This is a genomic window from Streptomyces sp. A0642 (assembly GCF_004795105.1).
GTDB lineage: Bacteria > Actinomycetota > Actinomycetes > Streptomycetales > Streptomycetaceae > Streptomyces.
The window spans coordinates 1-57,671 of the sequence record NZ_SSBL01000020.1; the positions used below are offsets into that span (position 1 = coordinate 1).

Here is a 57,671-nt window from a genome sequence, read left to right on the forward strand (position 1 = left end):
CGCCGCCGAAGATCCGGAAGTCGTGTGCGTACACGAAGACCGTGCGGCCCTCCACCGTGCCCCAGCCGGTGATGACCCCGTCGGTGTACGGCTTCTTCTCCTCCAGGCCGAACCCGGTCGCCCGGTGGCGGCGCAGCTGCTCGACCTCCTTGAACGAACCCGGGTCCACGAGCAGCTCGATGCGCTCACGCGCCGTCAGCTTGCCCTTGGCGTGCTGCGCCTGGGTCGCGCGGTCGCTCGGTCCGCGCCGGGCCTGCTCGCGCAGCGCGAGCAGCTCCGCCACACGGCCACGGGTGTCGCTCGGCTCGCCCTGGGTTTCGTCCACAACGGTCATGCATCGACCCTACGAACTCCAGCAAGAAAACCCTGCCGTCGACTCCGTACAGTCTCCTGCCCGGTTTCCTGGTGGAGCCTGACAGAAGCCTTGGGCCATGCAGGCGAAGTACCAGCCGGTGCCCGTGAACCTTTGTGGGAATCCAACAAAGGTTCACTGTGGTCTGCCGCACACGCCGGTCAGCCGGGGGGTGTCCGCCGGCTGGGCGTCCTGCACCTTCTGGATGTCCGCCAGCCTCGGACCCACCGGATCCGCGGGGTGCGCCATGGTGAGCAGCACCGCCTCGTAGAACGCGTCCCGCACCGCCGCCGGCATCACGTCCGACGCGTCCAGGCAGAGCGGCACCCGCTGGTCCGTGAAGCGCCGGCTCACCCCTTCGTCCACCGCTCCCTTCTTGGGCGGGACGGCCGCGTTGGCCGAGAACACCCCGCCCGTGCGGCCCCACTCCTCCTGCGCGTCCCGGGAGGCGAGCCGCCGGATCAGCTCGCGGGCCGGGCCGCTCCGCCCGAAGAGCGCCGCGAAGTCGGCCGACACCTCGTGGGCCTTCACCGTATAGGGGCCACCGGGCAGCAGCGGCGCCGAGTCCCCGAACGCCACCCGGTCCCCGTGGCCGCCGTAGAACGAACGGGCGAAGGAGCCCTGGTGCTCCAGGTCGCAGCCGCCGCCGAAGAGCAGTCCGTGTCCCCCGGCCGGTCCGCGGTGGTCGGCCAGCAGCATGGCGCCGGCCCGGTCCGGGTCCCCGGCCAGCATTCCGGCCCACGCGGCCCAGGCGTCGGCCACCGGGGAATCGGTCCACCTCATGTCACCGGTCGCCCAGCGCGCGTACAGCACCGGGCCCGCGCGCTGGAGGATCAGGTCCTCGATCCAGTCGCTGCCGGGCCAGCCGGACGCGCCGTCGTCGCCCATGCCGATGCACCACGAGGCGAGCGGGGCGGGGACGGCACCCGGGGCCGCGCCGTCGCGGTGCCAGACGATGGACTTGAGGTCGGCCTTGAGCGGCACCCACAGGTCGTCGGCGATGCCCTGCGCCTCGGGCTGCCACGGATTGCCGTACTCCGCGGGTTCGTACAGCCCCTTCAGGGAGCGCAGCCGGCCGTCGTGCGCGTACTCGACGAGTTCGCCGACGCCCGGCAGGATCGCGATGTCGGGCGGATCGCCCGCCTGCACCTCGGCGAGCAGCACCTCGCGGGTCGCCGCGGTGCCCTGGTAGGTGTACGGAATCCCGAACCCGTCCAGGAGGTCCTTGAACCGCCGCTCCTGCGCGTCGGTCCACGGGCCGAGGATCGTCACCTCCGGTTCCGCGTCGCTGCCGCCGGGGGCCGCGAGGCCGCAGCCGGCCGCGGTCATGAGCAGGGCGAGGGCGAGGGCCAACGCGCGGGTGCGGAGGGTCATCCGGCCCTCCAGTAGTCGGCGTTGAGACGCCGGCAGACGCCGGCGGCGGGCAGCAGGACGATCAGCGCGCCGCCGCCCAGCGCCCCGTAGTACGTCCAGCTCTGCCAGCTCCGGGCCGCCAGACCGCCGCGCAGGGCGGCCGAGTTGACCGTGACGTACGTCTGGGAGGCGACCAGGTCCGCGTGGTCATGGGCCCGTTGCTCGATCGCGGCCAGCCGCCCGCGGGCGGTGTCCAGCCGTTCCTGGGTCCGGACGGTCGCCCACAGCGGGACGACGGCGAGCGCGACGGTCACCAGCAGCGCCGCCAGCAGCCAGGGGTCGTGGCTGCGCCCGCAGCGGGTGCGCAGCACCCACAGGGCGCTGAGGCAGGTCAGCCCCAGGACCAGCAGGCTCAGCTCGGCGACGGCCCACCCCGTCCGCTGGAGCGTTCCGAGCGAACTGACCCGCTCCACACGCCGCATCTGGTGCTCCTGCAGGACGTCCAGGCGCGGCACGACGCCGGTGCCCGGCCGGTCGAGGAGGGTCCATGCCTCCGTGAACTTCTGCCGCTGCATCAGGTCGTCGTGCACGTACTTGACGGCTCCCGGCGTGATGGAGGTGCTGTACGAGGTCAGCACGCCGTTGACCGTGTCGAGGACCCCGCGGCCGCGTTCGCCGTCGATCTGTACGTCGGAGAGCCGGGACAGGCCCTGGCCGGCGGCCGCCAGCTGGTTCTCGTACCGCGCTCCGGCGCCGACCACCGTGTCGATTCCCTGGTCCACCGACTTCTCCGCCTCCTCGTGGGCGCGCAGCAGCGCCAGCTGGGTGGCCGCCACGCCCTGGACGGCGGGTGCGCCGCGGGTCCGCATCTCACCGGCGGCGTTCTGCACCTCGCGGTACGAGACGAGCACGGCGGTCATCGAGACGAGCGCGGCCACCACCATGACGGCCAGGTGCCGTTCCAGCAGCCGCCTGGTGCGCGAGCGCGTGCGGCGGCGGGCCCGGACCGCACGCGTCCACCGGGTCGGTGAGGGCATCACAGGCTCCTTCCGCAGGCGATGCAGAACCGGGCGCGGGCCCCGGCCAGATGACGGCAGTGCGGGCATTTCACCGGCTTCCCCGTGGGGGCGGGGCCGGGCAGGTCCAGTCCGTGCCCCGAAGCGATGTGCAGCTGCCCCCGGCGGACGGTGCCCCGGTCGACGGTCGGTCCGACCCGGACCACTCCGCGCCGGCCGTCGAGGATGTCGGCCACCCGGCGCACGTCCTGGAGGACCCAGGCGGCGCCGATCTCGGTGGCGAGCCGGACCGCGAGGCCGAACTGCGCCTCGGCCTCGCCGCGGCTCAGCGGATCGAGTGCGGCGTAGCCGCGGTTGAGGGCGGTCCGCATCTGGGTGGCGGCGTTCATCGCCTGGAGCGTGCCGCCCCCTCCGCCGGTCGCCCCCGCGCCCACGGCGACTCCGGGCGGCAGCCAGCGCACGAGCAGCGGGGCGGTGGCGTCCCCGACGGAGACGGTGGCCAGTTGCAGCAGCACGCCGAGCGGGTCGGTGCTCGCGTCGGCCTGCACGGTCAGCAGGTAGTCGCGGGTGCCCGGCTCCCACTGGTGGGTGGGGAAACCGGTCCGGTACGGCCCCTGGGCCTGTCCGTCCGGGCGGGGCGCGGCTTCGAGGCGTTGCTGGCGGGGCGCCGTCTCGGTCAGGTCCACCGCGCGCACGGCCGGTCGTGCGGTGACCACGACGGGCAGTTCGGGGTTGCGGACCCGGCGCAGCCGTCGCAGCGCCCCGGCGACCGCCGGACCGAACCGGTCGGGGACGTGCTCGGCGGTGCCGTGCAGGTCCTCGACGACGGCGAGCAGCGGCACGGGGTCCCAGTCCCCGCCGACGGCCAGCACGTCCGCGGTGAACGCGCCCTCGCAGGCGTCGAGTTCCTCCCGCAGCGCGCCGTCCGCCCCGTCCCCGCCGCTGCCGTCGGTGATCAGCAGCAGGTGCCGCAGCGGCAGCGGGCGTTCCGCGAACAGCGCCCGGGCGGCGGCGAGCCAGGCCGGATAGCCGGGCGGCGGCCGGTCCTCGGCCGCCGGAGCGATCCGGCCCGCGCTGAACGCGGCGCGGCGCTTCTCCATCGTGTCGGCCAGGGCCCACCGGCCGCGCAGCGGGTAGCAGCGGGTGGGCTCCCCACTTTCGTCGGCGCCGCCCAGGACGGCGAAGGAGACACCGTCGGGCAGGGCGCGCAGCGTCCCGGCGAGGGCGGTCGCCGCCGCCTCCCGGCGCCCGGCGGCGACGTCCAGCGCGAGGACGAGGGCGAGTTCGACGGCAGGCACCTCGTCCCGGGGACCGATGCCGGTGGCCTTGACCCGCAGATGGGCGTCGATCCGGGCGTCGTGGTGCGGCTGCTGGTCGCGCCGGACGTCCAGGGACACCGTGAACTCCAGCCCGGACGACGGGGCGTCAGTGCCCATGGGACTGCCTCCAGTGGTTACCGGCATCGTGCGGTTACGGGACAGGGGTACGGCGACGTGCGGGGCGGAACGGCGGGCGCGGGCCGTCAGAAGCGGGTCTGCGGGCGGACCGCGTGGGAAAGGTCGATCAGCCGCTCGTACTCGGCCGGTCCCTGCCGCTGCCGGGCGAGCCACCGGTAGCACTGCTCCAGGTCGGCCCGCACCGCCCGTTCCCCGGGTGCGGCCGGGGGCGGCAGTCCGATCCGCAGCAGTCCGCCCCGGGGCCGGGGGGCCGGGTGCGCGGCCCGGACCGCGTCGAGCTTCCACTCGTACAGCTCGGTGCGCAGCAGCCAGGCCGCCTCGTCACCGGTGACCACCGGGAACGGAACGCCGGGATCCGGCGCGAGGGCGGTCAGACAGGCGTCGATCTCCGCCTCCTCCGGCAGGGGCCGCTCCCCCGTCGCGAGCCGGGCCGCCCTGATGCGCAGGGCGGCGATCCGGGCGACGGTGTGATCCCGTGATTCGTCGGGCACCAGATCGAGGACCTCGGTCGCCGCGGCCCGGTCGCCGCGCGCCAGGGCGAGCCGAGCCAGTCCGAGGGCGGCTCCGACGTGCGAGGGGTTGCGGGCGTGCACCGCCTGGAAGAGTGCGTACGCCGAGGGGCCCGGCCCGGCCGGCCTGCCGTCGCCGAGCTGTTCCGCGGTGTAGGCGAGCGCGAGCTTGGCCGCGTACTCGCCCGGCAGGGCCCTGTGCACGGCGGAGAAGTGTTCCAGGGCCGCTTCGAGCATCGGCTGCCGGTCCTCCAGCACATCGGCGCTGCGCAGCGCGACGAGGCCCCAGTGCCAGCTGAGCCGCCACTGCCGGACGGGCCCCGGGCCCGGGATCGCGGCGGCGGCCTGGACCTGTTCGCGGGCCGCGGCCAGTGCCTCGCCGCCGTCCTGGCCGAGCAGCAGCCGGGCGTTGTGCAGGCAGATCTCCACCGACCGCTCCCCGTGGGCCGGCTGGTTCAGCGGTTGTCCCGGGTCGTAGCTGCTGACCCCGAAGCGGGCGGCCTGCGGGTCGCGCGGATAGGGCCGGGGCACGGGCAGGCTGCGGGCGATCTCGGTGGGGGTGGGCAGCCCGGAGTCGAGCGCCGGCGCCCGGGGTGTCTCCCGCCGGCCGTACAGCGGACGGCGCAGCCAGTGCGCGTAGTCGGGCACCGAACCCAGACGGGCGCCCAGCAGTTCGGTGGAGGGGGTGAAGTAGGGGGAGGGCTCGGGCTGGTCGCGCTTGCCTCGAAGGGCCCGGATCTCCCGCAGCACCCCGCGCAGCTGGCCCGCCATCTCCTCCGCCGAGCCGAACCGGCGCTCCGGGTCGTGCGCCGTGGCCCGCTCCACGGCCAGGCGGAAGGAACTGATGCCGAGCCCCGGCACGTCGTCGCCGACGGCCCAGCCGGCCAGTTCGGCGAGGGTGACCCCGACCGTGTGGATGTCGTGGGCGACGGTGAGGGGGCCCGTCCCGTCCGTCTCGGGTGCGGCGAACCAGGGGGTGATCACGGGCGGCGGGTCGGTGGCCCCCGCCTTGCGGACCCCGCCGAGGTCGATGACCTTGATCCCGTCGAGGTGGTGGATGACGTTGGACGGCTTCATGTCGCCGTACAGGAAGCCCATGCCGTGCAGATGGGCGAGGGCCTCGAGGATCTGGCAGCCGTAGGTGACCACGTGCTCGATGTCGAGGACGAAGGCGCCCTTCCGGGTCGATTCGACGACGGCCGACAGGGTCCGGTCGCCCACGTCCTCCATCACGATGTAACCGCCGGAGACGCTGCCGTCCTCGTTGCGGGTGCTGACGAAGTCACGGATCTGGACGATGCGTTCGTGCCGGATGGCGACCAGGCTGCGGCGTTCCTCACCGGCCTGGGCGGCGCCGCGTTCGGCGTACCGGTTGAGGAGGCCCTTGACCGCGACGAAGTCCTCCAGGTGGGTGTCCTCGGCGAGGTAGACCCAGCCCTGGCCGCCGTGGGCGATGGGGCCGCGGATGCGGTACTGGTCCTGGAGCGGCGGCCCGTCCTTCGTCAGTTCGGGGCGGTACGAGTACGGGGCGCCGCACTGCGGGCAGTACCCCTCGTCCGGGGGCGGGGCCGCCGTGTACGGCGGGACGAACGAGGTGCGGCACGCGTCGGCCGAGCACGTCATCACGATGCGGACCGGCTGCTCGGCGGCGGCGAGGCGCTCGGCCGGGCTGCCCGGGTCCAGCAGAGGCAGTTCGAGCAGTCCGGCGGGGCCGTGGTCCCGGGGGTCGTCCGGCAGCGGCGGCAGCCCGGGCGCGCTCTCCTCACGACCGCAGGTGTCGCAGTAGCCGGTCGGCTGGACGGCGCCGGCGCAGGGGGCGCCGGTGAACCGGCGGTGCGGGCACGGGATCCTCATCGGCGCTCCGCCGGGCCGCGCCGGGGCCGCTGCCCGGGCAGGCCGGAGCGCGCGGGGCCGTTCACCCGGTCGAGGTCCTCACGTAACTCCCGTACCAGACGCTTCAGTTCCGTCAGCCGGTCCTGGGGATCGTCCATCAGTCCCAGTTCCCGCAGCCGGTGGCGGCGGGCCGCGGCCGCCACGGAGGGGCGCGGGACCAGCGAGGCCGAGTCGACCATGCCCCGCAGCCCGGACCACTCCCCTTCGATGTGCTCGACGCGGCGCACCAGCGCCTCGGCCCGCTCCTCCAGCGCGGGCACGAGCAACTGCCGGGCCACTTCGGCCAGTCCCCGGCCGTCGGCGCGGCGGAAGACGACCAGCAGCCGGAACCCGAGCGTCCTGACGCGCACCAGCAGCGGCACGAGCGCGGCCGGATCGGGGTCCTCGTCCAGGCCGATCACGGCGAGCACCGGCCCCGATCCGGCGGGCCCCCCGCCGTCCGAGCGGTCCGGGGCGTTGCCGCCCTCCAGTAACCAGTCGCGGTAGGCGTTGCGCTGGTAGCGGGGCATCCGCAACTGGGCCACCAGTGTCTCGACGAGATCTCCGGGGCGGGTGACGCCGCCCCGGAAGACGAGGTGGGCCCGGTGGAGCTGGTGCTGGAGGGCGCGGTCGCGGCCAGTGCCGGGTGGGACGACCCCGAACCGCACCGCGGGCTCCTCGCCGCCGGCGAACCACTGCCGCAGCCGCCGCTCCAGCCCCCGGTCCCACCCGTCGGGGCCGCTCAGCTCGGCGACCAGCGGCACCAGGGCGGCGACGCGGTCGATGGGGATCATGTACGAGAACGCCAGGTCGTTCTCGGTGGGCAGGGCCAGTTCCAGATCGCCGCGCCAGCTGACGACCAGGCCGACGACCTCCTCCGACCCCGGCCGCTCACCCCGGACCTGGACGGCGGCGCCGCTGAATCCGGGGCGGACGACCTCGGCGTTGGTCCCGGCGTCCAGCTGCACCCAGTCCCCGTGGAGTCCGGTGATCCGGCCGGTCAGCCACATCCCGTCGTCGAAGCTCTGGGAGTAGCCGCCGATCCACACCTCGCCGCCCCGCTCCAGCCGCCTGCCCAGCGGCGCGGGCGCGGCCTGCGGCCGGGGGCTCTCCAGGGCGAGCACCGCGATGTCCTCGCGGTCGGGCCCGTCGAGCCCGGGCAGCCAGCCGTCCGGGGCGACCCGGGCGCCCACGGGCGGAATGCCGGGGTTCTCGGCGAACTCCACCCACATCCGGGCGTCCGGTTCCCCCACGACGTGGGCGCAGGTCAGCATCCGGTCCTGGGTCAGCAGCACTCCGGCCCCGCACACGGGCCCGTCCGCGCCGCCGCGTCGTAACCGGAGCCGCCAGTCCGCTCTCAACTCCCCCATAGCGCACGAGGGTACGCGTGCGGCAGCCACCCTTCCCAGACTCCGCGCATACTCCCGCCTCCACGGGTCACCGGACGTCGCACCGCAGGGTGGCCCCCGCCCGTCCCGGGTCCACGCCCAGCACGAGCCGCCGGCCGGTGGCGCGGACCTCGATGCCCGGGTCCGCCGAGACGACCTCGCGCACCGGCCGGTCCCAGACCACTTCGAACGGCGTGCCGCTCCGGTCGGGCCCGCTGATCCGGACGGCCGTGGCGCCCCGGCCCTCGCGGACCAGCACACTGGCGGCCCCGGTCGAGGAGAGGGGCCCGGCCGCGCCCGGCCGCCAGAAATTGGCAGCGGTCAGCCCGAGCGAGCGCACGGTGACGCCCTGGACGGCGGCGGTGTTGGCGAGCACCGTCAGCCAGCGGTGGTCGGCCGCGCGGGCGGCGACGGCGCGCCGGGAGGCGCCGGGCATCAGGAGGTAGAGGTAGCCGGCGTCGGCGGGATCGGTTCCGTGGTCGAGCCAGAGGGTCTGCCAGTGACGGGTCTCCCGTTCGTCGGAGCTGGTGGTGTTGATGTCGGACCAGGCGCCGGTCCTGGCCTCGCGCAGGGTGTGCAGGGCGGCGCCGCCGGGCAGTACCCAGCCGCCGTGCCCCTCCAGGTGGGCCCAGCGGGGGCGTTCGCGGTCGTCGACGGTGAACGTCTGCCGCGCGTCGGGGCCCAGGTTGCGGTTGTCGACGACCGTTTCGACGGGCACTCCGTCGGCGGCGGTGATGCCCGCGCCGAGGCAGATGACCGCATCCGCCGCGCAGAACCAGGACTTGCGGGCCTCCAGCGTGGAGCCGAGGCCCTTCACATGCTGTCCTACGGCGGCGAACTCCCCGTCGTGCGCCCCGCCGACCCACTGCACGGCCGGACGGGGCGCACCCCATTCGCCACCGGCCCGGTCGGCGAGACGTCGGGTGGAGACGGTGGTGCCGGGCAGCCGGTACCAGTCGACGGTGGGCCAGAACCAGTCGGTGTACTGGCCGCCGCCGTCCGGGCCCTGCCACCAGTAGAGCATTCCGGCCCCGGTGTGCCAGCCGCGCGGATTCTCGCCGTTGCCGCACTCGTACGCGCTGATCCGCTCCGACGCCATGGAGAGGTTCGCGACCCAGCCGGGGCGGCGGTGCACGGCCCGGTCCATGGCGGCGAACAGGGTGTGGCCGACGGGTTCGGCCGCGGCGGGAACGGGCGCGGCGGCCGCCGCCTGCAACCGGGACAGGTCGGCGACGCCGAGCTGCGGGGCGGCGAGGACCGGGCTCACGGTGTCCCGTTCGATCCAGCCCTTGACCATGCCGTTCCACCGGTCGCGTTCGGCGGGGGAGGCGCCGCCCGCCAGCAGGGCGATGGCGGCGATCAGTCCCTGGCCGTGGAAGTGGTCGCTGCGCATGATCCGGCGCTCGTCGCTCTTGAGGAGGCCGCGGCTGATGGCACGGCCGTTGACGCTGTCCATCATCAGACCGTCGTGGATGAGCGGCGCGTACGCGTGCTCGACGCTGTCGAGGATGATCTGGCGGTGGGGGTCGGTGACCGCCCAGGGGGATCCGGCGAGCAGCGCGAAGAGCCGGCCGAGGCCGTCGAGCATGACCTGGCCGTACGTCCCCGAGTAGGCGACCCAGGTGTGCTGGACGAACGAGCCGTCGGCGTACAGGCCGTCGCCCTTGGTCACGTAGGGGAAGACGGGCGAGAGGGCGTCGCGCGCGAGTGCGGTCTTGGCGGCGTCCCGGCCCAGGATGCCGCGCAGGGCGACGGAGCGGCACAGGTCGACCCGGTTGGCACCGGTCGAGGTGCCGCTGTAGTCCCTGAGCACGGCGTCGGGGATGAAGTGGTCGACGGCCGCGCAGGCGGCCTGGACGCGTTCCTCGCCGAGGTGGGGGCGGAGGACGGCGACGATGTCCATGAGCAGGCGGGGGCTGCCGATCTGCCACTCCCACCAGTTCCCGTACCGGGTCGTGGACGGGTTGTAGACCGTTGCGGAGAGGTGGTCGAGGCCACGGACGACAGCGGCGAGGAGGCCCTCGTCGGCGGTGTGCCCGGTTCCCTCCTGGGCGTACGCCTGGGTCATCGTCCACAGCCGGCTGTAGCTCCAGGTGATTCCGGCCGGCGGGTCGAAGGTGTGCCCGGCCCAGAGGGAGCCGGCGGCGGGGGCCATCGTCTTGGCGAACTCCGCGGCCAGTGCGCCGGTCTCGGCGAGCTTCGAGGCGTAGGGCTCGGCGGCCGGGTCGTAGCCGGTGCCGAGCGACAGCTCGTTCCAGCGCAGCCGCAGGGACTCGAAGTCGTCCTGCGCCGCGCGGGCGGACGGGGCGAGTGCCAGGGTGAGTGCGGTGGCACTCCCGGTGGCGAGGAAGGCGCGGCGGGACCAGGCGGGCAGGTGGGACACGGGGCTACCTCCGGTGGCAAGTGGTTTAGACCTGTCGTGGTCGGTTTAGCACGCGCTTACTACAGCGGGGAAGGGGGCGGGCCGTCATCGGCCCGCCCCCTTCCCCAAGCTCAGCTTCCGCAGTGGAAGCGGGCGTTGCCCCAGTCGGCGTGGTCGTTGCCGTTGCCGTCGCCGCCGTCACCGGCGATCAGCTCGACGTACTTCGCGCCGGTGACGTCCGCCGTCAGCGGCCAGGCGCTGTCGGCGGCCCTGAGGACCGGTGACGTCGCCTTCTCCGTACCGTCGGCCCTGACGGAGAACTGCACGCTGCCCGCGCTCTTCTGCACGTCGTCCACCCCCACCTCGGCGGTGAACGAGGTGCACTTCCCGCCCAGGTAGTAGCGGATGCTCGCCGGTGCGTGGCTGCCGAGGCCCTTGGCGTACACCGTGCCGCCTATGGTCAGCGCGGTGCCGTCGCCGGTGCCGGTCTCGCCGTTGGACAGGTCGCGCTCGACCGGCCCCCAGCCGTTCTCGGCAGCCGTCCAGTCCAGGTCGCTGGCCCAGCTGTCCGTGGTGGGCGGCGGCAGGGTCCGTACGGAGGTCTGCGCGCCGAGCGTCCGCCGCGCGCCGCCGACCGTGTACGACGCCTGTGAGGTCAGCGTGTACGCCTGGTAGGCGGCGTCCACCGGCGGGGTGACCCGCCAGCTCGCGGTGGCCTTCGCCCCGGCCGCGACCGAGTCGAAGGTGACGGCGTCGGCCGGCTCGGCCTTCCAGCCGTCGGGGAGGGTGAGGCTCACGGAGACGCCGGTGGCCGCGGTCGCCTCGTAGTTGGTGAAGCTCGCCTCCACGGTGTTGGCCGTGCCCGGCTCGAGGGTCTCGGCGGCCGGTTCGAGGCCGAGCGTGCCGCAGGCGGCCTGCTCACCCGCGGGGGCGGCGCCGAGGTCGGTCACGGTGAAGCCGTCGAGGACGAAGTCGGCGCCGTCGGGGGCGTCGCCACGCTTGCGCAGCCCGGTCCAGGTGTCGCCGCAGCCGGCGGTGACGGTCTCGGTGAAGTGACCGGTGGTGTGCCGGGCGCCGATCGCGGTGGTCCGCGTCTCCACGGAGCCGGGTTCACCGTCCCCGGTGATCCGGTCGTAGCCGTCGACCCATTCGTAGGCGCCGGCGTGGCTGGACTGGTAGTCGTACGCGATCTCGTAGCGGTGGCCGGCGGTCATCGGGACGGTCCAGGGAGCGGTCCGGTAGACGAGCCCGGTGTTCTCCTCGTGGGACTTGAGGGACTCCCCGCCGCCGAGCACGTCGTCGACGAGCTTTCCGTTCCAGCCGGCCCGGGTGTACGGGGCGTGCAGCTGGGAGACGCTGGTGCGGGGGTCGGTGGAGCCGCCCGCGTCCCCCTTGAGGAAGGGGCCCCAGCCCTGGTCGACGTCCTCGAAGTCCTCGTGGACGACGGTGTTCTCCCTTGTGGCCGGGGCGTTGGCGACGATGCGTACGTCATCGGCGCGGACGGTCGCCGTGCTGCCGCCGGCGGCCTCGATGCGCAGCGTGGTGCGTCCGTCGGCCGGGGCGGTGAAGTTGACCTTCGCGCGCTGGAAGTACGTGCCGTGCCAGTCGGACGCGGCGACGTAGTCCTTGGCGGTGGAGCGGTCCACGGCGACGGACTTCCCGCCGGCCGACAGGGTGGTGTGCCGGGTCTTCCCGGGCTGGACCTCGATCAGGGCGGACGCGGTGTAGCGGGCGCCGGGCTCCAGTCCGGTGATGCGCTGGGAGAGCGCGGCGGCGGGGGCCCCCGAGAGCTTCGCGCTGTTGCGGCCCTGCCCGTCGGTGTCGCGGGCGGCGGCGCCGGTCTTCGACCAGTCGCTCAGCCCCTTGTCGTTGAAGCCGGGGTCGGCGACGGGTGTGCCCTGGCCCCAGTCGGGATCGGCGGCCGGCGGCGCCTTGACCGGGTAGAGGACGTACGGCTGCCCGGCCTCCGCCTTCAGCGTGATCCTCCCGTCGACGGGACGCACGGTCCCGGTCTTCGTCCGGCCGTTGTCCGTGAGCCGGTAGACGGTGTACGGGCCCGCGGAGGGCACGGCCCACGTGCTCGTGCCGCCGGCTTCGCTGTAGTGGTACAGCTTCTTTCCGCCGTCCCACGGGAGCAGGTAGTCGGTGCCGCTGAGCACCTTGCGGCCGTGGTCGTAGAAGGTCCGCTTCCCGTCCTCGACGGTGCCGCTCACCCCGCCGGTGAACGTGATGTCGTTGCCGACCCAGCGGGTGATCTTCTGCTGCTGGAGGTACTTGGCGGGCAGGTTGCGCTGCCAGATGTTGTCGTAGAAGGCGTTCCAGTCGGTCTCGCCCGTCCAGCCCTCGAACTCCTCGATGGCACTCTGGCCGAGGACCGGGTCGTTGTTCCAGACGTCCTTCTCGCCGTTGCGGATGAACCGGATGATCCGCGAGTTGAGACCCTTGTTGGTCGCGCCGCCGTAGTCGAGGTCGTTGGCCCAGTGCGACCAGAGCGAGCCGCGCTCGAACTTGTCGGCCCATTCGCTGGAGACGTTCCAGCCCTGCGCCCGGAGTGACTGGAGGGTCTTGTCGGCGATCCAGCCGTGCGTGTAGTAGACGTCGATGTACAGCATGCCGAGGTTGCTGTCCGTCTCGTCCCGCAGCTGCTGGAAGCGCCTGGCCAGGTCGCCGCTGTTGATGTCGCGGCGCTGGTCGATGTAGTAGCTCTGGTTGAGCCAGTTCCAGCCCGGCTTCGACTTGTCGACGAGGGTCTCGTCGAACGCCTTCGCCTCCGGGTACGCCTCGGTGGCGTTGACGTGGACGCCGAAGGTGGCGCCCCACTTCCTGCCGTCCTTCAGGAGCTCGTTGAGGTCCTTCAGCCCGCCGGCGCGCTTGTTGTAGTTGCCGCCGTAGTCGGGGTGGGCGGAGTCGTGGCCCTCGGAGGCGTACCCCTTGAGCAGCGCGAGCTGGCCGAGGCCGTCGGTGGACAGGGAGATCCGCTTGACGTCGTCGAGCGTGCGCAGGAAGGGGTGCGTGGCCTGGCTGGCGAAGTTGAACGGGATGTGCGTGACGACCCGGTCCGCGGTGTCCTCGCTGCCCGGGGCGACGACCCCGATGGAGCGGAAGGCGACGGCGCCGTCCTGCCAGTCGACCGCCTTGTCGCCGTTGGCGTCGGGGGTGACGACGACCTTCGCCCAGGGCAGGCCGTCCCCGCTCTCCGGCTGCGGTGCGCCGGCGCCGCGGTAGGTCCACTGACCGGACCAGACGCCGACCCGGGTGGAACCGTCGCCGTCCTTGCGGGCCTGGTGCCAGAAGCGGGCGTCGTCGCCGCCGGTGGCGCCGGAGGGCTTGTCGTACGAGGAGTTGGACTCGACGGCGGCCGCCAGCGATCCGGTGTTGACGATCGCGTACGTGGCGCCGGCCGGTGCGGCGTCGGCCTTGGTGTCGCCGGTGACCTTCGCGAAGACGTCGGCGGTCCGCGTGGAGTCGGGGTCGAGCTTCGTGAACGCCGTGGCGGCCCCGGCGTCGGTGCTGGCGACGGAGACGAGGTCGTGGCCGGGGATGTCGATCGTCCCGACCCGGAAGGCCTCGGTGTCGCGGACGGCGGTCACCTCGAAGGTGGTGGCGCGCCCGGCCACGGAGAGCGAGGCGTCGATCTCCACGCCGGGCAGGCCGTCGAAGACGAGCGTGTAGCGGGCGGCCGACGCGCTGATGCCGGGGGCGCCCTTGAGCCGCACCGGGTGGGCGGTGCCGTTGAGGGTGACGGCGGTGACCGGCCGGGTGCTGCCGGACAGCTGGGCACCGGTGGCACGGTCGGTGTACGACAGGACGCGCGGGAAGTCGTCGGCGACGGCGACGGCGAGCTGCGCCGATCCGATGACGGCGGCGTCCGCCGGGACGACGGAGGCGGCGGAGGCGGGAGCGGCGGCGGAGGCGGGCAGGGCGGTCCCGGCCAGAGCCAGGACGGCTGCTGAGGCGGCGGCTGCGGCGCCCACCGACGTGAATCTTGGCGACATGTGCTCTGCGTAGTCGCCGTGTCGTGACACCGTCAACGACATACGGCCCGCAGGGCCTCTCCAGTCCAACAACCGTGCCGCGTAAGTCCAAGTGCGGGTGTGCGGGGTCGTCCGGGCCACCGCGTTCAGTTCCTGATCACGCGGTCTCCGGGTGTTCGCCTTCCGACCCGTCAAATACCGTCGATCAGCGCCGAGTTGTGAAGACTTCTTTCTTTTGAGAGCGCTCTCAGTCACAAGTCTTGACGGCCGTCCGGACCCTGGCGAGAGTGGTGCGCACCGCGGACGCCCCCGTTCCCCCCTCTCGCTCGGCCACCCCGTCCGCGGCCCCCCACACACCCGGAGTCGCCTCATGATTTCGCGCAGAATGTTCCTCACCGGCGGCGTCGCCGCCTCCGCCACCGCGCTCACCTATCCCCTCTGGGGCAGCGCGCTGAGCCCGAGCGCTTCGGCGTCCGCCGCGACCTGCGAACTGGCCCTGGAGAACCGCTCCCTGCCCGGCCGGGTCAACGCCTACGTCACCGGGCACGAGCAGGGCACCGACCGCTGGGTGCTGCTGCGCCCCGGCGGCGGTGTCTACCGCCCCGACTCCCCCGCTGCGCCGCAGACCCCGCTGCCGGTCGACTGCGCGATCCCGCTGAACCCGGCGGGCGGCGCGCCCGTCGTCCTGACGCTCCCGCAGATGTACGGAGCCCGGGTCTACTTCGTCCGCGACAACACCCTGGACTTCTACCTCAACCCGGGCCCGGCCCTGGTCGAACCGGCCTTCGCCACGTCCGCGGACGCCAACTACGGGCGCACCTGGTCGTTCTGCGAGTTCACCTTCAACCCGCAGCAGCTGTACGCGAACATCAGCTACGTCGACCTGGTGACGGCGCTGCCCATCGGCCTGAAGCTGGAGGGCGACACCACGCACACGGTGGCCCCGCTCCCCAGCGGCGCCGTACAGCGGATCGCGGACGGCCTCACCGGGCAGGCCGCCGCCGACGGCCAGCCGTGGGACAAGCTGGTCACACGGGGCCCGGACGGCAGTGTGCTGCGGGTCATCTCGCCGCAGAACCTGATGGCCCCGTTCTTCGACCGGCCCGACCAGATGCCGTTCCGCGACCTGTTCACCGCGCAGATCGACGAGGTCTGGCAGAAGTACCGCTCGACCGATCTGCGGATCGACCTCCAGGGCGGACGCGGCGTCTTCACCGGACGGGTCAGCGGCGACACCCTGACGTTCAACGGCGGGCACACCTTCACCAAGCCGGTCTCCAAGGACATCTTCACCTGCAACCACGGGCCGTTCACCAACAACCCGGCGGACTCGGACGACAAGAAGGCCCTGCTGGCCCGTCTCGCGGCCGGCTTCAACCGCTCGATCATGCTCAGCCACCCCGACCAGCCCAACGGCACGACGGTGGCCGACTACTACCGGGGCGCGGTGACCAACCACTGGTCGCGCATCGTCCACGCCAACAGCCCGATCGGCTACGCGTTCCCCTACGACGACGTGCGCCCCGACGGTCAGCCCGACGTCTCGGGCGCCGCCAACGACGGCAACCCGCGGCGCTTCACGGTGACCGTGGGGTCCTGAGCCGCTTCCTGGCATGCGCGTGTGCCCCTGTCCGCCGGGACAGGGGCACACGCGCATCCGGGCCGGGCAGCGGCGTCAGCAGCCGCCGCAGTTGTAGTACGTCACGTCCCAGTGGTTGCCCTCGTCCGCGTAGACGTTGCCGGAGCCGGACTTGTACTGGGGCGCGCCGTCCCCGCGCAGGCCGATGTAGCTGAACACGCCGTGGACGTAGTTGGTGAGACAGGTGGTCTTGGCGAAGTCGAGCTTGTAGCCGTTCCAGTGCGAGTACGTGCCACTGGCGTGCCCGGTCTCGGTGCCGCCGGTGATGTTGAGGGCGCAGCCCGTGGCGCTCTTGAGGGTCTGTGCCCCCTGGGCGGTCGCCAGGTTCAGCTGCTCGAACGAGGTGCACGTGGAGTTGTAGCGATCGGAGCAGCCGCCGGAGGACGACCAGGTGATGCCGGACGAACTGAACCGGGCGGTCGCCTGGCTGTGGGTGAGCTTGGTGACGGCGTAGGCGTCCGTCGTACCGGCGACGACACCGATTCCGGGGGCGAAGAGGACACCGAGGACGAGGGCGAGGGCGGTCAGGACGGGGCGCAGCGTCATACGGGACATCACGGGGGGACTCCTCCTGTGCATGACAAGGTGGGCAAGGAGATAGTGCCCCAGTTCTACGCGCGTCCGCCAGAGGGCCTACGGCGTCAGTTCATGCGCATGCGCACCTTCCCGGACCCCGGCGCCACCCTCACCGGAACCCTGGATGTTGAACTTTGAACAAGATGGGTCTACAGTGAATCTCGTTGAAGGTTAAACAACTACTTCGAGCCCCGCTCGATCACGTCCCCGAGGAGGAGCCATGGCTCTGTTCAACCGCAAGAACAACGACGCCCCCGCCACCGCCGTCGCCGTCGACCCGGCCCTGGCCGCCCTCACCGGGGACTACACGATCGACCCGGCGCACAGCAGCATCGGGTTCACCGTCCGTCACGCCATGGTCACCAACGTGCGGGGCTCCTTCGGTGAGCACGAGGGCAGCCTGAAGCTCGACGGCAGCAACCCGGCGAACTCCGCCGCGTCGATCGACGTCAAGATCGCCAGCATCGACACCGGCATCGCCGACCGCGACGGCCACCTGGTGAGCGGTGACTTCTTCGACGCCGAGAAGTTCCCCCTGATGACGTTCCGCTCGACGTCCGCGGAGCAGCTCGGCGGCGACACGTACCGTGTCACCGGCGACCTCACCATCAAGGACGTGACCCGCCCCCTCGCCATCGACCTGGAGTTCAACGGCTCCGCGACCGATGTGTACGGCAACGAGCGCGTCGGCTTCGAGGGCACCGCGGACATCCTGCGCTCCGACTGGGGCCTGACGTGGAACGCGGCCCTGGAGACCGGCGGTGTCATGGTCAGCGACAAGGTCAAGCTGAACTTCGACATCTCCGCGATCAAGGCCGCCGCACCGCAGGCCTGACCCCCCGGGGCACCCCCGAACCGAGCGCGCCCGCCTTCCGCCCCTTCCGGGGAGGACGGCGGGCGCTCGGCGTCGCACCCGCCGGTGCGGACCCGGCGTTCCGCGCCCGGCGTTCTGCGCTGGGCGCGCTCAGCGCGGCTTGTCGAAGACGTCGGCGGCTGCGGAGCGGAAGCGTTTCACCGCCTGATGGAGCGCCTGTTCCCGCTGGGCGGCGAGGGCGGTGTCCGCGGCCTTGCGCGTGGCGTCGAGCGCGTGGGCGTCCTTCACCATCCGCCGCATCACCTCGGAGAGATCGCCGGACGCCCCGCCCACCCGGCCGGCCGCCTGCGCCAGAGCGGGCGGCCCCTCGACGAGGACGACCTCGGCCGTGCGGTGCACTTCGCGCGCCAGGCCGACGAAGCGCCCCACCCGCTCATCGAGCTGCTCCAGGTCGGGGGCGCTCGGCCGGAGCGCCTCGAATATCGCGTCCATCGCGATGTCGCGGTCGTGCAGGGCGGCGAGATACGACACGTAGGCGTCCCTGCGGTGCTGCCGACGCCATTGGTCCACCTGGGAGCGCGCCGCGGCCCGCCCGGTCACGAACGCCGCACCGAGCGTGGCGAGCGACCCGACGGCGGCGCCGAGCAGCGCGGCGACTCCAGCATCCATGCACGCATTCTGCCGTCACGCCGGCGGCCCGTGGCACCGGTCGTGCGGACCGGTGACCGGCGGCGCGGGGTCAGCCCATGCTCTTCGCGCCGTCGATCGACTCCCGGATGATGTCGGCGTGGCCGGCGTGCTGGGCGGTCTCCGTCATGATGTGCATCAGCACCCGGCGGGCCGACCAGTGCACGTCGCCCTCGAACCACGGAGCCTTCGGCAGCGGCTGGGTGGCGTTCAGGTCGGGCAGGGTGGCGATCAGTTCGTCGGTCCCGCGGGCCACCTCCGCGTAGTCGGCCAGCACGCCGGCCAGGGTCTCGCCGGGCAGCATCCGGAATTCGTCGGCCCGCTGGGCCCAGTCGGCTTCGGTCATCGCGGTGAAGTCGGGCATGGACGACGGGCCTTCCACGATGAAGTCCGCCCAGTTGCGTTCGGCCGAGGTCACGTGCTTGATGAGGCCGCCCAGACACAGCTCGCTCGCCGTCGGGCGCAAGCCGGCCTGCTCGTCGGTGAGGTCACGGGTGGTGAAGCGGAGGAACTGCCGGTGCTTGGTCAGCATCTCCAGCAGATCGGCGCGCTCGCCGGTGAGGGCCGGGGTCTCGGCAACGTCGGGGGTGGTCGTCTCGCTGACGGTCATGATCTCTGCCTTCGGTCGTCGTTCCTGCTGCGCCGGACAAGGAACACGCTAGAAGTCATATAGGTCAGCTCCCGACCTGAACGACGCCCGCGCCCAAGGGCGTTCGCGCGGAGGGCCGCCTGCGACGGGGCGACCCGGGCGGCACGGCGGAGAACGCCACCGGTACGTTCCTCCTCGCGGCGCGCCATGCCTGTACGCGCCGCGACAGGGAGGGGAAGGAAAAGAATGCGCACATCTCTGCTCCGGCGGGTGGCTTCCGCGGCCGCGACGCTGGGGCTCTTCTCGCTCGGCCTGGCCGGTGCGGGCGCCACGCCCGCACAAGCCGCGTCCGGCGACTGCCCTTCGGGGTACTTCTGCGGCTGGAAGGACGACGACGGCACGGGCCCGGTGTTCAAGACGAACACGAACAAGGCCACGCTGGGCACCTGGAACAACAGCTTCCGCGTGGTCATCAACCGCTCGTCCCTGATCGCCTGCCTCTACGACGACGCGAACTACGGCATCACCCGGGGATATAACACCTACGCCCCCCGGGAGGTGTACCGGACCCACATGGACCCGTCCTACAGCTCGCTGAAGTTCGTCCGGACCGCAAGGGAATGCGAGAGCCAGGCCTACCCCCACTGGTACGCGGAGACCGCGCCCAAGGTCTCCGGGTTCGGCGACATGAACGCCGACAGGAGGTCGGACCTGCTGATCCGCGATCCGGTCGGGCGCCTGTGGTTCCTGCCCGGCGACTCCACCGGCCGTCTGGTCGGCAGCGGCGGCTGGAACGCCATGAACGCCGTGACGCGCCACGGTGACTTCAGCCGTGACGGCCGCGAGGACGTGATCGCCCGTGAGGCCTCCACCGGCAGGCTCTGGCTCTACCCGGGCACCGGCACCGGCGGTCTCGGCACGCGGAAGCTGATCGGCCGCGGCGGCTGGAACAGCATGTCCAAGGTCACCGCCTTCGGTGACCTCTCCGGGGACGGCCGCTCCGACCTGGTCGCCGTGGAGAAGTCCACGGGCAGACTCTGGCTCTATCCGGGCACCGGAACCGGCACCCTGGGCGGGCGCAAGCTGATCGGCACGGGCGGCTGGAACGGCCTGAACGCCCTGGTCGGCGCCGGTGACATGAACGGGGACGGCCGAGCCGATCTGATCGCCCGCGAGACGTCGACCGGCAAGCTCTGGCTCTATCCCGGAAGGACCGGTTCCCTCGGTTCGCGCGTACTGATCGGTTCGGGCGGATGGAACGCCATGGACTCGCTCGTCGCCGTCGGCGACTGGTCGGCCGACGGCCGGGCCGACCTGCTCGCGAAGAGCGGTGACTGGCTGGTCGGGTACCAAGGGCTGGGTACGGGCGGCCTGCGGAAGGGCGAGTGGAACGACGCCTCCTGGTGGGGGCTGAAGAGCGGCCCCTTCTGACGCGCCGGTGAGTGCCTCCGCTCCACGGCGAAGGCACTCACCTCGCCCCACCCTCCGTCAGCGCCGCCGCACCTTCAGGGTGTTGTCCGTCCGGGTGGTGGGGTTCCCGTCCGGGTCGTTCTGGACGCGTTCGTGCTCCGCGCTGACCAGGACGTCCCACTCCCCCGCGGGAAGTTCGAGGGAGGCGAGCACCTCGTCCGGGGTGGGGAGTTCCACGTCCGCGTGATCGTGTTCCCAGGCCGGGAAGCCGGCGTGGCCGACGACCAGGAGGACGCCGCCCGGGGCGACCGCGGCGGCGGCGCGGCGCAGGATCCGCTCGCGCGGCAGGTCGCCCATGGAGTGCAGGAACTGCGCGGAGACCAGGTCGTACTCCCCCTCCGGGAAGGAGACCCCGAGGTCGTGGAACTGCCAGTCGATGCGGTCGGCGACCCCCGCCTCCGCGCCGTGCTCGGCGGCCCGCTCCAGAGCGACGCGCGAGATGTCGGTGGCGGTGACCCGCCAGCCCTCGCGGGCCAGCCACACCGCGTCGGCCCCCTCGCCGCAGCCGAGGTCCAGGGCGCGCCCCGGCTTCAGGCCCTCCACTTCGCGGACGAGCGGGGCATTGGGCTTCCCGCTCCAGATCCGCCGGCTCTCGCGGTAGCGCTCGTCCCAGAGTTCGGCGTCGGATGCCCTGGCCGCGTCGGAGGCGGTGCTGTCGCTCGTCATCGTGTCTCCTGCAGTCCGTGCCGACGGTTTCCGAGGGTCTTCTCGCAGACCTGGCGCTCGGCCTCCGCCGAGAAGGGGGCGCGGCGGGCCTCGACCGCGCGGCGGGTGTCCTCGGCGACGAGGTCCGCGTTGACGGCGCCCCCGGCCTTCAGCCCCGCCGCCGCGGAACCGATGACCTGCTCCATCAGACTGGCGACGTTACCGGCCACCCACACACCCGGCACCTCCGTCGCTCCCGTCGGGTCGGCCGCGATGTACGTGCCGAGGGTGTGGCCGCCCATCTCCAGCGGGGTGGCGCGCAGACCGAGGCCGTCGAGCACCCCGGAGCGGGCCGTGAACCGCGGCTGGACCACGACGGCCTCGCGCGGAACGACCCGGCCCCCGGCCAGCCGCACCCCGGTCAGCCGGTCGCCGCTCACCTCGAGCCCGGCCACCTCACCGTCGACGACGGCGATGCCCCGCGCCGCGAGCTGCTCGTACTCCTCCTCGCCCGGCTCGGGCCCGTCGTTGAGGAAGAGGGTGATGTCGGGGCTCCACTGCCGCCAGAGCAGCGCCTGGTGGACGGCCATCGGTGTCAGTGCCACGATGCCGATCGCCGCGTCCCGCACCTCCCACCCGTGGCAGTACGGGCAGTGCAGCACATCGTGCCCCCAGCGCTCGGCCAGGCCGGGGAGGGGCGGCAGTTCGTCGACGAGGCCGGTGGTCACGAGGAGGCGGCGCGCGGTGACGGCACCCCCGTCCGCCCGTACGACCCGGAACTCGGCCCCGCCCGGCAGCCGCTCGGCCGACGTGACCTCGCCCTCGGTGATCTCGGCCCCGTACCGGGCCGCCTCCATGCGGCCGGCGGCCACCAGCTCCGAGGGCGGGGCGCCCTCGCGGCCCAGGTAGTTGTGCACGTGGGACGCGGGTGCGTTGCGCGGGCTGCCCGCGTCGATCACCAGCACCGAACGCCGGGCCCGCGCCAGGGCCAGGGCGCCGCTCAGACCCGCGGCCCCACCGCCGACCACCACCACGTCGTACGTCTGCGTCATGTCGCTCATGGGAAACACCTCCATCTGGGGAGATGGTGCGTGTCCGAGTCGGAATCGGCAAAGATCCTTGCCGAAGCGGCAAACCCGCACCGGACGACCTCCCCGGGGCTCCTCTCCCCCACGCCCCACGCACCGACGGCGCTACCCCGAGAGCAGCGGCCCGCGCCCCCGGTTGGCGTCGGCGTCCGGCTCCGGGCGAGCGGCGACACTCACCGTGGCCGCTGTCGAGCGTCCCGGCCGGGAGCCGAGCCGGCCGTCAGCCCCTCCCAGGTCGCCGACGGCCCCGTCAACGGGCGGAGGTCACCAGCTGATGGCGGCCGCCACCGGCAGGTGGTCGCTGCCGGTCTCCGGCAGGAGCCACGCCCGCTTCGGTTCCACGCCCCGCACCAGGACCTGATCGATCCGCGCCACGGGGAACGCCGCCGGCCAGGTGAAGCCGAAGCCGTCCCCCGCCTCGTCCTGGGCCGAGTGCAGTCGCGAGGTGAGGGCGTCGAACGCGCGGTCGTCCATGGTGCCGTTGAAGTCGCCGAGCAGGACCACCCGCTCGTTCCTCTCGGCGGCGACGGCCTCGGCGAGCGCCTTCGCGTTGCGGTCCCGGTGGCCCGTCCCGAAGCCGCTGCGGGGCGTCACGCGGACGGATCCCAGGTGGGCCACGTACACCGCGAGCGGCCCTCGGCCGGTGGCCACCGTGGCCCGCAGCGCCCGGGTGTCGGGCAGCTTCTCGGCGGCCGTCTTGGTGGCCCCCAGCGGCCCGACGTCCTGCTGGATGTCGACCGGTCCGGCGTCCGAGAGCGGCAGCTTGCTCCACAGCCCGACCGTGCCCAGCACCGTGTGGTGCGGATACGCCGGCGCCAGCTCCTTCTCGTACGTACCCCTCGCCCGGTCGGCGATCTCCTCCAGGGCCAGCACGTCCGCGCCCGAGGCGGCCAGGGCGCGGGCGGTGCCGGCCGGGTCGGTGTTCCCGGCGCCGACGTTGTGGCTGACCACCGTCAGGTCGCCGCCCGGCCGGGTCCGGTCGGCGAGCAGGCCGCCGAAGAGGTTCAGCCACACCACGGCCGGCAGCAGCAGCGCGACCACCGCGGAGGCGGAACGGCGCCGGAGCGCGACGGCGAGCAGCACCGGGACGCCCAGGCCGAACCACGGCAGGAAGGTCTCCACCAGACTGCCGAAGCCACCGCGGCCGGTGATCCGTGCGTGCGCCGTCATGAGCAGGCCCAGCACGAGCGCCAGGGCGGCGGTCACCGGGCCACGCCTCCAGGGGCCCGGCCCGGAGAGGGCGCGGACCGCCCGCCGCACGCGGGTGCGCCGGGTGCCGGCCCCCGGGGCTCCTGTCCCGGTGCCCGCAGGCCCGACCTGCCCGGTCTTCGCCGTGTCCACGTGCGTCATCGTCCGCCCTCGCTCGCTGTCCCTCGCTGGTTCTCGATGCGAGTACACGCAAGGCGCTGTTGCCGTCGCGTATGCGGTTTTCGATACACCGGCGATATGTACCGAATCGTATTCTGAGCACATGCGTGTCTTGATCGTCGAGGACGAGCCCTATCTGGCCGAGGCCATCCGCGACGGCCTGCGGCTGGAGGCGATCGCCGCCGACATCGCCGGTGACGGGGACACCGCGCTGGAACTGCTCGGTGTGAACGCGTACGACATCGCCGTCCTCGACCGGGACATCCCCGGGCCGTCCGGAGACGAGATCGCCCGGCGCATCGTCGCATCCGGCAGTGGCATGCCGATCCTCATGCTCACCGCTGCGGACCGGCTCGACGACAAGGCGTCCGGGTTCGAGCTGGGCGCCGACGACTACCTCACGAAGCCGTTCGCGCTCCAGGAGCTCGCGCTCAGGCTCAGGGCCCTCGACCGCAGGCGCGCCCACAGCCGGCCTCCCGTGCGGGAGATCGCGGGCCTGCGGGTGGATCCGTTCCGCAGGGAGGTCTTCCGGGACGGCCGCTATGTCGCACTGACCCGGAAACAGTTCGCCGTGCTCGACGTGCTCGTCGCGGCCGAGGGGGGTGTCGTCAGCGCCGAAGAACTCCTGGAACGGGCGTGGGACGAGAACGCCGACCCGTTCACCAACGCCGTACGCATCACCGTCTCCGCCCTCCGCAAGCGCCTGGGCGAACCGTGGATCATCGCCACCGTGCCCGGCGTCGGCTACCGCATCGACGCGGCGCCCGGGGGCGGGGGCGTGGACCGTGGATAGGCGGCCCGGTCTGAACGTCCGTCTCAGACTCACCCTCAGCTACGCCGGGTTCCTCATGGTGGCCGGCGCCCTCATGCTCATCGCCGGGTGGTTCTTCCTGACGCGCGTGAGGCACGTCGGGCTCATCTTCCTGCCCGGCTACAGCCTGCCCGTCGCGCGCGACTTCGCCCCGATGGCGGCCCTCACGATGTTGTTCCTGCTGGTGTTCGGCCTCGCCGGAGGGTGGTTCCTCGCCGGCCGCATGCTCGCCCCGCTGGACCGCATCACGCACGCCGCCCGCATGGCCGCCAACGGATCGTTCTCCCACCGGATCGAGCTGCCGGGCCGCAAGGACGAGTTCCGTGAACTCGCGGACGTCTTCGACACGATGCTCGTACGGATCGAAGCGCACATCGCCGAACAGCAACGGTTCGCGGCCAACGCCTCGCACGAACTGCGCACCCCCCTGGCCATCTCGAAGTCGCTCCTCGACGTGGCCCGCACCGACCCGGACCAGGACCTCGGCGAACTCGTCGAGCGCCTCCACACCGTCAACACCCGGGCCATCGACCTCACCGAGGCGCTGCTGCTGCTCAGCCGCGCCGAGCGGAGGTCCTTCACCCGAGAGCGCGTCGATCTGTCGCTCATGGCGGAAGAGGCGACCGAAACGCTGCTCCCCCTCGCGGAGAAGCACGGCGTCACCCTGGAAACCAGCGGCGACATCGCGCCCACGGCCGGATCACCGGCCCTGCTGCTCCACCTGGCCACCAACCTCGTACAGAACGCGATCGTCCACAACCTGCCCGAAGGCGGCGGCATCCGGGTCCACACCGGGGTGCGGCCCGGCACCGTGGTGCTCACCGTCGAGAACACCGGCGTCCAGCTCACTCCCGCGGTGGTGGCGACCCTCACCGAACCCTTCCAGCGGGGCACGGAGCGCGTCCACACCGGCCATGCGGGGGTCGGCCTCGGCCTGGCCATCGTCGCCTCCATCACCCGGGCGCACGAGGGGACACTCACCCTCACCCCGCGCGAGGCCGGAGGGCTCCGCGTCACGGTGGAGCTGCCTGCGGCGGCCTGAGGCCGCCCGGCAGGCCGCCCGGCGAACGCGCGCAGGACCTCCCGGCCGCACGGCCTGCCGTCCAACTCGCGCCGGGAGAGCCGCAGACAGTGGTCGGCGCGCACGCACCCGGACGGACGACGCCGACGGCGCTGCCGGGGCTCCGGCCAGGGGCGGCGGCTCGTCCGGCGTGGTCGTCAGCCTGCCGCACCCCGACGTCCCGCCGGCCCCCTCGGCGGTCCGGCCGTTCCGCGTGCGGGCCCCGGCTGCTGAAGCCGCCCGCGCGATCCGTTCCGCACTCGATCGAGTGGACGTTTCCTCCCATAGACGTGGTTCGAGGGGGAAATGCCCTCCCGCCAGCGATCATTCGGCCGTGATCTCAACCTCTCGGACGGCACGCCGTCCCCAATACCCCCTCGCCGCCGGGCTCGGCGCACTCGCCGTGCTGACCCTGCTCCCCGCGATCCCGGCCGCCGCCGCGCCGTCGGCCGACGTGCCGCCCCGGGCTTCCGGCTTCGACTCGCCCCGTGTGGTGACCCCGGCGGAACGCAGGACCGCCGCCTATCTCGACTCCCTGCGGGGCAGGCCCGAGCGGCTGAAGGCGTTCTTCAAGGCCCTGCCCAAGGGCGGTGACCTGCACAACCACCTCTCCGGAGCGGCCACCACGGAGTACCTGATCAAGCTCGCGGGCGAGAAGGGCCTGTGCATCGACGCCACGATGACGGCCGTCGCGCCGCCCTGCGGTCCGGGAAAGCGGCCCGCCGCCGACGCGCGGACCGACGCCGCGTTCCGGCAGCAGATCATCCGGGCGTGGTCCATGCAGGACTTCCCCGCCGACGAGTCCGGGCACGACCACTTCTTCGACACCTTCGGCAAGTTCGGCCTGACGACGTGGGACCGGGGCAAGCTGCTGGCCAATGTGGCCAACACCGCGGTGGAACAGAACCAGTTCTATCTGGAGACCATGGTCACCCCTGCGGGGGACAGCGCCAAGAAACTGGCGGAGGCGGTCGGTTACGACGCCGATCCGGCGGCCTTCCACCGCAAGCTCCTGGCCGGCGGGCAGCTCGACCGGGTCGTGAACGAGGCGGTCGAGGAAGCCGACGACGCCGACACGCAGTTCCGGGCGACCGCGCACTGCGACACCGCGCACCCCGATCCGGCGTGCCGGCTGCCCGTCCGCTGGATCTCCCAGGTGTCCCGGGGCAGCTCCCCGGCGCGGGTGTTCACGCAGATGGCGGTCGGCATGCGGCTGGCGGAGCGCGATCCGAGGTTCGTCGCGGTCAACCTGGTCCAGCCCGAGGACTGGGACAGCTCACTGAGCAACTACCGCCTCCAGATGCGGATGCTGAAGTACCTGCGCGGCCAGTACCCGGGCGCCCATCTCACCCTGCACGCCGGTGAGCTGGCTCCCGGTCTGGTCAAGCCCGAGGACCTGACGTTCCACATCCGCGAGGCCGTGCTCGTCGCCGGAGCCGAACGCATCGGACACGGCGTCGACCTGGTCCACGAGGACGACTGGCGGCAGCTCGCCCGGACGATGGCGCGGCGCCAGGTCGCGGTCGAGGTTCCGTTCTCCAGCAACAAGCAGATCCTCGGCATCGCGGGCGCCGACCACCCGTTCGAGGCCTACCGCCGCTACGGCGTCCCCGTGGTGCTGTCCACGGACGACCCGGGCGTCTCACGGATCGACATCAGCCACGAGTACCAGTACGCCGCCCGGACGTACGACCTGGGCTACACGGCGTTGAAGGACCTGGCCCGCGCCTCGCTGGAGTACGCGTTCCGCGACGGGCACAGCCTGTGGGCCGCGGGTTCCGCGCCCTCCGGCTACCGCCCGGTCCCGGCCTGCGCCGGCAGCCGGCCCGGTGAAGACCGGCCCGGCCCGCGCTGTGGGCGCTACCTCGCCGGCAATCCGAAGGCCGCGACCCAGTGGCGTCAGGAGGCGGCCTTCGCCTCCTTCGAGCGCGACCACGCGGGCCGTCGCTGAGACGCGGCGGGCCCGCGCCGAGGCGGAGGCGGCCGAGCCGCCTCCGCGCGGGCGTCGGGGTGCGGGGCCGTGGGCCCCGCACCCCCTGCGGCAAGGGGCTCGGACGGCAGCCGACACGCCTCGGCGCACGGGGCGGTGCGGGGCAGCGGTCCCGCACCCCCTGCGGCAAGGGGCTCCGCGCCTCAGAAGCCGCCGCCTCCGAAGTCGCCCCCGCCGCCGAACCCTCCGCCGTCACCGAATCCGCCGCCTCCCCCGTCGCCGAACCCGCCCCCGCCGAAGTCCGACGAGTCGAAGTCGGACCCTGAGAAGTCGCCGCCGGAGAAGTCCCCGCCGCCGAAGTCCCCGCCGCCGTACTCCCCCGCGTAGGCCGGAGTGGCGAGCATGGAGCCGAGCATGGTGCCGACCAGCAGGCCGGGGAGCAGGCCGCCCCCGAAGTAGCCGCCCGCCCAGGGGCCGTAGGCCGGGCCGGCCTCCCAGTAGGGGCGCCGGGTGCCGTCGCCCACGTCGACGGTGCGGCTCATCGGGTCCTCGCCGCTGCGCAGCCGCGCCTCGTCGGCGCCGCAGACGGGGACCTCGCGGGCCGTGCCGCCCGAAGGCGACCAGCGGACGTCGGCGACCGACGGGCCGTGGCGCGGGTCGAAGAAGCAGGGCGGGCGGCGGACCGGGAGTTCGCCCCCGGTGCGGCGGGCTTCGAGGACGGCGAGGGAGTAGCGCCCGTCCTCCAGGGCCTGGGTCACGCCGCGCACGTCGGAAGGGTGCCGGGCGTGCTCCATGCGGGACTTCGCGCTCTCGTAGGAATCGAGGGCGCGTGCGTAGTCGGCGCGCATCGCGTCGTCGGCGCCGGGTTCCCCGGGGTGGAAGTCGAGCCGGTCCAGGGTCTCCCCGTAGGCCGTGATGTCCTCGTCCACGACGACCCGGAGCCGGTCCAGGGCGGCCTGCTCCTCGGCCTCCTTGCGCTTCCGGTTGCGGCGCACGACCGTGTACGCCGCCGCGCCGCCGAGGACCACGACGCCGCCGATGACGATCAGGCCGGCGGCGGCCGAGCCGGGGCCGGAGGAGGTGCCGCCGCCCCAGGAGCCCGGGGCATGGCCGCGGGCCTGTTCGACGGCCCGGTCGACGAAGGCGTTCAGCTGGGTCGCGGCCGACGTGTCCGCGCCGGGGGACTTCACGGCCGCCACGAGGTTCTGGACGGACTGGCGGGACATGACCCGCGGGTCGGCGCCCGCGTTGAAGCCGTCGCCCAGACGGATCGCGTAGACGCCGGTGATCCCGGTGTCGGTGCGCAGGGTGCGCAGCACGCTGTCCTCGGGGAAGGCGGGGCTCTGCGGGAGGACGGCCACGAAGACCGGCTTGTCCGCGTCCTTGATCTTCTTCGTGAGGGCGTCGGCCTGGCTCCGGGAGAGCTGGCCGGCCGCCGCAGGATCGACGTACACCGGGCTCTTGCGCAGGGCCCTGGCCACCTCGTCGACGGTGGATGCGCTGGTCGCGGCCGGTGCGGCGGGGGCCAGGAGCAGGGCGGCGGCAGACAGCAGAAGGAGAAGTCCCGCGAGGAGGGCCGGGACGAGGGAGGCGGGCAACGCTCTGTTCCGCATAGTTCGACGCTAACCCAGACGGGTGAGAACCGCGTGGTGGGTACGGCCGGGCGGGACCGGCCCGGACAGGTCGGGAGCGCGGAGTGGGCGGGGCGGCCGCCGCCGCCCCGCCCACCCGCTGATCAGGCGGCCCGGTAGGCCGCCCGCAGCTTCGCCACCGCACCGGTCAGATCACCGGTGAGCAGCAGGTGGTCCGCGTCGGCGAACGGCTTGGACACCGCTTCCGTCAGCTTCCCGCCGGTCTTCTGCTGAACCAGCAGCCGGGCCTGCCCGACGATGGTCCGCCCCACGTCGGTCCGGCCGAGGCCGGACCTCTCCGCGACCTGGGCGGCCAGCGCGAGGGCGCCGAGCGTGAGCTCGCCGCCGGCCGGGGGCTTCTTCAGCGTGGTGAGTCCCCAGCCGTACGGGAACTGCGGGTCGTACGCCGCGTCGCCCACGTTGATCGGCAGCTGGGCCTCGGACTTCGGCCACGTCACCGGAAGCTGCCCGGTGAAGGCCCGCTTGCCGAAGAGCACGTCGGCCACGCCGTCGCCCTCGGTGCCCGGCAGCCAGGAGGCCACCAGCGCGTCGATGCCGTCGAGCCGGTCGCCAATGAGCTGCGGGCGGCCCGAGACGATCAGGACGGCGCACTTCATCGCGGCGCAGACCTTGTCGACCGCGGCCTTGTCGGCGGCGGACAGCTCCAGGTCGTGGCCGTTGCCGACGTCGCCGATGCCCTCCGCGTACGGGGTCTCGCCGACGACCACGACACCGACGTCGTAACCGTCCGTGGCGGCCGAGGCGTCCTTGGAGTAGGTGACCGAGGCGGCGTCCTTCTTCATGGCGGACAGGATCGTGGTGCCCGGGGTGATGTTGCCGGACGAGCCCTGCCAGCTGACGGTCCAGCCGCCCGCCTGGTTGCCGATGTCGTCGGCGTTGGAGCCGGCGACGTACACCTTCTGCGTGGACTTCAGCGGCAGCACGCCGCCGTCGTTCTTCAGCAGCACCTGGGACTTGGCGGCGGCCTCGCGGGCCACGGCGCGGTGCTCGGCCGAGCCGACCTCGTCCAGGTGGGAGGTGTCGGCGTACGGCTTCTCGAAGAGGCCCAGCCTGAACTTCTGCGTCAGGATGCGGGACACCGCGTCATCGATCCGGGCCTGGCTGATGCGGCCCGCGGTGACCTCTGCCTGAAGCGTCCTGGTGAAGTCCTTGTACGCCGTCGGCACCATGATCATGTCGAGTCCGGCATTGATCGAGGTGCGGACGTCGCTCGCGTAGTCGCCGGGGATCTGGTCGATGGCCTGCCAGTCGCTGATGACGAAGCCCTCGAAGCCCATCCGGTCCTTGAGCACCCCGTTGATCATCTCGGCGTTGGCGTGCATCTTCACCGGGCCCTCGTCGTCGCCGAGGATGTCGAGCGAGGAGTACGACGGCATGACCGTGCCGACGCCCCGCTTGACGGCGTCCGCGAACGGGGCGAGGTGGACGGCTTCGAGCTCCTGGCGGGTGACCTTGGTGACGCCCTGGTCGATGGGGTACGAGCCGGTGGTCGAGGAGCCGTACTCCGTACCGCCGTCGCCGACGTAGTGCTTGGCGGTGGCCAGCACCTTGTCGTTGCGGTCGAGGTCCTTGCCGGACGCGGCGCCCTGCATGCCCTGGATCACCGTCTCCAGGGACTCCACGAGCGCCGGGTCCTCCCCGTACGCCTCGTAGGCGCGGCCCCAGCGGTCGTCGCGCGAGACGCAGAGGCAGGGGGCGAAGTCCCAGGGGATGCCGGTGGCGCGCACCTCGTTGGCGGTGACGGCGCCGGTCTTCTCGACGGTCTTCGGGTCGCGGGTCGCGCCGAGGCCGACGTTGTGCGGCATGATCGTCGAGCCGATCACGTTGTTGTGGCCGTGCACCGCGTCCACGCCGTAGATGAGCGGGATCTGGAAGCGGGTCGCCTGGGCGCGGAGCTGGTAGGCGTCGACCATCTTCGCCCAGGCCGCGGCGGTGTTGGGGGTCGGGACGGAGCCGCCGCCGGAGAGCAGCGAGCCGAGGTCGTACGTCGCGATGTCGCCCTGCGAGGAGAGCGCGTTGCGCTCGGCCTGCGTCATCTGGCCGGCCTTCTCGGCGGGCGACATCCGGGCGAGCAGGTCGGTGACCCGCTTCTTCACCGGCAGCTTCGGGTTCTGGTAGGGCAGCCCGTGGGCGTCGATGACGACCTGCGGGTTCTCCTTCGGCGGCCGGGCGCCGGTGACGGTGAGCGCGAGGGGGACGGTCTTGGCGGAGGCGGCTCCGGTGACCTTCTTCGTGGTGACCGAGACGCGGTGCGTGGTGCCGGACGCGGTGCCCGCGGGGAAGGTGTACGTGCCGCTGACCGGGGTGTAGTCGGTGCCGGGGGCTGCGCTGCCGCCCTGCGTCTCGTACGCGACGGTGACGGGCTCGTCCAGCGGGAGCGAGCCCGTGGTGGCGACGGAGAGGTCGAGGGCGGCGGTCTCCCCCTGCTCGACGGGGTGCACGGCCGCGTCAGTGACGACGCTGGCCTTCAGGGCGGCGTCGGCCTTCCCGTACAGCTCCACGCCGTCGATGGCGAACTTGCCGGGTGCCCCGGGCGGCAGGGTGAGGGCGTAGCCCCACATCTCGGTCAGGCCGAGCACCTGGTCGATGCCGCCGACGGGCTGGTAGTCGCCGCGGTAGGCGAAGTCGGCGAACGGGATCTCGACCTGGTGCCAGCCCTCCCAGTCGTCGGTGAACGAGGTCGTCCAGAGCTCGGATGCCTCGCCGTGGGCGCCGCCGTCCTTGATCTCGAAGCTGATCTTCTTGCCCGAACCGGGCGGCAGCGGCGCGGTGTTCTGTCCGTACCACCAGAACCGGATGCCCTTGTGGGCGGACCAGTCGTGGGCGGGCCGGCCGGCGGCGTAGTCGTGGCTGAGTCCGCCGTACCCGCTGATGTCGTAGGTGCCTTCGAGGACCTTCGCGCCCTCGGGGGCGTCCGCCCGATCCTTGAGGGAGAGCGTCGGCGGGTCGTCGGCGTCGCCGCCCCAGGTGAAGATGCCCTCGGCGGGCTGGTTGGCGAAGGGGACCTCTCCCTCGAACCGGTCGACGGCGACGGGCGCCGGTTCGTCGGCCGCGACGGGCGCCGCCGCGCTGGGGACGGCCCCGGCGAGCAGGCCGGCGAGGACGGTGGCGGCGGCCAGTGCGGCTGTCGCGGGTCTGGCCCGGTGACGGGTGCGGGGTGGCATGTGCGGCTCCTCGGTGCGGTGGGCGCGCGCGGCACGGCGGTGTGCGGATGCCGTTCCGCGCGCGGGGTGCGGGTGTGACCTTGAGGTGCGAGGGGTGGTGGTCCGGTTATTTCTTCTGCTCGACGCGCACCCAGTCGATCTCCGCCCTGACTCCGCCCTGCGCGACGCGGTCGACGCTGGACTGCGGAAGACCCCAGTAGGGCGTGGTGACCTTGTTCCAGCCGGCCGGGTACGCGCCGCCGAGGGCCAGGTTGAGGATCACGTACTGGTTGTGGTCGTAGACCCACTGGCCGCGGGTGGATTCCAGCTTCTGGCGCGAGGTCGTCTGGACGACCCGGTCGTCGACGGTGAACGTCATGCCTTCGGGCGTCCACTCGACGCCGTAGGTGTGCCAGGCGTCGGCGCGGCCGCCGCCCGGGTACGTCTGCTGCTTTCCGATGTTGCCGTCGGCGGAGTAGCCGGGGCCGTGGAGGGCGGAGCTGGTCCAGTCGCCGTAGCCGATGTTCTCCATGATGTCCGTCTCGCCCGAGCCGGGCCAGGAGACGGACGGGTCGTCGACGTTGCTGCCGAGCATCCAGAACGCGGGCCAGAAGCCGTCGCCGACCGGCAGCTTCATGCGGGCGCTGACCTTGCCGTAGGTGAAGTCGAACTTGGTGTGGGTGTCGACCCGGCCGGAGGTGAAGTCGAAGGTGCCGTTGGGCGTGGGGGTGCAGCCCTTGCAGTACTTCGGCTGCAGGACCAGGGCGCCGTTCTCGGTGCGGATGTTGTCCGCCGAGTCGACGTAGGCCTGCGATTCGCCGTTGACGGGGCCCATCTCCGTCCCCGTGCGCACCACCCGCCACTTGGAACGGTCCAGGCCCGAGCCGGTGAAGTCGTCGAAGAACGTGGTGCTGTAGGTGCCACCGGGGTCCTTGGGCAGGGCGGGGTAGGCGGCGTTCGCGCTGCCTCCGGTGCCCCAGACCTGGAACTCGTAGAGGGAGTAGCCGAACTGGGCGGTGGCGGGCGCGGGGTTGTAGAAGGAGCGGCGTTCGGTGCCGAGCATCCGGACGTAGCGGCCGGTCGCCGGGGTGGGCAGGGTGACGGTGTCGTGGCGTCCGGCGGCCTCGCCCGGAGCCTTCACGTCGGCGCGGCGGGCGGCGACCTCGGCGGCGGAGGGCTGGTACACGGTGCGCCAGGTGCGGTTGTCGTCGGAGACCTGGATCCGGTAGTCGACGGCGTACGCCGCCTCCCAGTACAGGTCGACCGTGTCGATCCTGGAGGTGGCCCCGAGGTCGACGCCGACCCAGCGGTCCGCGTTCCAGTCGCTCGACCAGCGCGACTGGTCCGCCTTCAGGTCGGCCGGCCAGCCGCCGTCGGTGACGAAGGCCGGCGAATTGCCCGCGTGCTGGTACAGGTTGCCGTACGCGGGATGGTTCAGGGCGAGGTTGGCGCGGGTCGTGGAGGCGGCGGCCCGCTCCCCTCCGTACACCTTGAAGGAGTAGAGGGAGTAGCCCCAGGGGGTGGCGCGCTGGATGCCGCGCATCCGGACGTAGCGGCCGGTGACCTCCTGGGGGTAGGTGTGCGCCGTGACACTGCCGCCGGTGCCGTCGTCCTCGGTGTAGAAGGTGGTCCAGTCGGTGCCGTTCGCGGACGCCTCCAGCACGTACTTCTTGCCGTAGGCGGCCTCCCAGTCCAGGGTGACCCGGCTGATCCGGATCACGGAGCCGAGGTCGACACGGATCCAGGCGTTGTCGGCGAAGTCGCTGGACCAGCGGGTGCCGCCGTCGCCGTCGACGGCGGCTCCGGGCCCGGTGGCACCGTTCTCGGAGCCGGACGCGGTGACGGAGGCGGGATCGGCGGCGTGGGCGGCGGCCGCCCGGTCGGTGTCCCAGGCCGCGGCCTGCGCCGCCTGCCGGGGGGCGGGGGCGGCGAACGCCATGGGGGCGGCGAGGGCGATCAGAGCGGCGGTGGTGGCTGCCAGAGTCGTACGAGAGGGCATGGTGGGGCTCCCGTTCGTGTCGAAGTGGCTGCGCGGATGCGCGGCGCGGCTACGCGTTGCGGGTGAGGTGGATGGTGTCGCGGTACCACTTGGCGCTGTCCTTGAGCGTCCGCACCTGCGTGTCGTAGTCGACGCGGACGATGCCGAACCGCTTGTCGTAGCCGTAGGACCACTCGAAGTTGTCCATCAGCGACCAGGCGAAGTACCCCCGGACGTCGGCCCCCTGGGCGCGGGCCGCGGCGACGGCGGCGATGTGGTCGGCGAGATAGGTGGTGCGGTCGGCGTCGTGGATCTCCCCGTCCGCGGAGACGGTGTCGTCGAAGGCGGCACCGTTCTCGGTGATCACCGTCGGCAGGCCGTAGTCCTTCTCCAGCCGGACGAGCAGGTCGGTGAGGGCCGTGGGCGTGATCTCCCAGTCCATCGCGGTGCGCGGCAGGTCGCGCTCGACGACGCGGGTGACGGGCAGCCCGTCGGCGTCCGTCGGCGCGCCTTCCTCGGTGACGCCGGAGAAGAGCGAGCCGCGGTAGAAGTTGACGCCGAGGACGTCCAGCGGGGTGGCGATGGCCGCCAGATCACCCTCTTGGACGGGGAGTTCGATCCCCTGGGCGGCGAGGTCGGCGACGATGTCCTCGGGGTAGGCGCCCTTGACGACGGGGTCCAGGTAGAGGCGGGCGCCGAGCCCGTCGGCGCGGCGGCACGCCTCGGCGTCCTCGTGGCTGTCCGTCTCGGGGGTGGCGGTGCCCAGGTTGAGGGTGAGGCCGAGTTCGAGCGCGTGGCCGCGCGCGGCGGACTGCTCGCGCAGGTACCGCGAGGCGAGGCCGTGGCCCAGGAGCAGGTGGTGGACGGCGTGGATCGCCTCGCCGAAGTTCTTCCGGCCGGGAGCCTGGTTGCCGTACGCGTAACCGAGCATCGCCGAACACCACGGCTCGTTCAGCGTGGTCCAGTGCTTCACCCGGTCGCCCAGGGCGTCGTAGGCGAGAGCGGCGTACTCGGCGAAGCGGTAGGCCGTGTCGCGGGCCGGCCAGCCGCCGGCGTCCTCCAGCTCCTGCGGGAGGTCCCAGTGGTAGAGCGTGATCCACGGGGTGACGCCCTTGGCGTCCAGCTCGTCCAGCAGCCGCTTGTAGAAGTCCAGGCCCCTGGCGTTGGCGGGACCGCGGCCGCCGGGCTGGATGCGCGGCCAGGCCAGCGAGAAGCGGTACGTGTCGACGCCCAGACCGGAGATCAGCGAGACGTCCTCGGGCATCCGGTGGTAGTGGTCGCAGGCCACGTCGCCGTTCTCGCCGCGGACGACCATGCCCGGCACCCTGCAGTACGTGTCCCAGATGGACGGGGTCCTGCCGTCCTCCGCCGCCGCTCCCTCGATCTGGTACGCGGCGGTGGCGACGCCCCAGCGGAAGTCGGCGGGCAGACCGGGGACGGCCTGGGCCGTCACTTCGCGGGCGTAGGCCTGGGGGGTGCTGAGGTTCATGGCTCTCCTGGGGTGTGCGTGGCGTACGGCGCTGGGGCCGGGCCTACGGGCGGGCGGCGGGGGCCGGGGCTTCCCTGTGGAGCCAGCAGGCCACCGAGCGGGAGCCGTCCCCGTCCGGGGCGGCGAGCACCGGGACGTGGCTGTCGCAGCCCTCGACCTTCTTGGCGCAACGGGGGTGGAAGGCGCAGCCGGCCGGCATCGCGGACAGGTGCGGGGGTGATCCCGGGATGCCGCTGAGTTCGCGGCGGGGGCCGTGCAGGGCGGGGAAGGAGTGCAGAAGCCCGTCGCTGTACGGGTGGCGGGGGTCGCGGTAGAGGTCGGACGCGCCGGCCTCCTCGACGATCCGGCCGCCGTACATGATCGCGATCCGGTCGGAGAACTCGATGAGGAGGGAGATGTCGTGCGTGATGAAGACGACCGAGAAGCCGAGTTCCTCGCGGAGTCTGACCAGTTGGCGCAGGATTTGGCGCTGCATGACGACGTCGAGCGCCGTGGTGGGCTCGTCCATGATCACGATCTCGGGCTCCAGGGCGAGGGCCATCGCGATCATCACGCGCTGGCGCATGCCGCCGGAGAGCTGGTGCGGGTAGGCGCCGAGCCGGTCGGCGGCGATGCCGACCAGGTTCAGCAGTTCCCTGGCCCGCGCGGTCCGTTCGCTCTTCCTCATCTCCGGGCGGTGCGCCTGGAGTACGTCGGTGAGCTGGCTGTGGACCGTGTGCACCGGGTTGAGGGAGTTCATCGCGCCCTGGAAGACGATCGACAGCTCCTGCCAGCGGAAGGCGCGCAGTTCCGGCGCCGACAGGGTGAGCAGGTCGAGCGCCTCGCCGCCCGGCCGGTGGTAGTGGACCTCGCCGCCGGTGATCACGCCGGGCGGGGAGAGGAGCCGGGTGACGGCGTAGGCCAGGGTGGACTTGCCGGAGCCCGACTCGCCGGCGAGGCCGAGGACTTCCCCGCGGTGCAGGGTGAGGTCGATGTCGCGCAGCGCGTGTACGGCGTCCGCGCCGGTCCCGTAGTCCACGTGGAGACCGCTGATGGTGAGGACGGGCTCGCTCATGAACGGGTTTCCTTCTCGGGGGTGCCGGTACGGACCACGGGGGTGAAGCCGGCCTCGGACGCTCCCGTACGGTCCGCGGACGTCGCCGTGCGGGCCACGGGGGTGAAGCCGACGCGCATGCGGACCTTCCGGGAGGCTCCGGTCTCGGTGCGCAGGCGCGGGTTGACGAACTCGTCGATGCCGAAGTTGATGAGGGCGAGCGACATGCCGAGCAGCGCGATGCAGAGCCCGACGGGGACGAACCACCACCACGCGCCCTGGGCGAGGGCCTGGTTGGACTGCGCCCAGAACAGGACGGTCCCCCAGTTCCAGTTGGAGATGTCGGCCACGCCGATGAAGGCGAGCGTGATCTCGGAGAGGATCGCGAAGATGACGGTGCCGACGAAGCCGGAGGCGATGACGGCGGTCAGGTTGGGGAGCACCTCGAAGAGGATGATCCGCCAGGTGGACTCCCCGGTGGCGCGGGCCGCCTCGACGTAGTCCCGGCGCCGCAGGGAGAGCGTCTGGGCGCGCAGCACCCGGGCGCCCCAGGCCCAGGAGGTCAGGGCGATGACGGCCGCGATCAGCAGGTCGCCCGCGTCGGAGACGAAGCTCGCGATGATGATGATCAGCGGCAGTCCGGGGATGACCAGGAAGACGTTGGAGAGCAGCGAGAGCACCTCGTCGGCGGCGCCGCCGAGGAAGCCGGCGCTGACCCCGACGAGCACGGAGAGCAGCGTGGCGAGGACGCCCGCGACGAATCCGACGATCAGGACGCCCCGGGCGCCCACGAGGATCTGCGAGAGCACGTCCTGACCGATGTGCGTGGTGCCCAGCCAGTGGGCCCCGGACGGCGGCTGAAGCAGTTCGTCGCTCATCGCGTCGGGGTCGTACGGGGCGATCCACGGGCCGATGACGGCGATCAGCACGAAGAACAGCAGGATGGCGAGTCCGACGACGGTCTTGCGTCCGCGCAGGAAGCGGAACCTGCGCTTGCCGGCGGGCGGTGTCTCGACGGCGTCGAGTACGGCGACCTCGGTGGCGGTGACGGCCATGAACCTACGCCTCCCTTCGGGTACGGGGGTCGAGGACCATGTAGAGGACGTCGGCGAGGAGGTTCGCCGCGAGGACCGAGAGCGTGATGATGAGGAAGACGCCCTGCATGAGGGGGTAGTCCTTGGCTCCCACGCCCTGGAGGAGCTGGAAGCCGATGCCCGGGTAGTTGAAGACCATCTCGACCAGGAGCGTGCCGCCGACGATGAAGCCGAGTGAGAGGGCGAAGCCGGAGATGTTGGGGAGGATCGCGTTGCGGGCGGCGTATCCGAACATCACCCGGCGCTCGGACAGGCCCTTGGCCTGGGCGACCATGACGTAGTCCTCGCTCGACACCGTCACCATCATGTTGCGCATGCCGAGGACCCAGCCGGCCACGGCGCTGAGCACGATCGTGAGGCCGGGCAGCGCCCCGTGGTAGAGCGCGCTGGAGATGAAGGGCCAGTCGAAGGCGGGCACCAGCCCGTCGTCGTATCCGCCGCCGGCCGGGAAGAGCGGCCACTTCATGGCGAACAGCCAGATGGCGACGAGGCCGAGCCAGAAGTACGGGATGGCCGAGATGAACGTGGTGACGGGCAGCAGGCTGTCCATCCACGAGCCGCGCCGCCAGCCGGTGAAGACCCCGAGGCCGGTGCCGAGCACGAAGCTGATCAGCGTGGTGATGCCGACGAGCGCGAGCGTCCACGGCAGCGCGTCGCCGATGACCTCGCTGACCGGGGTCGGGAAGAAGGTGAACGACAGCCCGAGGTCGCCGTGGAACAGGTGCACCCAGTAGTCGGTGTACTGGTCCCAGAGGGACTGGTGCTTGTCCAGGCCGAACAGTGCCTTGAGCGAGGCGATGGCGCTGGTGTCCAGCTGCCCCTGGAAGCGGGCGATGAGGGACTGCACCGGGTCGCCGGGCATCAGCCGCGGGATGAGGAAGTTGATGGTGATCGCGGCCCACGCGGTGACCAGGTAGAAGGCGAGCCGTTGGAGCAGGTACTTCACTTCGCAGCCTCCTTCTCGTGGTCGTCGGTGGTGGTGGCCGCGCCACCGGCGGTGCCGTCGTACAGCCAGCAGGCGGCCCACTGGCCGTCGGCCAGGTCGAAGCGCGGCGGCAGTTCGGTGCGGCAGCGCTCCATGGCCTTCGGGCAGCGGGGGTGGAAGCGGCAGCCGGCCGGCGGGTCGATGAGCGAGGGGGGCTCGCCGCTGCCGGTCTCCTCCTGCTCCTCCTCGTCGACGACCCGGTCCGGGTCGGGCGCCGAGGCGATCAGGAGCTGGGTGTAGGGGTGGGCGGGGCGCTGGGTGACGGTCTCGCTGTCACCGCCCTCGACGATCCGGCCCGCGTACATCACGAGCGTGGAGTCCGCGAAGTAGCGGGCGGACGCGATGTCGTGGGTGATGTAGAGGATCGCGAGGTGCATGCGCTCCTTGAGGTCCCCCAGCAGGTTGAGCACTCCGAGCCGGATCGAGACGTCCAGCATCGAGACGGGCTCGTCGGCGAGGAGGACCTGGGGGTCGGCGCCGAGCGCGCGGGCGATGGCCACGCGCTGGCGCTGACCTCCCGACAGCTCGTGCGGGAACTTGTCCAGATACTGATGAGGAGGAGTCAGCTGGACGCGGTTCAGCAGAGCGGTCAGGTTCTGTTCCAGTTCCTCCTCGCCGCTGCCCGCCCTGTCGTGGATCTTCAGGGCGCGGGTGAGGTGGTAGCGCACGGTGTGCACGGGGTTCAGCGAGGCGAACGGGTCCTGGAAGATGAGCTGGACCCGGCGTACGTACCTGCGGAAGGACCGGCCACGTCCGGCCTTCACCGCCTGACCGCCCAGGTGGATCTCGCCCTCGGTGAGCGGATACAGCTGGGCGAGCAGCCTGGCGACGGTCGACTTCCCGGAGCCCGACTCCCCCACCAGTGCCGTGACGGTGCCGCGCCGCAGTTGCAGCGAGACGTCGTCGACGGCGTGGACGGTACGGCGCCTGCCCGCGACGAGATCGCGGCCGGTGCGCCGTACGGCGAAGTGTTTGGTGACTCCGCGTGCTTCGAGCACGACGTGGTTCTTCTCGGACTGTTCAGACATGGCCGGTTCCTGGGTCCCTGGGGGTGAGAGGCCGACGGCCCTACTTCGACGGCTTGAGATTCAGCACGACTTCCAGCGAGGAGGGCTGGGTGTGCTGCGGGTCGGCGTACGGGTTGGCCTCGGTGGGCCAGCCCACCCAGTTCTTGGTGGAGTACTCGGCCCCGATGGGGGCGGCCGCGGTCGGGATGACCGGTGCCTGCTCGACCATGATCTTCTGCAGGGTGTTCATGGCGGTGGCCCGGGCCTCGTCGGTGGTGGCGCCGGCGAAGTCCTTCAGCGCCTCGGTGGCCTCGGTGTTCTTGAAGCGGCCGAAGTTGCCGAGCTGGGAGGCCTTGCCGATGGGCTGGAGCAGGGCTCCGTCCATGATGTTCTGGTACATGTCGTACGGGGTGGCGCCGCTGTTGGTCCAGTGCAGGGTGGCGTCGAAGTTGCCGTTGGCGACGTCCGCGCCCCACGCCTCGGCGGTCTGCGTCTTGACCTTGGCCTCGATGCCGAGCTGCTTGATGTTGTCCTTGATGATCGCGAGACCGGTGATGTAGTCGTTCCAGCCGGCCGGGTCGGTGAAGGTGAGCTTCACGGGCTTGCCGCCCGGGTCCTTGAGCACACCGCCGCTGAGCGTGAAGCCGGCCTTCTCCAGGATCTTCTTGGCGCCCTCGACGTCCGGCTTGGTGGTCGCGCTCTTGTACTCGGGCGCGAGGAACGACTCACCGGCGGGCAGCGGGATGCCGGTCGGGTTGGTGATCTCCGGGTAGAGGGTCGCCTCGGCCTGGACGTAGATCGCGTTGCGGTCGACGACCATCGCCATGGCCTTGCGCAGCGCCGGGTTGTCGAACGGCTTGCGGGCGGTGTTGAACCACAGTCCGTGGATGCCGAGCCCGGAGGGGAACCAGAGCTTGTGGTTCTTGGGGTCCTTGGCGACGTACAGCTGCTTGTAGTTCGGCATGAAGACGAACGACCACTCCAGCTTGCCGCTCGCCAGGGCGGTGGTCGCCGCGCTGTTGTCGTTGTAAGTGCTGTAGCGCAGCTCCTTGACCTTCGTCTCGCCCTTCCAGTACGTGGGCGTGGCGGTCAGGGTCGTCGTCTGCGGGGTGAACGTCTTGAGCTTGTACGGGCCGGAGCCGACGGGCGTCCGGTTGGGCCAGGTCTCCGGGTCCTTGACGCCTTCCCAGATGTGCTTGGGCACGATGAACTGGTTGATGATCTTGTTCTGGTTGACGTACTGGGAGTCCTCGAAGGTCAGGACGACCTTCTTTCCCTGGACCTCCACGCCGCCGAAGGCGATGCCGTTGCCGTTGAGCGCCGGGTGCTTCTTCAGGAGGTTGAAGGTGAACGCGACGTCCTCGGCGGTCAGCGGCTTGCCGTCGGCCCACTTCGCCTTGTCGTTCAGGGTGAAGGTGACCTTGGTGAAGTTGAGGTCCCAGGCCCAGTTCGTGGCCAGCCACGGGTCGGCCTTCTCGGCGGGCCGGATCTGGCGGGTCATCGCCAGGGGCTCGTAGATCATGTAGCGGTAGCCGAGGGTGGCGCCCGCCGACGTGGCCAGGAACGGGTTGCTGTTGTTCGTCTGCGGCCCGTCCGGCTTGCCGAGGGTCAGGACGCCCGAGGCGCTGCCGCCCTTGTTGTGGTTCGAGTTGGCGGACGAGCATCCGGCGGCGAGCGCGACCACCGCGGTGGCGAGCGCGACCGCTCTGAGCGTGTGGTGACGGCGTGCGGACATGGCGACTCCAGGAGGACTGGCGGGTCTGGACGATCCGGAAACGGGCAGCGCTCGGCGCGCCGGGTACGGGCGGTGCGGGTGCGTACGGGGCGGTGCGGGGTACGGGCGGTGCTAGGGCGCCGAGTGGCGCACGACCAGTTCGGTGGGCAGCACGAGGGGTGCGTCGGGCACGGGAGTGCCGCCGAGGTGGGAGAGCAGCATCCGTGCGGCCGCCTCACCCATCTGGCGGGTGGGCTGGCGCACGGTGGTCAGAGGTGGTTCGGTGTGCTCGGCCATCGGGATGTCGTCGAACCCGACCACCGCGATATCGCCGGGCACGGTCCGCCCCGCGGCGCGCAGCGCCCGCAGCACTCCGGCCGCGGAGATGTCGTTGTGCGCGAACACGGAGTCGAACTCGACTCCTGAAGCGAGGAGTTGCTCCACGGCCAGCCGGCCGCAGGGCTCGGTGAAATCGCCGCGGACGACGAGGTCGGTGGGCAGGACGGAGAGGAATCCCGCCAGCCGGTCGCGTACGCAGCCGAAGTGCTGGGGGCCCGTGATGACCAGGGGCCTGGTGCGGCCGGCGTCCCGCAGATGACGGGCGGCCGACGCGCCTCCTTCGTGGTTGGTGGTCACGACGGAGGGGAACTCGGGGTGGTGGCCGCGATCGTCGATCAGCACGATCGGCAGTCCACCGCGGTGCAGTGCGGTGAGGTGGTCGAGGGTGTTCTCGGGTTCGACCACGACCAGCCCGTCGAAGGCCCGCGCCGACACCTGGGTGGTGAAGCGCTCCACGGACTCGGCCCCGCGGTTGCAGGTGAAGAGCAGCAGCCCGTAGTCGGCGGCCTCGACGGTGTCGACGACGCCCTGAAGCAGCTCGCCCATCCACGGCCACGTCAGCGACGGCACCAGCATGCCGACCGTACGGCTGCTGCCGCGGGCCAGACCGACGGCGCCCGAACTGGGGACGTAACCGAGCTGTGAGATCACTTCACGAACACGGGCGGCCGTCTCCGCGTCCACTTCGCCCTTGGTGTTGATGACCCGGGAGACGGTCGTCTTGCTGACGCCGGCCTCGCGGGCGACATCAGCCATGGTGACACGCATCGGGGGCCTCCAGGACACAACGGGACAGAGCGAACGAACAGCCGTGGAACCGGTACCGCAACCGGTTCCGGAACCGGTACCGGCGGTGGTGGCGTGAGTTAACCCCCCTGGAACAGGACCGTCAATACTTCACGTCGAGATTGGTCCGTACCCCTGCGTCGACCCGCCGGAATCAGCGATTGCGTTCAAGTCGTGAACACAGGGGGTCTTGACGTGGGCACGTAAGAGCAGTTCACTCCCGTCTCGTCCCACGGCACGTCCCCCACGCTCCCGCCGAGGAAGGCACCAGCCATGATCCGTTCAGGAAGGGCGGCCAGGGCGCTGCTCGCCGCAGTGCTCGCGACCGCCGGCCTCACCGGGCTCTCGTCCGGCACGGCGCAGGCCGCCGGCGAGACGGTGAACATCGCTCTGACCACCACCGACGACTCCGGCGGCCGTCATGTCACCCGCGGCCTGGAGGCCCAGACCCCGGTCACGTTCGGCGCCGGGAACGGGGGCGGCGGCACGAACATCACGGTCGACGAGAACACCCGGTACCAGACCTTCACCGGCGGCGGCGCCTCGTTCACCGACACCGCCGCGTATCTGATGAAGAGCAGCGGGGCGCTGAGCCAGGCGACCCGGGACGCCACGATGAAGAAGCTCTTCTCCCCCACCGAGGGCATCGGGCTGTCGTTCGTACGCAATCCGATGGGCGGTTCGGACCTGGCGCGGTACGGCTACACGTACGACGACATGCCCGCCGGGCAGAGCGACCCGTCCCTGTCGCACTTCTCGATCGCACACGACCTGGAGGACGTGCTGCCGCTGACCAAACAGGCCAAGCAGCTCAACCCGGCGCTGACGACGGTGGCTTCACCATGGACGGCGCCCGCCTGGATGAAGGACAACGGGCAGCTCAACGGAGGCTGGCTGAAGGCGGAGAACTACGGCGCCTACGCGGGCTACTTCGTGAAGTACCTCCAGGCCTACCGGGACCAGGGCGTCCCGGTCGACTACGTCACCGCGCAGAACGAGCCGACGTGCTGTTCGGGTTACCCGTCGATGAGCTGGAACGGCTCCGGTCTGGCCTACTTCACCAAGAACGAGCTGCTGCCGAAACTGGCGTCGGCCGGCCTGGCCACCAAGGTGCTCGCGCACGACTGGAACTGGGACACCTACGACGCCTACGCGGCGGCCACCGTGGACGACGCGGCGGTGCGCAACCACCCGAACTTCGGCGGGGTTGCCTGGCACGGTTACGGCGGTGACATCGCGAAGCAGACGGCGGTGCACAACCAGTACCCGTCGATGGACGCGTTCCAGACGGAGCACTCGGGCGGCACCTGGATCGCCGACCAGCAGCGCGAAGACATGATGAACATCATCGATTACACCCGCAACTGGGCGAAGTCGGTGACCAAGTGGTCCCTGGCGGTGGACCAGAACCGGGGTCCGCACAACGGCGGCTGCGGTACCTGCGACGGGCTGATCACCGTCCACAACGGCGACAGCCGGAGCGGACAGGTCGACTACACCATCGAGTTCTACACGATGGGACATCTGACCAAGTTCGTCCGTCCGGGCGCCTCCCGGATCTCCTCCACGGCCAGTTCGGCGGTGCCCAACGTCGCGTGGCGCAACCCGGACGGTTCGAAGGCGTTGATCGCGTACAACGGCGGCGGCTCGGCCCAGCAGCTGACCGTCAACTGGGGCGGCAGCAAGTTCACTTACTCGCTGCCCGCCCGCACCTCCGCGACCTTCACCTGGTCGGGGACGCAGTCCGGGGCGGACACCTCGTCGGGCACCCTGTCCGGTCCCGGCGGCAAGTGCCTCGACGCCACGGGCAACACCGGCGCCGACGGCACCCCCGTCCAGCTCTGGGACTGCACGGGCGGCGCGAACCAGCGCTGGACGGTGCAGGGCGACGGCTCGATCCGTACGCTCGGCGCCTGCCTGGACGTGTCCTCGGGCTCCACGGCGAACGGAGCGAAGGTCCAGCTGTACACCTGCAACGGCACGGGGGCGCAGCGCTGGACGTACAACGCCGCGACCGGCGACATCGTCAACACGGCCGCCGGAAAGTGTCTGGACGTGACCGACCAGTCGACGGCCAACGGGGCCCGCATCCAGATCTGGACGTGCACGGGTGCCGCCAACCAGAAGTGGCGCCTCGGGTAGCGGACGCGTGTACGGCGGCCGCGGACCGGGCCCGGTCCGCGGCCGCCGTACGCCCGCCCTACTCCGTCGGCTCGACTCCCGCGCGCAGCAGCCCGAAGGTGTACGCGTCCTCCAGGGCCTGCCAGGACGCCGCGATGACGTTCTCGGCGACCCCCACGGTCGCCCAGTCGCCCTTGCCGTCGCCCGTGGTGATCAGGACGCGGGTGGTGGAGTCGGTGCCGGTGCGCCCCTCCAGGATGCGGACCTTGTAGTCCACCAGCTCCAGCTTGGCGAGCTGGGGGTAGATCCGCTCCAGGGCGACCCGGAGCGCCCGGTCGAGCGCGTTGACCGGGCCGTTGCCCTCGGCGGTGGCGACGAGGCGCTCGCCCTTGGCCCAGAGCTTCACGGTCGCCTCGTTGGCGTGGGTCCCGTCGGGGCGGTCCTCGACGATGGCGCGCCAGGACTCCACGCGGAAGTAGCGGCGGGGACGGCCCTCGATCTCGGCGCGCATCAGGAGCTCGAAGGAGGCGTCGGCCGCCTCGTAGGTGTAGCCCTGGAGTTCCCGCGCCTTGACCCGCTCGACGACGCGGCCGATGAGCTCGCGGTCGCCGCCGAGGTCGACACCGAGCTCCTGGCTCTTGAGCTCGATGGAGGCGCGGCCCGCCATGTCGGAGACGAGCATCCGCATGCTGTTGCCGACCAGCGCGGGGTCGATGTGCTGGTACAGGTCCGGATCGACCTTGATCGCGGAGGCGTGCAGCCCGGCCTTGTGGGCGAAGGCCGAGACGCCGACGTACGGCTGGTGGGTGGAGGGCGTGAGGTTGACGACCTCGGCGATGGCGTGCGAGATGCGGGTCATCTCGGCGAGGGCGCCCTCGGGCAGGACCGTCTTGCCGTACTTGAGCTCCAGCGCGGCGACGACGGGGAAGAGGTTGGCGTTGCCGACCCGCTCGCCGTAGCCGTTGGCGGTGCACTGGACGTGCGTGGCGCCCGCGTCGACGGCGGCCAGGGTGTTCGCGACGGCGCAGCCGGTGTCGTCCTGGGCGTGGATGCCCAGGCGCGCGCCGGTGTCGGCGAGCACGGTGGCGACGACGGCCTGGACCTGGGCCGGGAGCATCCCGCCGTTGGTGTCGCAGAGGATGACGACATCGGCGCCCGCCTCGGAGGCGGCCCGCACGACGGCCTTGGCGTACGCGGCGTTGGCGCGGTACCCGTCGAAGAAGTGCTCGCAGTCGACGAAGACCCTGCGCCCCTGGGCGACCAGGTAGGAGACGGTGTCGCGCACCATCTCCAGGTTCTCGTCCAGCGTGGTGCGCAGGGCGAGCTCCACATGGCGGTCGTGCGACTTGGCGACCAGGGTGATCACCGGGGCGCCCGACTCCAGCAGCGCCTTGACCTGCGGGTCCTCCGCCGCCTTGCCGCCGGCCCGGCGGGTCGCGCCGAAGGCGACCAGCTCGGCGTTGCGGAACTCGATCTCCTGGCGGGCGCGGGCGAAGAACTCGGTGTCGCGGGGGTTGGCGCCCGGCCAGCCGCCCTCGATGAAACCGACGCCGAAATCGTCCAGGTGCCGGGCGATGGTCAGCTTGTCCGCGACCGTCAGGTTGATGCCTTCACGCTGGGCACCGTCGCGCAGCGTGGTGTCGAAGACATGGAAACTGTCGTCGGTGGGCTTGGCCTTGGTGGTCATGCTGGTCTGACTCCTGTCGGATGAGTGGATCCGGACGATCTGGCTCCACTTGCCCCCATCATCCCGCGCGCCTCGTCCCGGCCCGTGGTGAGGGCCGGAAAACAAAAAACCCCTCGCGGGTGCGAGAGGTCTGCGCGCGGGTCTGGGGCACGGTGGCCGTGCCGTACATGGTGGTACGGGACGATCACTGCGGACCGGCGCGCCTGTTGCCAATAATCATGACGAACGAGGACACGGAAGCAGTCTGGCACAGGACCGCCTCCGTGCCCCGCCCCGTCTCAGGATGCGGGCGTGACGCTCGTCGCTCCGGACGGCGACGCCTTCTCCCCGGCCCGCACGGCGGCGACCCGGTTCAGATCGATGTCGCGGGTCTCGCGCATCGTCAGGTAGACGACGAGCGAGACCGCGGCGCAGCCCGCCACGTACCAGTAGAAGCCGGACTCGGCGCCGGCGTTCTTGAACCAGAGCGCCACGTACTCGGCGGTGCCGCCGAACAGCGCGTTGGCGACGGCGTACGAGAGTCCGACGCCCAGGGCGCGGATGCCGGTCGGGAAGAGTTCGGCCTTCACGCAGGCGTTGATGGAGGTGTAGCCGGTGATCACGAGCAGCGCGAGGAGCGCGAGGCCGAGGGCGGGCCAGAAGGTGTCCGCGTGCTTGAGCATCGTCATGATCGGCACGGTCAGGAAGGTCGAGCCGACCGCGAAGGTGATCAGCAGCGGGCGGCGGCCGATCCGGTCGGACAGCATCCCGGCCAGCGGCTGGACGCACATGAAGACGAACAGCGCGCAGAAGCTGACGAGCGAGGCGGTGGACTTCTCCATGCCGGCGCTCTTGGACAGGAACTTCGTCAGGTAGGTCGTGTACGTGTAGTAGGCGACGGTCCCGCCCATGGTCAGCGCCATCACGAGGAACGCCTCGCGCCGGTGCTGCCACAGCACCTTCAGCGTGCCGCGGTCCTGCTGCTCGGCGGCGCCGGACTCGGCGTACACCTCGGTCTCCAGCATGGAGCGGCGCAGGTAGAAGACGATGCCCGCGCCGAGCGCGCCGACGACGAACGGGATGCGCCAGCCCCAGCTGTGCAGCGCCGCCTCGGACATGTTGCGCTGCAGGACGATCTGGAGGCCGAGACCGACGAGCTGCCCCGCGGTCATGGACACGTACTGGAAGCTGGAGGCGAAGCCGCGCGTCTCGGGCGCCGAGGCCTCGGTGAGGTACGTGGCGCTGGCCGCGTACTCACCGCCGACGGACAGCCCCTGGAGCAGCCGGGCCAGCATCAGCACGGCGACGCCTCCGTACCCGGCGACGTCGTAGGTGGGCGCGATCGCGATGAGGACCGCGGAGGCCGACATGAGGGTGACGGTCAGCGTGAGGGCGGCCTTGCGGCCCTTGCGGTCCCCGATCCGGCCGAGCAGCCAGCCGCCGACCGGGCGCATGAAGAATCCGACGGCGAAGATGCCCATGGTGTTCATGAGGTTGGCGGTCTCGTTGCCTTCGGGGAAGAACGAGTCCGCGAAGTACACCGCGAAGGTCGCGTACACGAACCAGTCGAACCACTCGACCATGTTGCCGGCCGAGCCGACCCAGATTTTCTTCCACTGCTCTCGTCCCATGGTGGGACACCGTGCCCGAACCGCGGGACGGCCGACAAGAGTGCAGGGCGCAACGATCGCGCGTACTTACGTGCGTTGCGTTCACGACCGGGTGACGTCAGCCTGCCGCGGTCAGCGATTCCTCCAGGAACTCGGCGACTCTGTCCAGGACTTGGGCACGGCCGGTGCCGGGCAGACCGACCACCAGATGGACGCTGAACCCGTCGAGCAGGGCGCGCAGCCGGGTGGCGAAGTGCTCGGCGTCGACCCGGCGGAACTCCCCGCGCGCACCGCCCTCGGCGAGCAGCGCCACCAGGTCGCGGTGCCACGCGCCTTCGATCGCGGCCTGGCGGGCGCGCGCGTCGTCGCCGGCGTCGCGCGAGCGGTTCCAGACCTCCAGCCACAGCGTCCAGTGCGGATCGCGGTGACCGGCGGGCAGGTAGAGGCCGATGTACGCGTCGAGCCGCTCGCGGACGGTCCCCGGCCCGGACAGCAGCAGGCGCCGCCGGTCCCCGAGCCGGTTCTCGCTCCACTCCAGGGTCTGGAGCAGCAGTTCGTCCTTGGTGCGGAAGTAGTAGAGGAGGTGGCCGCTGCTCATGCCCACCTCGCGGCCGAGCCCCGCCATCGTGAGGCCGTCCAGGCCGCGCTCGGCGACGGTGGCCATGACGGCGGCGAGCACGTCCTCGCGGGGCGGGGCGGTGTTGCGGGTGCGCGGGGCGGGGGGCACGGTTCAGACCTTCGGCTGCTGCTGGGTGATGCAGTGGATGCCGCCGCCCCCGGCGAAGATCGCACGGGCGTCGACGAGTGTCACCGTACGGCCGGGGAAGAGGCGGCGGAAGATCCCGGCGGCGAGTTCGTCCCGCGGGTCGCCGAAGGCGCACAGGACGACGCCCCCGTTGCACAGGTAGTGGTTGATGTAGGAGTAGTCGACCCACTCCCCTCCGGCCCGCAGCACGGTGGGGGCCAGGACCTCCACGACCTCCAGCGGCCGCCCCTTCGCGTCGGTGGCGGCGCGCAGGATGCGTACGGTCTCGCGGGTGATCTCGTGGTCGGGGTGGGCCGGGTCCGGCTGGACGTGGGCGACGACGGTGCCGGGGCGGGCGAAGGCGGCCACGATGTCGACATGGCCGAGCGTGCCGTACGTCCCGTAGTCACCGGACAGGCCACGGGGCAGCCAGATGGCCTTCTCGGTCCCCAGGCGCGCGTGGACCTCGGCCTCGACCTGCTCACGGCTCCAGCCGGGGTTGCGTTCCCTGCCGAGCTGCACGGTCTCGGTGAGCAGGACGGTGCCCTCGCCGTCGACGTGGATGGCGCCGCCCTCGTTGACCAGGGGCGAGCTGTGCACGGGGACGCCGGCGAGTTCGGCGACGGAGCGGGCGATGTGCCGGTCGTGCTCCCAGCGGGCCCAGCCCTGGGCCCCCCAGCCGTTGAACGTCCAGTCGACTGCGGCCAGTTCGCTGCCGTCGGTGACGAAGGTGGGGCCGATGTCCCGCATCCAGGCGTCGTCGAGCGGGCGCACCGCCAGCTCGATGTCCGGGTCGAGCAGGGCGCGGGCGCTGTCCTCCTGGCCGGGGCCGACGACGACCGTCACGGGTTCGAAGCGGCGGACGGCGTGGGCGACGGCGGCCCAGGCGCGGCGGGCCTCGTCGAGTTCGGCCGGGGTGTCGAAGGTGGGATTGGGGCCCGGCCAGGCCATCCAGGTGCGTTCGTGCGGGGCCCATTCGGGCGGCATGCGGAAGGTCACGGCGGGTCCTTGGAGGAAGAGGAGCGGGGCGGGACGCTTACAGGAAGTAGAGGCGGTTGAGGGAGACCGAGTCGGCGGGCTCGGAGCTGAGCGGTTCGCCGTCCAGCGTGACGAGACCGCTGCGGGCGTCCACGTCGACCGCTCCGGTACGGGAGTTGAGGCGGAGGTCGGCCGGGCCGATGCCACGGGTGCCCCGGACGCCGACACGACGCCTGCGGGTCGGCATGGCGTCCGCCCCCAGCTCGGTGGCGGCCTGTGAGACGAAGGCGACCGAGAGATCGGCGGCCGTGGCCCCGTACGCGCCGAACTGCGGTCCGAGGACCAGTGGCTCGCAGGTGTCGGTGGCCGCGTTGGGGTCGCCGGTGACGCCGTAGGCGGGGAAGCCCGACTTCAGGACCAGTTGCGGCTTCGCGCCGAAGAACTCGGGCCGCCACAGCACGATGTCGGCGAGCTTCCCGGTCTCGATGGAGCCGACCTCGTGCGCGAGGCCGTGGGCGATGGCCGGGTTGATGGTGAGCTTGGCGATGTAGCGCAGCACCCGGGCGTTGTCGTCGCCCGGCCCGTCGCCCTCCATCGGGCCGAGTTCGGCCTTCATCTTCCCTGCCATGGCGAAGGTGCGGCGGACGGTCTCCCCGGCCCGCCCCATGCCCTGGGCGTCGGAGGAGGTGATCCCGATGGCTCCCAGGTCGTGCAGCACGTCCTCGGCGCCCATCGTGCCGGCCCTGATCCGGTCGCGGGCCATGGCGGCGTCTCCCGGGAGGTCCGTCTTCAGGTCGTGGACCGAGACGATCATCCCGTAGTGCTCGGCGACCGCGTCCCGCCCGAAGGGGAGGGTGGGGTTGGTGGAGGAGCCGATGACGTTCGGCACGCCCGCCATCTTCAGGACGTTGGGGACGTGCCCGCCTCCGCAGCCCTCGATGTGGAAGGCGTGGATGGTGCGCCCCTCCAGGACGCGCAGGGTGTCCTCGACCGACAGGCACTCGTTCAGCCCGTCGCTGTGCAGGGCGACCTGGACGTCGTACTCCTCGGCGACGCGCAGCGCGGTGTCCAGGGCGCGGGTGTGGGCGCCCATGTCCTCGTGGACCTTGAAGCCGCAGGCCCCTCCCTCGGCGAGCGCTTCGACGAGCGGCGCCTCGTGGGAGGAGGAACCGCGGCCCAGGAAGCCGATGTTGACGGGCCAGGCGTCGAAGGCGTTGAAGGCGTGGCGCAGGGCCCACGGCGAGTTGACGCCGACGCCCCAGACCGGGCCGAACTCCTGGCCGATGACCGTGGTCACGCCGGAGGCGAGCGAGGCCTCCATGATCCGCGGCGAGAGCAGGTGGACGTGGGTGTCGACGGCGCCCGCGGTCGCGATGAGGCCCTCGCCGGAGACGATGGAGGTCCCCGTGCCGACGACGACGTCCACCCCGTCGAGGGTGTCCGGGTTCCCGGCCCGGCCGATCGCGGCGATCCGGCCCTCGCGGATGCCGACGGACACCTTCCGGATGCCCTGCACGGCGTCGATGACCAGCACGTTGCTGATCACCACGTCGCAGGTCTCGCGGACGGCGGCGGCCTTGAGATGGAGGCCGTCACGGGCGGTCTTGCCGAATCCGGCGAGGAACTCGTCCCCGGGCTTCTGGGCGTCGGACTCCACCCTGACGGTCAGACCGGAGTCGCCGAGCCTGACCCGGTCGCCGGCGCGCGGGCCGTGGACGGAGGCGTACTCGTACGGATCGATGCTCATCGCTCTGCTCCCAGGTAGCCGCAGGCCGCCGCACGCCGCAGGGCCTCTGCACGCGCCCCGGGCGCGTCGAGCGGGCCGTCGACCAGCCCGGCGAACCCGATCGCGACGCGGTCGCCGCCGATGGGCACCAGCCCCACCTCGACGGATTCGCCGGGACCGAAACGGACCGAGGATCCGGCGGGGACGCACAGCCGCATGCCGTACGCCGTCGCGCGGTCGAAGTCGAGCCGCGGGTTGGCCTCGAAGAAGTGGAAGTGCGAGGTCACGGAGACCGGGACGGTCGCGGTGTTGCGGACGTCCAGCCGTACCGCGGGCACGGGCTCCGGCGTGGGGGGCCCCGGCACGACCGCGCCGGGCGCTTCGTCGCCGAGGCCGGCGCCCAGCGGCCGGGAGACGACGGCGAGCCGTGATCCGTCGTCGAAGACGGCCTCCACATGGACCTCGGTCACGACGTCCGCGACCCCGGGCAGCACGTCGTCCGGCCCCAGCACGCCACGGGCGGCCTCGATCGCCTCGGCGAGCCGGCGTCCGTCCCGGGCGGCCTCGCAGACCGTGTCCGCGATCAGGGCGGTGGCCTCGGGGACGTTCAGCTTCAGCCCGCGGGCGCGGCGGGCGCGGGCCAGCTCGGCGGCTCCGAAGAGCAGCAGCCGGTCGCGCTCGGTCGGGGTCAGTCGCATGTCGTCGCACCTCCTGTTTAGAGCAGCACTCTAAACGGTGGAAAGGGCAGAAGGGAACCCCGGTCGGCCGAGTTTAGAGCGACACTCAAAACACGCTGCCCGTGCAGGGACATGCGAAAGGCCGCGCCCGGAGGCGCGGCCTTTCGTGCGGACAGTGCAGCTGTGGGACTAGTTCAGCGGGTGCATCCAGCCATGGGTGTCCTCGGCGACACCGCGCTGGATGTCGAGCAGGCGCTCGCGCAGCCGGAGGGTGACCGGGCCCGGCGTGCCGTCGCCCTGGATCCACTCGCCGCCCGCGCTCTTCACGGTGCCGACGGGGGTGATGACGGCGGCGGTGCCGCAGGCGAACACCTCGGTGAGGGTGCCGTTCGCGGTGTCGTCGCGCCACTGGTCGATGGAGACGCGGTTCTCCTCGGGCTCGTAGCCGAGGTCGGCGGCGAGCCTGAGCAGCGAGTCACGGGTGATGCCCGCGAGCAGGGAACCGGTCAGGGCCGGGGTGACGATCTTGTTCCCGTACACGAAGTACAGGTTCATCCCGCCGAGCTCCTCGACCCACTTGTGCTCGACGGCGTCGAGGTAGGCGACCTGGTCGCAGCCCTTGGCCGCGGCCTCGGCCTGGGCGAGCAGGGACGCCGCGTAGTTGCCGCCGGTCTTGGCGTCGCCCATGCCGCCGGGGACGGCGCGGACCCGGTCCTCGGAGAGCCAGATGGAGACGGGCTTCACACCGCCGGGGAAGTACGCGCCGGCCGGCGAGGCGATGACCAGGAAGAGGTACTCGTTGGCAGGCCGGACACCGAGCCCGACCTCGGTCGCGATCATGAACGGGCGCAGGTAGAGCGACTCCTCGCCGCCGTGGGCCGGGACCCAGGCCGCGTCCTGCTGGACGAGCGCGTCGCAGGCGGCGACGAACGTCTCGACGGGCAGCTCCGGCATCGCCAGGCGGCGGGCGGACGACTGGAAGCGCCGGGCGTTGGCCTCCGGGCGGAAGGTGGCGACCGTGCCGTCGGGCTGGCGGTAGGCCTTGAGACCCTCGAAGATCTCCTGGCCGTAGTGCAGCGTCATGTTGGCCGGGTCGATCGACAACGGCGCGTACGGGACGAGCTGCGCGTCGTGCCAGCCGCGGCCCTCGGTCCACTTGATCGTCACCATGTGATCGGTGAAGTGGCGGCCGAAGCCGGGCTTGACCAGGATCGCCTCGCGCTCCGCGTCGGACAGCGGGTTCGAGGAGGGCTTGAGCTCGATCGTGGGCGTCGTCATGAGTGCGTGTCCTTCACCGGTTTTGTGTGTGTAGGACCACGCCCACGCCAGCTCCTGTCGGACAGGTGCTAGGACGTCCGAGCTTCGCGGCAAGCCACGGTCCCGTTCGATTATCTCTCGCGGGAGGCCGTGCACGAAATGACGTGAATGCGGTCCAGGGTTCGATGGTGACACCCGGGGCCGCACAGGAGAAGCCGCCGGGTGCGTGTGCGACCCGGCGGCTTCGTGAGGGAGTCGTCGGATCAGCCCGCTACGCGTACCGCGAGCGCGTCGCCGATCTCGTCGGTGCTGCGGGCACTGCCGTCGCGCTCCGCGAGGTCGGCGGAGACGGCGTCCTCGATGCGCACGGCCTCGGCCTCGTAGCCGAGGTGGCGCAGCAGGAGGGCGACGGAGAGGATCGTGGCGGTCGGGTCGGCCTTGCCCTGGCCCGCGATGTCGGGGGCCGAGCCGTGGACCGGCTCGAACATCGACGGGAAGGCGCCCGTCGGGTTGATGTTGCCGGAGGCGGCCAGGCCGATGCCGCCGGAGACGGCCGCGGCGAGGTCGGTGAGGATGTCGCCGAACAGGTTGTCGGTGACGATGACGTCGAAGCGCTCCGGCTGGGTGACGAAGAAGATCGTCGCCGCGTCGACGTGCAGGTAGTCGGTGGTGACCTGGGGGTACTCGGCCGCGACCTTGTCGAAGGTGTTCTTCCACAGGTGACCCGCGTACACGAGGACGTTGTTCTTGTGGACCAGCGTCAGCTTCTTGCGCGGGCGGGCGGCGGCGCGCTCGAAGGCGTCGCGGACGACGCGCTCGACACCGAAGGCGGTGTTGAGGCTGACCTCGGTGGCGACCTCGTGCTCCGTACCGGTGCGCAGCGAACCGCCGTTGCCGGTGTACGGGCCCTCGGTGCCCTCACGGACCACGACGAAGTCGATGTCCGGACGGCCCGCCAGCGGGGTCGCCGTGTTGGGGAACAGCTTCGACGGCCGCAGGTTGATGAAGTGGTCGAAGGCGAAGCGCAGCTTCAGCAGCAGCCCGCGCTCCAGCACGCCGGAGGGCACGGACGGGTCGCCGATCGCACCGAGCAGGATGGCGTCGTGACCCTTGAGGGCCTCCAGCTCCGCGTCCGGGAGGGTTTCACCGGTGCGGTGCCAGCGCTGGGCGCCGAGGTCGTACTCCTTGGTCTCCAGCTTCACATCCTGCGGGAGAACAGCGTTGAGGACCTTGAGTCCCTGGGCCACGACCTCCTGGCCGATACCGTCACCGGGGATCACTGCGAGATTGATGCTGCGAGACATGTCCGGCACACTACTGCGCGTCCCATCCCATGACACGTTACGTCCACCATACGGACACATGGGCAGCTGTACGTGTACCGTTCACCTACCCGACGGAGTGCGGTCAGGCGGCGGGTGGAGGTTGTCGCCCATGGACATCCCCCGTTTCGGCATCCCCGAGAAGCTCGCCGACCGCATGAGCATGGCCGAGCAGCACGAGTACCTCCGCACCCGGCTGACGCGACGCGGGGTGCTGCGTACGGGTGTGGCGACCGCGGCCGTGGCCGGCCTCGGGACCTCGCTCGCCGCCTCCCCCGCGTACGCCGCGCCTTCGGCGGCCGCCTCGCGCAGCACCACCCGGGTGGACGGCTCGCTGGTCGCGCCGTTCGGCCGCCACCTGGCCTACGGCGCCGACGCGCAGACGCAGATGACGGTCTCCTGGCAGGTCCCGTTCGCCGTGCGCCGTCCGTACGTCCGCATCGGCCTCGAGCCGTGGGCACTGAGCCGCAGGATCGACGCCGAGGTGCGCCACCTGACGACGCCGCTGCTGGACGACGGCAGGATCGCGGCCGCCGAGCAGTACTACGTCCATGCCGCCCTGGAGCGGCTGAAGCCCGGCACCACGTACTACTACGGCGTCGGCCACGACGGCTTCGACCCGGCCGACCCCCGCAACCTGGGCACGCTCGGCACCTTCACCACCGCCCCTTCGCGCGCTGAGAAGTTCACCTTCACCGCCTTCGGCGACCAGGGCGTCAGCTACCACGCACTCGGCAACGACCAGCTGATCCTCGGCCAGAACCCCGCCTTCCACCTGCACGCGGGCGACATCTGCTACGCCGACCCGTCGGGCTCCGGGCGGCCGGGCGACACCTATGACGCGCGCACCTGGGACCAGTTCCTGGCGCAGACCGAGACGGTCTCCAAGACGGTGCCGTGGATGGTGACGACCGGCAACCACGACATGGAGGCCTGGTACTCGCCGGACGGCTACGGCGGCCAGAACGCCCGCTGGACCCTGCCGGACAACGGCCCGGACCCGGTGAACCAGCCCGGCGCCTACTCCTTCACGCACGGCAACGTCGGCGTGATCGCGCTCGACGCCAACGACGTCTCGTACGAGATCCCCGCCAACTTCGGCATCAGCGAAGGCCGCCAGACCCGCTGGCTGGACCGGCGCCTGGGCGAGCTGCGGGCGCGCCGCGACATCGACTTCCTGGTGGTCTTCTTCCACCACTGCGCCTTCTCCACGACCAACGCGCACGCCTCGGACGGCGGGGTGCGGGACGCCTGGGTGCCGCTCTTCGAGAAGCACCAGGTGGACCTGGTCGTCAACGGACACAACCACGTCTACGAGCGCACCGACGCGATCCTGAAGAACGCGGTCCGGCGCGAGGTCCCGATCGGCGAGCGCACCGACCCGACGCGGGACGGCATCGTGTACGTCACCGCGGGCGGCGCGGGCAAGGCGCTGTACGACTTCCCGGTACCCGACAGCTACGAGGGGCATGTCGCGGACCGGGAGAGCGTGGACACGTACCACGTGGTCAAGGGCGGCGGAAAGGCCGTCGAGACCGTGGAGTGGTCGCGGGTGCGCTACACCGGTTTCTCGTTCCTCGCGGTGGAGGTGGAGCCCGGACGGCACCCGCGGATGAAGGTCACCGCGCTCGCCGAGTCGGGCGAGCGCATCGACCACTTCGAGATCAGCCGCGGCTGAGCGTCGCCGGCTGACGGACGTACGCCGGCTGAGGAACGTGACGCCGGCCGGCAGACGTACGGCCCCGGGCTCAGTGACCGGTGGAGCCGCCGTTGTCCCTGCGGTCGAGGGCGCGCTGCAGGGCGGCGGCGGCATTCTGCCGCTCCGACTCGGTCGGGCGGTGGGTGTGGCGGACGCGGCGGCGGACAGTGGTCTCGGCCATGGTGGATCGACTCCTTGAGATCGCGAGGATTTCGAGATCGAAAAATCGTGAACGTGATGTCGAGATCAGGGATTTCGAGGCGCCGGAAGGGGCGGGGAGCAGGCGCCGCAGGGGTTGCCTGCTTCGGGGCGCGCGCTCACGACCGCCAGTCGCTTGATCAAGCGAGACGTTCGGCTTCTACAAAGCTAGAACAGCTACGCCGGTCTGTCTCCACAATTACTCGGACTTCCTACTATCTGAGACGGAGGTTTACGCGCGCTCGCCCTCCGTTCACTCTCAGCTCCCTGATGAGCGCCCGGACGGCGAGTGATCGTGCGGCTCGGGGGTGGTGACGCAGCCCACGTGACGCGTCGGCCGCTCCGGTCCGGGAGCGGTGGTACCGCACCCGCGGAGCGGCCTGATCACCCCGGACGTCACGATCGTCGACGGGTTCGAGCGGACGGTGGACGGCTTCCTCGGAATAGCCGCTACGGGGGGCAACACCGGCAAGATGCGCTCCGTGCCGGTGCTCCGAGCCCCTCCGGAGGCCGAGGACGCGGAACTCACAGCACGTCCCCGTCCCGCCAGTCGAAGACCAGCGTCCGTGCGGCTGTTCCGTCCGAGGGGACCACCGCCCCAGCGACCCCCTGGACGTACGTACTGCCCTCCTCCTCCGGCAGCCGCTCCACCCCGTGCGAACCCTGCACCGCGATCCGGCCCGGCCACACCGTCCAGCCGCGCCCGGTGTAGAGCGCGGCCCCGGCGGCGGAGGCGGACAGGGCCCCGAAGGCGTACGCCCCGTCGACGACCTCCTCCAGCGCGGCCATGACCTGTCCTCCCAGCCCTTCCCGCCGCCGGTCCGCACGGACGGCGACGCCCTCCACGTAACCGATGCGGCGGGAGCGGCCCGCGTGGACCACCCTCCGCTGCACGACACTGCCGTGCGCGAGCAGCCCGCTCCCGTCCCGAACGCAGGCGTGGAGGCCGCCGAGCGTGTGGTCCCAGTCCTCTTCGCTGAACCCGCCCTCGAAGGCGCTGTCCAGGAACGCGTGGATCTCGTCGAGCGCGGGCCGGGCCAGCCGGCAGGTGTGCTCGGTGTGCAGGGTCGGCTCAGTCATGCTCCCCAGCCTCCCAGGCACCGCCCCCACCAGGTACTCAGCCACCGGGTGAGTATCCGGACCGTGTCGAAAGGCCCTGCGGCGGACGAGAGTTGACCCCATGAACGGCCTCTACGCTCTCAAGCCCTGGTACGCGGACCGGCTCTCCGGCCTTCGCGCCTCGCTGGTCCGCCGGGAGGTGTCGCCCGACACCCTCACCGCCGCCGGTGTCGTCGCCGCGGCCGGCGCCGCAACCGCCCTCGCCCGGCTGCCCACCGGGATCGCGGCGCTTCCGGTCGCCGTGCTGCTCGCGGCCCGCCTCGCCTTCGCCAACCTGGACGGGGCCCTGGCCCGCGACACGGGCCGCACGACGCGGCGCGGTGCGGTGCTCAACGAGCTCGGCGACCGGGTCGCGGACCTGGTGGTGCTGGCG

The 57,671-nt window shown here is 71.8% G+C and carries 43 protein-coding genes (1 of these 43 running past the window's edge); 9 read left to right on the top strand and 34 right to left on the bottom strand.

Annotated features, from left to right (window positions below; genetic code table 11):
• The 8 genes from E6R60_RS27055 to E6R60_RS27090 all read right to left on the bottom strand — a co-directional run.
• On the bottom strand, window positions 1-334 hold a 334-nt coding region (locus E6R60_RS27055), incomplete at its 3' end, for a carboxyl transferase domain-containing protein (RefSeq protein WP_276614049.1).
• Between the two features lie 153 nt (window positions 335-487).
• Window positions 488-1,726, bottom strand: a complete 1,239-nt coding sequence (locus E6R60_RS27060; protein WP_136329296.1) for a carbohydrate ABC transporter substrate-binding protein — start codon at window positions 1,724-1,726, stop codon at window positions 488-490.
• Window positions 1,723-2,742: a hypothetical protein gene (locus E6R60_RS27065; protein ID WP_240802695.1), complete on the bottom strand. Its 1,020-nt coding sequence runs from the start codon at window positions 2,740-2,742 to the stop codon at window positions 1,723-1,725. The genes E6R60_RS27060 and E6R60_RS27065 overlap by 4 nt, the downstream gene beginning before the upstream one ends.
• Window positions 2,742-4,157 (bottom strand): zinc ribbon domain-containing protein, encoded by a 1,416-nt coding sequence (locus E6R60_RS27070; protein ID WP_136329298.1) that lies wholly within the window; start codon window positions 4,155-4,157, stop codon window positions 2,742-2,744. Before E6R60_RS27070 ends, E6R60_RS27065 begins: the two co-directional genes overlap by 1 nt.
• Window positions 4,158-4,243: 86 nt before the next feature.
• Window positions 4,244-6,541, bottom strand: coding sequence for a serine/threonine protein kinase (locus E6R60_RS27075; RefSeq protein WP_136329299.1), 2,298 nt, complete (start codon window positions 6,539-6,541; stop codon window positions 4,244-4,246).
• Window positions 6,538-7,929: a serine protease gene (locus E6R60_RS27080; protein WP_168713688.1), complete on the bottom strand. Its 1,392-nt coding sequence runs from the start codon at window positions 7,927-7,929 to the stop codon at window positions 6,538-6,540. The genes E6R60_RS27075 and E6R60_RS27080 overlap by 4 nt, the downstream gene beginning before the upstream one ends.
• Window positions 7,930-7,996: 67 nt before the next feature.
• A complete protein-coding gene (locus tag E6R60_RS27085) occupies window positions 7,997-10,264 on the bottom strand; it encodes a polysaccharide lyase 8 family protein (RefSeq protein WP_240802701.1) in 2,268 nt (755 codons plus the stop codon).
• 176 nt (window positions 10,265-10,440) lie between these two features.
• On the bottom strand, window positions 10,441-14,304 hold the full coding sequence (locus E6R60_RS27090; RefSeq protein WP_136329300.1) for an endo-alpha-N-acetylgalactosaminidase family protein: 3,864 nt from the start codon (window positions 14,302-14,304) through the stop codon (window positions 10,441-10,443).
• Between the two features lie 349 nt (window positions 14,305-14,653).
• On the opposite strand from E6R60_RS27090, the gene E6R60_RS27095 reads away from it, so the two are divergent.
• Window positions 14,654-15,883 (top strand): glycoside hydrolase family 64 protein, encoded by a 1,230-nt coding sequence (locus tag E6R60_RS27095; protein WP_136329301.1) that lies wholly within the window; start codon window positions 14,654-14,656, stop codon window positions 15,881-15,883.
• Between the two features lie 75 nt (window positions 15,884-15,958).
• On the opposite strand, the gene E6R60_RS27100 is transcribed toward E6R60_RS27095, so the two are convergent.
• Window positions 15,959-16,480, bottom strand: a complete 522-nt coding sequence (locus E6R60_RS27100; protein WP_206309524.1) for a hypothetical protein — start codon at window positions 16,478-16,480, stop codon at window positions 15,959-15,961.
• Window positions 16,481-16,718: 238 nt separating this feature from the next.
• On the opposite strand from E6R60_RS27100, the gene E6R60_RS27105 reads away from it, so the two are divergent.
• On the top strand, window positions 16,719-17,333 hold the full coding sequence (locus tag E6R60_RS27105) for a YceI family protein (RefSeq protein ID WP_136329303.1): 615 nt from the start codon (window positions 16,719-16,721) through the stop codon (window positions 17,331-17,333).
• 129 nt (window positions 17,334-17,462) lie between these two features.
• Here the strand turns inward: E6R60_RS27105 and E6R60_RS27110 are convergent, their stop codons facing one another.
• Window positions 17,463-17,981, bottom strand: a complete 519-nt coding sequence (locus tag E6R60_RS27110) for a proline dehydrogenase (RefSeq protein ID WP_136329304.1) — start codon at window positions 17,979-17,981, stop codon at window positions 17,463-17,465.
• A 70-nt stretch (window positions 17,982-18,051) separates the two neighbouring features.
• Complete coding sequence (locus E6R60_RS27115; RefSeq protein ID WP_136329305.1) at window positions 18,052-18,609, bottom strand: DinB family protein; 558 nt, start codon at window positions 18,607-18,609, stop codon at window positions 18,052-18,054.
• A gap of 225 nt (window positions 18,610-18,834) precedes the next feature.
• On the opposite strand from E6R60_RS27115, the gene E6R60_RS27120 reads away from it, so the two are divergent.
• Window positions 18,835-20,019 (top strand): FG-GAP-like repeat-containing protein, encoded by a 1,185-nt coding sequence (locus E6R60_RS27120; RefSeq protein ID WP_136329306.1) that lies wholly within the window; start codon window positions 18,835-18,837, stop codon window positions 20,017-20,019.
• 57 nt (window positions 20,020-20,076) lie between these two features.
• On the opposite strand, the gene E6R60_RS27125 is transcribed toward E6R60_RS27120, so the two are convergent.
• The 3 genes from E6R60_RS27125 to E6R60_RS27135 all read right to left on the bottom strand — a co-directional run bounded on the left by E6R60_RS27125 (window position 20,077) and on the right by E6R60_RS27135 (window position 23,141).
• A complete protein-coding gene (locus E6R60_RS27125) occupies window positions 20,077-20,724 on the bottom strand; it encodes a class I SAM-dependent methyltransferase (RefSeq protein WP_136329307.1) in 648 nt (215 codons plus the stop codon).
• Window positions 20,721-21,764, bottom strand: a complete 1,044-nt coding sequence (locus E6R60_RS27130) for an NAD(P)/FAD-dependent oxidoreductase (protein ID WP_136329308.1) — start codon at window positions 21,762-21,764, stop codon at window positions 20,721-20,723. The genes E6R60_RS27125 and E6R60_RS27130 overlap by 4 nt, the downstream gene beginning before the upstream one ends.
• A 291-nt stretch (window positions 21,765-22,055) precedes the next feature.
• Window positions 22,056-23,141 carry an endonuclease/exonuclease/phosphatase family protein gene (locus E6R60_RS27135; protein ID WP_136329309.1) on the bottom strand — a complete coding sequence of 362 codons (1,086 nt, stop codon included), beginning with the start codon at window positions 23,139-23,141 and terminating at the stop codon, window positions 22,056-22,058.
• A gap of 121 nt (window positions 23,142-23,262) precedes the next feature.
• Between E6R60_RS27135 and E6R60_RS27140 the strand changes: the two genes are divergently transcribed.
• From E6R60_RS27140 to E6R60_RS27150, 3 genes are all read left to right on the top strand, one after another.
• Window positions 23,263-23,952, top strand: coding sequence for a response regulator transcription factor (locus tag E6R60_RS27140; RefSeq protein ID WP_136329310.1), 690 nt, complete (start codon window positions 23,263-23,265; stop codon window positions 23,950-23,952).
• Window positions 23,945-25,012, top strand: a complete 1,068-nt coding sequence (locus E6R60_RS27145) for a HAMP domain-containing sensor histidine kinase (protein ID WP_206309525.1) — start codon at window positions 23,945-23,947, stop codon at window positions 25,010-25,012. Before E6R60_RS27140 ends, E6R60_RS27145 begins: the two co-directional genes overlap by 8 nt.
• Window positions 25,013-25,364: 352 nt before the next feature.
• Window positions 25,365-26,981: an adenosine deaminase gene (locus E6R60_RS27150; protein ID WP_136329311.1), complete on the top strand. Its 1,617-nt coding sequence runs from the start codon at window positions 25,365-25,367 to the stop codon at window positions 26,979-26,981.
• Window positions 26,982-27,163: 182 nt separating this feature from the next.
• Here the strand turns inward: E6R60_RS27150 and E6R60_RS27155 are convergent, their stop codons facing one another.
• The 10 genes from E6R60_RS27155 to E6R60_RS27200 form a co-directional block, all read right to left on the bottom strand.
• Window positions 27,164-28,573 (bottom strand): hypothetical protein, encoded by a 1,410-nt coding sequence (locus E6R60_RS27155; RefSeq protein WP_136329312.1) that lies wholly within the window; start codon window positions 28,571-28,573, stop codon window positions 27,164-27,166.
• Between the two features lie 122 nt (window positions 28,574-28,695).
• Window positions 28,696-31,776 (bottom strand): glycoside hydrolase family 3 N-terminal domain-containing protein, encoded by a 3,081-nt coding sequence (locus tag E6R60_RS27160; RefSeq protein ID WP_136329313.1) that lies wholly within the window; start codon window positions 31,774-31,776, stop codon window positions 28,696-28,698.
• Window positions 31,777-31,882: 106 nt separating this feature from the next.
• Window positions 31,883-33,754 (bottom strand): discoidin domain-containing protein, encoded by a 1,872-nt coding sequence (locus tag E6R60_RS27165; protein ID WP_136329314.1) that lies wholly within the window; start codon window positions 33,752-33,754, stop codon window positions 31,883-31,885.
• A gap of 49 nt (window positions 33,755-33,803) precedes the next feature.
• The gene (locus tag E6R60_RS27170) at window positions 33,804-35,222 is read right to left on the bottom strand and encodes a GH1 family beta-glucosidase (protein WP_136329315.1); all 1,419 of its coding nucleotides are present in this window, start codon (window positions 35,220-35,222) and stop codon (window positions 33,804-33,806) included.
• A gap of 43 nt (window positions 35,223-35,265) precedes the next feature.
• Window positions 35,266-36,276, bottom strand: a complete 1,011-nt coding sequence (locus E6R60_RS27175; protein ID WP_136329316.1) for an ABC transporter ATP-binding protein — start codon at window positions 36,274-36,276, stop codon at window positions 35,266-35,268.
• A complete protein-coding gene (locus E6R60_RS27180; protein ID WP_136329317.1) occupies window positions 36,273-37,310 on the bottom strand; it encodes an ABC transporter permease in 1,038 nt (345 codons plus the stop codon). Before E6R60_RS27180 ends, E6R60_RS27175 begins: the two co-directional genes overlap by 4 nt.
• A 4-nt stretch (window positions 37,311-37,314) precedes the next feature.
• Window positions 37,315-38,295 (bottom strand): ABC transporter permease, encoded by a 981-nt coding sequence (locus E6R60_RS27185; RefSeq protein ID WP_136329318.1) that lies wholly within the window; start codon window positions 38,293-38,295, stop codon window positions 37,315-37,317.
• The gene (locus tag E6R60_RS27190) at window positions 38,292-39,362 is read right to left on the bottom strand and encodes an ABC transporter ATP-binding protein (protein WP_136329319.1); all 1,071 of its coding nucleotides are present in this window, start codon (window positions 39,360-39,362) and stop codon (window positions 38,292-38,294) included. Before E6R60_RS27190 ends, E6R60_RS27185 begins: the two co-directional genes overlap by 4 nt.
• Before the next feature lie 40 nt (window positions 39,363-39,402).
• On the bottom strand, window positions 39,403-41,076 hold the full coding sequence (locus tag E6R60_RS27195; protein WP_136329320.1) for an ABC transporter substrate-binding protein: 1,674 nt from the start codon (window positions 41,074-41,076) through the stop codon (window positions 39,403-39,405).
• A 111-nt stretch (window positions 41,077-41,187) separates the two neighbouring features.
• A complete protein-coding gene (locus E6R60_RS27200; RefSeq protein ID WP_136329321.1) occupies window positions 41,188-42,162 on the bottom strand; it encodes a LacI family DNA-binding transcriptional regulator in 975 nt (324 codons plus the stop codon).
• 291 nt (window positions 42,163-42,453) lie between these two features.
• Here E6R60_RS27200 and E6R60_RS27205 point away from each other — a divergent pair, with 291 nt between their 5' ends.
• Window positions 42,454-44,322: a lectin gene (locus E6R60_RS27205; protein ID WP_136329322.1), complete on the top strand. Its 1,869-nt coding sequence runs from the start codon at window positions 42,454-42,456 to the stop codon at window positions 44,320-44,322.
• Window positions 44,323-44,380: 58 nt separating this feature from the next.
• Here E6R60_RS27205 and cimA read toward each other — a convergent pair whose 3' ends face one another.
• From cimA to E6R60_RS27250, 8 genes are all read right to left on the bottom strand, one after another.
• Window positions 44,381-45,988, bottom strand: a complete 1,608-nt coding sequence (cimA, locus tag E6R60_RS27210; RefSeq protein ID WP_136329323.1) for a citramalate synthase — start codon at window positions 45,986-45,988, stop codon at window positions 44,381-44,383.
• Between the two features lie 278 nt (window positions 45,989-46,266).
• Entirely contained in the window at window positions 46,267-47,598 is a 1,332-nt protein-coding gene (locus tag E6R60_RS27220) for an MFS transporter (RefSeq protein ID WP_136329325.1), read from the bottom strand.
• Between the two features lie 97 nt (window positions 47,599-47,695).
• Window positions 47,696-48,304: a TetR/AcrR family transcriptional regulator gene (locus tag E6R60_RS27225; RefSeq protein WP_206309526.1), complete on the bottom strand. Its 609-nt coding sequence runs from the start codon at window positions 48,302-48,304 to the stop codon at window positions 47,696-47,698.
• Window positions 48,305-48,307: 3 nt separating this feature from the next.
• Window positions 48,308-49,309: an agmatine deiminase family protein gene (locus E6R60_RS27230; RefSeq protein ID WP_206309530.1), complete on the bottom strand. Its 1,002-nt coding sequence runs from the start codon at window positions 49,307-49,309 to the stop codon at window positions 48,308-48,310.
• A 49-nt stretch (window positions 49,310-49,358) separates the two neighbouring features.
• Window positions 49,359-51,047 (bottom strand): urease subunit alpha, encoded by a 1,689-nt coding sequence (locus tag E6R60_RS27235; protein WP_136329327.1) that lies wholly within the window; start codon window positions 51,045-51,047, stop codon window positions 49,359-49,361.
• Window positions 51,044-51,724, bottom strand: a complete 681-nt coding sequence (gene ureA, locus E6R60_RS27240; protein ID WP_136329328.1) for an urease subunit gamma — start codon at window positions 51,722-51,724, stop codon at window positions 51,044-51,046. The genes E6R60_RS27235 and ureA overlap by 4 nt, the downstream gene beginning before the upstream one ends.
• A gap of 168 nt (window positions 51,725-51,892) precedes the next feature.
• Window positions 51,893-52,981, bottom strand: coding sequence for a branched-chain amino acid aminotransferase (locus E6R60_RS27245; RefSeq protein WP_136329329.1), 1,089 nt, complete (start codon window positions 52,979-52,981; stop codon window positions 51,893-51,895).
• 242 nt (window positions 52,982-53,223) lie between these two features.
• The gene (locus E6R60_RS27250; protein ID WP_136329330.1) at window positions 53,224-54,264 is read right to left on the bottom strand and encodes a 3-isopropylmalate dehydrogenase; all 1,041 of its coding nucleotides are present in this window, start codon (window positions 54,262-54,264) and stop codon (window positions 53,224-53,226) included.
• Window positions 54,265-54,394: 130 nt separating this feature from the next.
• On the opposite strand from E6R60_RS27250, the gene E6R60_RS27255 reads away from it, so the two are divergent.
• Window positions 54,395-55,960 (top strand): metallophosphoesterase family protein, encoded by a 1,566-nt coding sequence (locus E6R60_RS27255; protein WP_136329331.1) that lies wholly within the window; start codon window positions 54,395-54,397, stop codon window positions 55,958-55,960.
• Between the two features lie 70 nt (window positions 55,961-56,030).
• Here the strand turns inward: E6R60_RS27255 and E6R60_RS37855 are convergent, their stop codons facing one another.
• Window positions 56,031-56,162: a hypothetical protein gene (locus E6R60_RS37855; RefSeq protein WP_261991728.1), complete on the bottom strand. Its 132-nt coding sequence runs from the start codon at window positions 56,160-56,162 to the stop codon at window positions 56,031-56,033.
• A 542-nt stretch (window positions 56,163-56,704) separates the two neighbouring features.
• Window positions 56,705-57,259 carry a GNAT family N-acetyltransferase gene (locus E6R60_RS27265; RefSeq protein WP_136329332.1) on the bottom strand — a complete coding sequence of 185 codons (555 nt, stop codon included), beginning with the start codon at window positions 57,257-57,259 and terminating at the stop codon, window positions 56,705-56,707.
• A gap of 100 nt (window positions 57,260-57,359) precedes the next feature.
• On the opposite strand from E6R60_RS27265, the gene E6R60_RS27270 reads away from it, so the two are divergent.
• Window positions 57,360-57,671 carry the 5' portion of a CDP-alcohol phosphatidyltransferase family protein gene (locus tag E6R60_RS27270; RefSeq protein WP_136329333.1) on the top strand. It continues 261 nt past the right edge of the window, so only the first 312 of its 573 coding nucleotides appear in the window; the start codon lies at window positions 57,360-57,362; its stop codon lies off the right edge, out of view.

Bases quoted from the DNA above. Each gene is read 5' to 3' on its own strand.
- E6R60_RS27060 (WP_136329296.1), bottom strand. From the start codon at position 1,726: ATGACCCTCCGCACCCGCGCGTTGGCCCTCGCCCTCGCCCTGCTCATG.
- E6R60_RS27065 (WP_240802695.1), bottom strand. From the start codon at position 2,742: ATGCCCTCACCGACCCGGTGGACGCGTGCGGTCCGGGCCCGCCGCCGC.
- E6R60_RS27070 (WP_136329298.1), bottom strand. From the start codon at position 4,157: ATGGGCACTGACGCCCCGTCGTCCGGGCTGGAGTTCACGGTGTCCCTG.
- E6R60_RS27075 (WP_136329299.1), bottom strand. From the start codon at position 6,541: ATGAGGATCCCGTGCCCGCACCGCCGGTTCACCGGCGCCCCCTGCGCC.
- E6R60_RS27080 (WP_168713688.1), bottom strand. From the start codon at position 7,929: ATGGGGGAGTTGAGAGCGGACTGGCGGCTCCGGTTACGACGCGGCGGC.
- E6R60_RS27090 (WP_136329300.1), bottom strand. From the start codon at position 14,304: ATGTCGCCAAGATTCACGTCGGTGGGCGCCGCAGCCGCCGCCTCAGCA.
- E6R60_RS27095 (WP_136329301.1), top strand. From the start codon at position 14,654: ATGATTTCGCGCAGAATGTTCCTCACCGGCGGCGTCGCCGCCTCCGCC.
- E6R60_RS27105 (WP_136329303.1), top strand. From the start codon at position 16,719: ATGGCTCTGTTCAACCGCAAGAACAACGACGCCCCCGCCACCGCCGTC.
- E6R60_RS27110 (WP_136329304.1), bottom strand. From the start codon at position 17,981: ATGGATGCTGGAGTCGCCGCGCTGCTCGGCGCCGCCGTCGGGTCGCTC.
- E6R60_RS27115 (WP_136329305.1), bottom strand. From the start codon at position 18,609: ATGACCGTCAGCGAGACGACCACCCCCGACGTTGCCGAGACCCCGGCC.
- E6R60_RS27120 (WP_136329306.1), top strand. From the start codon at position 18,835: ATGCGCACATCTCTGCTCCGGCGGGTGGCTTCCGCGGCCGCGACGCTG.
- E6R60_RS27125 (WP_136329307.1), bottom strand. From the start codon at position 20,724: ATGACGAGCGACAGCACCGCCTCCGACGCGGCCAGGGCATCCGACGCC.
- E6R60_RS27130 (WP_136329308.1), bottom strand. From the start codon at position 21,764: ATGAGCGACATGACGCAGACGTACGACGTGGTGGTGGTCGGCGGTGGG.
- E6R60_RS27135 (WP_136329309.1), bottom strand. From the start codon at position 23,141: ATGACGCACGTGGACACGGCGAAGACCGGGCAGGTCGGGCCTGCGGGC.
- E6R60_RS27140 (WP_136329310.1), top strand. From the start codon at position 23,263: ATGCGTGTCTTGATCGTCGAGGACGAGCCCTATCTGGCCGAGGCCATC.
- E6R60_RS27155 (WP_136329312.1), bottom strand. From the start codon at position 28,573: ATGCGGAACAGAGCGTTGCCCGCCTCCCTCGTCCCGGCCCTCCTCGCG.
- E6R60_RS27160 (WP_136329313.1), bottom strand. From the start codon at position 31,776: ATGCCACCCCGCACCCGTCACCGGGCCAGACCCGCGACAGCCGCACTG.
- E6R60_RS27165 (WP_136329314.1), bottom strand. From the start codon at position 33,754: ATGCCCTCTCGTACGACTCTGGCAGCCACCACCGCCGCTCTGATCGCC.
- E6R60_RS27170 (WP_136329315.1), bottom strand. From the start codon at position 35,222: ATGAACCTCAGCACCCCCCAGGCCTACGCCCGCGAAGTGACGGCCCAG.
- E6R60_RS27175 (WP_136329316.1), bottom strand. From the start codon at position 36,276: ATGAGCGAGCCCGTCCTCACCATCAGCGGTCTCCACGTGGACTACGGG.
- E6R60_RS27180 (WP_136329317.1), bottom strand. From the start codon at position 37,310: ATGGCCGTCACCGCCACCGAGGTCGCCGTACTCGACGCCGTCGAGACA.
- E6R60_RS27190 (WP_136329319.1), bottom strand. From the start codon at position 39,362: ATGTCTGAACAGTCCGAGAAGAACCACGTCGTGCTCGAAGCACGCGGA.
- E6R60_RS27195 (WP_136329320.1), bottom strand. From the start codon at position 41,076: ATGTCCGCACGCCGTCACCACACGCTCAGAGCGGTCGCGCTCGCCACC.
- E6R60_RS27200 (WP_136329321.1), bottom strand. From the start codon at position 42,162: ATGCGTGTCACCATGGCTGATGTCGCCCGCGAGGCCGGCGTCAGCAAG.
- E6R60_RS27205 (WP_136329322.1), top strand. From the start codon at position 42,454: ATGATCCGTTCAGGAAGGGCGGCCAGGGCGCTGCTCGCCGCAGTGCTC.
- cimA (WP_136329323.1), bottom strand. From the start codon at position 45,988: ATGACCACCAAGGCCAAGCCCACCGACGACAGTTTCCATGTCTTCGAC.
- E6R60_RS27220 (WP_136329325.1), bottom strand. From the start codon at position 47,598: ATGGGACGAGAGCAGTGGAAGAAAATCTGGGTCGGCTCGGCCGGCAAC.
- E6R60_RS27230 (WP_206309530.1), bottom strand. From the start codon at position 49,309: ATGCCGCCCGAATGGGCCCCGCACGAACGCACCTGGATGGCCTGGCCG.
- E6R60_RS27235 (WP_136329327.1), bottom strand. From the start codon at position 51,047: ATGAGCATCGATCCGTACGAGTACGCCTCCGTCCACGGCCCGCGCGCC.
- ureA (WP_136329328.1), bottom strand. From the start codon at position 51,724: ATGCGACTGACCCCGACCGAGCGCGACCGGCTGCTGCTCTTCGGAGCC.
- E6R60_RS27245 (WP_136329329.1), bottom strand. From the start codon at position 52,981: ATGACGACGCCCACGATCGAGCTCAAGCCCTCCTCGAACCCGCTGTCC.
- E6R60_RS27250 (WP_136329330.1), bottom strand. From the start codon at position 54,264: ATGTCTCGCAGCATCAATCTCGCAGTGATCCCCGGTGACGGTATCGGC.
- E6R60_RS27255 (WP_136329331.1), top strand. From the start codon at position 54,395: ATGGACATCCCCCGTTTCGGCATCCCCGAGAAGCTCGCCGACCGCATG.
- E6R60_RS37855 (WP_261991728.1), bottom strand. From the start codon at position 56,162: ATGGCCGAGACCACTGTCCGCCGCCGCGTCCGCCACACCCACCGCCCG.
- E6R60_RS27265 (WP_136329332.1), bottom strand. From the start codon at position 57,259: ATGACTGAGCCGACCCTGCACACCGAGCACACCTGCCGGCTGGCCCGG.